The following is a 57,671-nucleotide window of genomic DNA, read 5'->3' on the forward strand; positions in this document are numbered from 1 at the left end:
TCTCGCGCTGGGCAAGGCGGGCATGCTGGCGAGCCACCGGCTCGCATGACCGCCGCGCGCCGCGTGCGCTGCACGTGGCCGGGGATCCGGCGCGAAGCCTTACTTGCTGCTGACGTACTTCTCGCGCTGGGCAAGGCGGGCATGCTGGCGAGCCACCGGCTCGCATGACCGCCGCGCGCCGCGTGCGCTGCACGTGGCCGGGGATCCGGCGCGAAGCCTTACTTGCTGCTGACGTACTTCTCGCGCCGGATCGCAGCCGGTCCGAACCCCGCCGCGCGAAGGGTCTCGAAACAGGTGTCGACCATCGCCGGGTTGCCGCACAGGTAGGCGATGTCGCCGGCCGCATCGGGCGCGAACTCGGCCAGGTGCTGCTGCACGTAGCCATGGCGCACGTCGGCATGCGCGTGCGCCGAACCGGTGGCCGGCAGCTCGCGCGAGAAGCAGGGCACGAAGCGGAAGCCCGGATGCGCGTCGGCGAAGGCGCGGAACTCGTCGCCGTACAGCAGCTCGGCCGGGGTGCGCGCGCCGAACAGCAGCACGACCTCGATCCCGCGCCCGGCCATCGCCTTCTCCAGCAGCGGCAGCATGGAGCGGTACGGGGTCACGCCGGTGCCGGTGGCGATCAGCAGGTAGCGGCGGTTGCGGTCGTTGGGCTGCAGGCAGAAGCGGCCGAACGGGCCGCTGGCCTGGACATGGTCGCCGATGGACAGCCCTTCGAACAGCGCGGTGGCCGCGCCGCCGGGGACGAAGCTGACCGCGATCTCCACCGCCTCGCCCGGGCCCAGCGCGTGGTCGTGCAGGGTCGCCAGCGAGTAGCTGCGCCTGGTCGGGGTGCCGTCGGCGTAGTCGAAATGGACCTGGATGAACTGGCCGGGGGCGAAGTCCAGCGGCTGGCCGTCGTCGCGCGCCAGCGTGTAGTGGCCGATGGAGGGCGCCAGCATGCGGCGGTCGACGAGGCGGAGCGGGAACTGGACGGGCACGGGGGCGGTTTCGCAACGGAGTGTCGCCGGGGTGGGTCGCGGCGGGCACCTATAATACCGGCAGCTCCATCCGGCGCCGTGCCCCGGCGCGAAGGCCCCCATGAATTCCGCGGTAACCGAAGCGGCGCCCCCGGCGCTGCGCGTGCGCGAACTGCGCAAGACCTACGACAACGGCGTGCAGGCCCTGCGGGGCGTGTCGCTGGACGTGCTGCCCGGCGATTTCTTCGCCCTGCTCGGCCCCAACGGCGCCGGCAAGTCGACCCTGATCGGCATCGTCAGCTCGCTGGTGAACCTGTCCGAGGGCACGGTCGAGGTGTTCGGCACCGACCTGGTCGCCCGGCGCAGCGACGCGATGCGCCTGATCGGCCTGGTGCCTCAGGAGATCAACTTCAACCTGTTCGAAAAGCCCATCGACATCCTGGTCAACTACGCCGGCTTCTACGGCGTGCCGCGCGAGCAGGCGCTGGCCCTGGCCGAGACCGAGCTGCGCCGCGCCCACCTGTGGGACAAGGCCAACGTGATGAGCCGGACCCTGTCCGGCGGCATGAAACGCCGGCTGATGATCGCCCGCGCGATGATGACCTCGCCGCGGCTGCTGATCCTGGACGAGCCGACCGCCGGCGTGGACATCGAGATCCGCCGCGACATGTGGCGGGTGCTGAAGGAGATCAACGCCGCCGGCACCACGATCATCCTGACCACGCACTACCTGGAAGAAGCCGAGAGCCTGTGCCGCAACCTGGCGATCATCGACCGCGGCACGATCGTGCAGCAGGGCCCGATGCGCGCGCTGCTGGCCCAGCTCGACGTCGAGGGCTTCCTGTTCGACATCGACGGCGACCTGCCGGCGCAGCTGCCGGCGATCGAGGGCGCCACCCTGAGCGTGATCGACGGCCACACCCTGGACCTGGACATGCCGCGGGCGATGGATCTGAACCGCGTGTTCGCCGCGCTGGATGCGTCCGGCATCCGGGTGCGCTCGATGCGCACCAAGAGCAACCGGCTGGAGGAACTGTTCGTGCGCATGACCGGGCAGCAGGAGAGCAAGGCATGAGCGGCCCGTCCAACACCGCCCGCAACTGGGTCGCGCTGGGCACCATCGTGCGCCGCGAGGTCTCGCGCATCCTGCGCATCTGGGGCCAGACCCTGGTGCCGCCGGCGATCACGATGACCCTGTACTTCCTGATCTTCGGCGGCCTGATCGGCTCGCAGATCCGGCAGATGGACGGCTACAGCTACATGCAGTTCATCGTGCCGGGCCTGGTGATGATGAGCGTGATCCAGAACAGCTACGGCAACATCAGCTCCTCGTTCTTCGGCGCCAAGTTCGGCCGCCACGTCGAGGAGCTGCTGGTCAGCCCGATGCCGAACTGGGTGATCCTGTGGGGCTACGTGGCCGGCGCGGTGCTGCGCGGGCTGATGGTCGGCGTGATCGTGCTGGCCATCGCGATGTGCTTCACGCCCGTGCGCATCCCGCATCCGCTGGTGACCCTGACCACGGTGCTGCTGGGCGCGACGATCTTCTCGCTGGCCGGCTTCGTCAACGCGGTCTACGCCAAGAAGTTCGACGACGTGGCGATCGTGCCGACCTTCATCCTGACCCCGCTGACCTACCTGGGCGGCGTGTTCTATTCGGTGAAGCTGCTGCCGCCCTGGGCCGAGGCGGCCACCCACGCCAACCCGGTGTTCTACATGGTCAACGCGTTCCGCTACGGCCTGCTCGGCACCAGCGACGTGCCGATATGGGTGGCCTATGCGCTGATGCTGGGCTTCGTAGCGCTGCTCAGCACGCTGGCGCTGTGGTTGCTGCGGCGTGGCGTCGGCCTGCGCAGCTGAAGCAGGAGCCCGCATGATGCGCATCGAGGCGATCGCGCCCGGACAGATCCAGCCGTTCCGTGCGGTGAACGCACTGGCCGCGCTGCAGCTGACCGGCATTCCCTCGCTGGAGGCGCTGCTGGTCTTCCTCGAGCAGCAGCGCGCCGCCGACCCCGCGCTGCGCGTGCTATGCACGCTCGACGACCTCGGCCAGTGCGGCTACACCAGCATGCACGCGTCGATGGACGACAGGATTTACCTTGAAGAGCATGACGTCGAGGACGAGAGCCCGGCCGCCGAGCATGCGCGTGCGCTGCACCGGCTGGCGCACGTCGCCGCGGTGCTGGACGCGGACGCGCATCGCGTCGACTGGACCGCGCTGGCCGGCACGCTCGAATGCAACGACGCCGACATCGACGCACTGGCGGCGATGAATGCGGCGCCCGATGCCGTGCTGGACGACGAGGTGCATGTGCTGCGCGTGCCGGTGGCGCGCGACGACCTGCTCATCGCCGGCCTGCCCAACGGCTACTTCCGCTTCGACTGGGACATCTTCCAGAACCACGCGCTGGCGCGCCGCCTGCAGGACGCGCACGGCTACCGGCTGTTCGGCATCGGTGCTTCGTGGCTGGGCTTCGTCGGGGCGCAGCCGCTGGCCGCCGCGGCGGCGGACGCCCTGGTCGCCGACCTGCGGCTGGTCTACGGCCCGGCCGGCAGCGAGCAGGCCTGGCAGGCGCTGGCCACGGCGGTGCGGACGCGACGCACCCTGCTGCTCGGCTACACCGGCAACTTCGCCGAACGCGACTGACACGGCCGTGCGGTCCGCGCGGCCGACGACCCGCAACGAGGACACCCTGATGCGCATCCTGATCCTTGGCGCCGGCGGCACCGGCGGTTACTTCGGCGGACGCCTGGCCCAGCACGGCGCCGACGTCACCTTCCTGGTACGCCCGGCGCGCGCGGCCCAGCTCGCCGCCGACGGCCTGCGCCTGCGCAGCCCGCTCGGCGATGCCGCGTTCCCGGTCGCGCACGTCACCGCCGACGCGCTGCCGGCGCTGGCGCAGGCGCGGCCGTTCGATCTGGTGATCCTGTCCTGCAAGGCCTACGACCTGGACAGCTCGATCGACGCGATCGCGCCGGCGGTCGGCCCGGGCACCACGGTGCTGCCGATCCTCAACGGGCTGCTGCACTACGCGGCGCTGGATGCGCGCTTCGGCCGCGCGCAGGTGCTCCGCGGGCTGTGCTTCATCAGTGCGGCCAAGGGCGAGGACGGCACCGTGCTGCACCTGGGCCGCCCGGCCTCGATCACCTTCGGCGAGCGCGATGGCGGCGACAGTGCACGCGTCGCGTCCTTCGCCGCGCTGTGCGCGCAGGCCGGCATCGACCACAAGGCCAGTGCCTCGATCGCGCAGGAGCAGTGGAACAAGTTCAGCTTCCTGGCGACGCTGGCCGCCGGCACCTGCCTGATGCGCGCCAGCGTCGGCAGCATCGTCGCGAGCGCCGGCGGTGCCGCGCTGATGGCCGCGCTGCACGACGAATGCCTGGCGATCGCCGCCGCCGCCGGCACGCCGGTCGGCGACGCGGCGCGCGAGGCCGCGCGCGCCGGGCTGACCCAGCCCGGTTCGGACGTGAAGGCCTCGATGCTGCGCGACCTGGAGGCCGGCGCGCGGGTCGAGGCGGCGCACATCGTCGGCGACATGGTCGCGCGTGCGGCCGCGGCCGGACTGCCGCATCCGCTGCTGCAGGCGGCCTGGGTGCACCTGCAGTGCTACCAGGCGACGCTGGCGGCGCGGTGAACACCGCCGCCGCCGCGAGCGGCCCGGTGCTGGTCTTCGGCCTGGGCTATACCGCCCGGCGGATCGCCGCGGCGCTGGTGGCCGCCGGCGTGCCCTGCACCGGCACCACGCGCGCGGTCGCGGCGGTACCACCGGACGACGGCATCGCGCGGCTGCCGTTCCCGGCCGACGACCGCCATGCGCTGCGCCAGGCCGCCGCGCAGGCGCTCGTGCTCCTGTCCTCGATCCCGCCCGATGCCGATGGCGATCCGGCGGCACGCTTCCTTGCCGCATCGGGCATCGCGCTGCCGCGGCTGCGCTGGCTCGGCTACCTGTCCTCGACGGCGGTGTACGCCGGCCGCGATGGCGGCAGCGTCGATGCCGACACGCCGGCCGATGGCACCGACGCCACCGCCCGCGCGCGGCTGGCGGCCGAGGCGCAGTGGCGCGCGCTGGCTGCCGCGCAGGCGGTGCCGCTGCACCTGTTCCGCCTGGCCGGCATCTACGGTCCCGGCCGCAACGCGCTGGTGCAGCTGGCACAGGGCCGCGCGCGCTGGCTGGACCGGCCGGACGTGCTGTTCAACCGCATCCACGTCGACGACATCGTCGCCGCGGTGCTGGCCGCCCTGGCCGCCGGCCTGCCCGCCGGACCCCACGTCTGGCCGCTGGCCGATGGCCACCCGGCCACGCAGCGCGCGGTGCTGGAACATGCCGCTGCGCTGTCCGGCCTGCCGATGCCGCCGGCACTGGCCGAGGACGATCCGCAGGTCTCGCCGGCCCTGCGCCGCTTCTACGCCGGCAGCAAGCGCATCGACAGCCGCCATGCGCGGCAGCGGCTGGGCTGGGTGCCGAGGTTCCCCAGTTACCGGGAAGGTCTCGCGGCGGCCTGGGCCGACATGTCCGACGGCGATGGTGGAAGCGTGCCGCCCGCCACGCCTCCGGTCGCCGGCATCGGGTAGGCTCGGCCCGCGGCCGGATCCCCGGCCAGGACGGGAGCGAACGGATGCGTGTGCGTGACTGGATGATCGGAAGTGCATTGCTGCTGGCGTTGTCGGCCTGTGGCGACAAGGGAGCCGATACGGCACCGACGGATGCGGCGCCTGCGGCCGATGCCCCCCAGGACGAGGCCGCGCCTGCCGCGCCCGATACGGATGCCGCGGCGCCTGTGCCCGCCGCACCGGACGCGCCCGCCGGCCTGCAGGACCGGGACGGACAGCCGGTGCCGGAGCTTGCGTTCGATCTGGACAGCGTGCCGCTGAGCACGCAGACGCTCGGCGCGCTGCCGGTGATCGCGCTGCCGGCCGGCTATGCGCCGATCAACCGCGCGCACCTGCGCGCATGGGCGCGCTTTCCGTTCCGCCTCGGCGACGGCGTGCACTGGGTCGAGGGCCGCAGCTGGTCCGCCCACATCAGCGTGGAGCGCAACAACCGCGACAAGGAATACTCGGGGCTGGAACTGCGGCGCAACCTGGAGGCCGTGCTGAAGCAGGCCGGGGCGGTGCAGGTGTTCGACGGCCCGCTCAACCGCAACATCTACTACGGCCCGCAGCTGGAGGACGAGATCGGCGGCGGCTTCATCGACGCGGTCAACATGAGCGCGACCACGCCGACCCAGGTCCACGTGATCCGCCTCGCCGACCGCAGCATCTGGTTCCAGATTTCCTACGACAGCCGCAGCGCCGGCATGGCGGTGGTCGAGCAGATCCCGTTCGAGCCGACCGCGCGCTGGTCGCCGGCGTTCCCGCACCTGGCGATACCGGCCGGTTACCGCGAACGCAACCGGCCGAAGTCGCGCGACTACGACATGTTCCCGTTCTGGACCGGCAGCGCGTTCGAGCAGGTCGAGGGCCGCACCTATGAACTGGATTTCGGCAAGGACGACGACGCGTACTCGCTGCACGAGGTCCGGCGCAACCTGGAGGCGACGATGGCCGAGGCCGGCGGCACGCTGGTGTTCGCAGGCCGGATCCCGAAGGAGGCATCGGACAGCGTCGACGAGTCGGTCAAGCAGAACTACAGCCACGCCGCCGGCTTCAGCTGGCATGAGGACGAGGTCCGCGTCTACCGCGCCGACCTGGCCGATGGCCGCCAGGTCTGGGTGCATGCCAACCTGGGCTACATGAGCGCCGGCTACGTGGTGGCCGAGCGCCAGGGCTTCGTGCAGACCGCCGGCCTGCTGCCGGCAGAGGCGCTCAAGGCCCAGCTCGATGCCGCCGGCCGCGTCGCCATCCAGGTCAACTTCGCGGTGGACAAGGCCGACATCCTGCCCGACTCGCAGCCGCAGCTGGACCAGGTGCTGGCGCTGTTGCAGCAGGACCCGGCGCTGTCGCTGTCGATCGAGGGCCATACCGACGACAGCGGCGCGGCCGCGCACAACCGCAGCCTGTCGCAGGCGCGTGCGCGGTCGGTGGTGGCCGTGCTGACCGGCAAGGGCATCGCCGCGGACCGGCTGGCGGCCGTCGGCTTCGGTGCGGACAAGCCGGTCGCCGACAACGCCAGCGAGGACGGCCGGGCGAAGAATCGCCGGGTCGAACTGGTCCGCCGCTGAACCCGCCATCGCCCGCCCGCGGCCGCCGGCCGTGGGCGGTGCCGGCTCATGCGGTCGCGATCACCGGCGCGCCGCGGCGCTCGCGCCGCGCCATCACCCGGTAGTACAGCACCGGCAGCACCACCAGGGTCAGCAGCATCGCCGAGACCAGCCCGCCGATCACCACGATCGCCAGCGGCTTCTGGGTCTCGGCGCCGATCGCGGTCGAGGTCGCCATCGGCACCAGGCCGAACATCGCCAGCAACGCGGTCATCAGCACCGTGCGCAGGCGCTGCAGTGCGCCTTCCACCACCGCCTCGTACAGCGGCATGCCGGCCTCGCGGAGCTGGCCGAAGCGGGTCAGCATCACCACGCCGTTGAGCACCGCCTGGCCGAACAGCGCGATGAAGCCGATCGCCGCCGACACCGACAGCGGCGTGCCGGTCAGCAGCAGCGCGAGGATGCCGCCGATCAGCGCGAACGGCACGTTGACGATGATCAGCGCGGCGCTGGTGACGTTCTTGAACGCGTCGAACAGCAGCACGAAGATCAGCAGCACCGACAGCGGCACCACCCAGGCCAGGCGCGTCATCGCGCGCTGCTGGTTCTCGAACTCGCCCGACCACACCACCTCGTAGCCCTGCGGCAGGGCCACCGTCGCCTCCACGCGCTGCTGCATCTCGGCGACCACGCTGCCCATGTCGCGGCCGGCGATGAAGATGCTCACCGCCCGCACCCGCTGGCCGTTGTCGCGCGAGATGTTGATCGCGCCGCTGGTGGTGCGCAGGGTGGCCACGTCGCCCAGGGTCACCCTGCGGCCGTCGCCCAGGTCCACCGGCACCGTCGCCAGCCGCTGCAGTTCGCGGTCGGCGTCGGCCAGGCGCACGGTGATCGGGAAGCGGCGTTCGCCTTCCCAGAACTCGCCGACCTCGCGCCCGCCGATCGCGGTCTCGATCACCTCGTCGATCGCCTTCATGCTCAGGCCGTAACGCGCCGCGCGTTCGCGGTCGATGTCGATGCGCAGCTGCGGCAGGCTGCCCTCGCGGTCGATGAAGGCGCTTTCCACGCCGTCCACGCCGCGCACCTCGGCAAGCACCTGCTGCGACAGCCGGTCCAGCTGGGCCAGGTCGTCGCCGCCGATCTTGATCACGATCTGGCCCTTGATCTGCGAGATGCCCTCCAGGATGTTGTCGCGCACCGGCTGCGAGATCGAGAACTCCGGGCCGGGGATGCGCGATTCCAGCGCGTCCTGGATCTGCCGCACCAGCAGCGGCTTGCCGATGCCGCGGGTCCACTCCTTCTCCGGATGCAGCGCCACCAGCGACTCGATCTGGTTGGCGCCCTTGGCGTCGGAGCCGTCCTCGGGCCGGCCGAGCTGGGAGACGATGGTCTGCACCTCGGGGAATTCGCGCACGATCGCGCGGATCCGCGAGGCCTGCGCCTGCGCCTCGCCCAGGCTGACGCTGGGATCGAGCGTGGCGGTCAGCCAGATCGAGCCCTCGTCCAGTTCCGGCAGGAACTCGGTGCCCAGGCGCGTGCCCAGGCCCAGCGTGAGCACCAGCAGCGCCAGCGCCACGCCGACCACCCGCCGCGGCCGCACCAGCGCCCACAGCAGCACCGGCCGGTACCAGCCGGTCAGCCGCGTCATCACCGGGTTCTCGCGTTCGGCCCGCTTGCGCCGCCCCAGCCACCAGTAGCACAGCAGCGGCACCACGGTGAGCGCCAGGATCAGCGCGCCGATCAGCGCCGAGGTCACCGAGAACGCCATCGGCGCGAACATCCGGCCCTCGTGCCGCTGCAGGGTGAAGATCGGGATGTGCGCGGCAACGATGATGATCATCGAGAAGAACGTCGGCCGCCCGACCTCGCGGGTCGCCTCGAGCACCGTGCGCAGGCGCGTGCCGCGGTCGGCGCCGGGCGGCAGCAGGCCGAGCCGGGCGACGATGTGCTCGGTCACGATCACCGCGCCGTCGATGATGATGCCGAAGTCCATCGCGCCCAGCGACAGCAGGTTGGCCGGCACGCCCCACAGGTGCAGGCCCAGGAACGTGGACAGCAGCGCCAGCGGCATCATCGCCGCCACGATCAGCGCGGCGCGTGCGTTGTACAGGAACAGCCACAGCACCAGGAACACCAGCACCGCGCCTTCGACCAGGTTGCCGAACACCGTGCGCAGCGTGGTCGAGACCAGCCACGAGCGGTCGTAGAACGGCTCGATCGTCACCCCGGGCGGGAGCGCGGTGGCCTGGATGTGTTCGATCCGTGCGTGCAGCGCATCGAGCACCAGCGACGGGTTCTCGCCCTTGCGCATGCGCACCATGCCGTAGACCGCGTCGTCGTTGCCGTCGTGGCCGACCAGGCCCTGGCGCGGCAGGCCGGTGTCGATCACCGTGGCCAGGTCGCGCACCAGCACCGGCGTGCCGCCGCGTTCGGCCACCACCACCGCGCCGATCTCTTCGGGGTCCTGCATCAGGCCGACGCCGCGCACCAGGTACTGCTGCTGGCCGACCTCGACGTAGCCGCCGCCGGCGTTGGCGCTGCCTTCTTCGAGCGCGCGCACGAAATCGTCCAGCCCGATCCCGGCGCCGCGCAGCCGGTCCAGGTCGGGCGCGACCTGGAAGGTGCGCAGCCAGCCGCCGAAGCTGACCACGTCGGCCACGCCAGGCACGGTGCGCAGCTGCCGCTCCATCACCCATTCCTGCAGCGTGCGCAGTTCGGTCGAACTCAGGTGGTCGCCGCGCAGCACGTAGCGGTAGATCTCGCCGACCGCCGAACTCATCGCCTCGATGCCCGGATGCACGCCATCGGGCAGGTCCACGTCCTGCAGCCGCTCCAGCACCTGGGCGCGGGCGAAGTAGTCGTCGGCACCGTCGTCGAAGGTGATGATCACCATCGACAGCCCGAACTGGGTATGGGAGAACACGCGCACCGCGTGCGGGATGCCGGTCAGCGCCACCTCCAGCGGCATCGTGACCTCGCGTTCGACCTCCTCGGCGGCGCGGCCCGGATGCAGGGTGACCACGGTGACCTGGGTGTCGGAGACGTCCGGGAAGGCTTCGACCGGCAGCTCGCGGAACGCCAGCGCCGAGGCGCCGACGAACAGCAGCAGGCCGATCATCACCATGACCGGCTGGCGCAGGCAGTAGGCGACCAGGCGATCGATCATGGCGCGCCCTGCGCGTCGTCGACGCCGCCGGTGCCGCCCTGGTCGAGCAGCTGCTGCAGCAGCAGGCTGCCATCGACCACCACGCGCGCATCGGCGTCCAGGCCCGCGGCGATGCGTGCGCGGCCACCGGCCAGCAGCTGCGCCTGCACCGGCTGGCGCCGGTAGCGGCCCGGCGCCTCCTCGACGAACACCACCTGGCGGCCATCGGCCTGCAGCAGGCTGCGGCTGGGCACGGCCAGGCCGGCATCGTCCGCCAGTGTCACCCGCGCGCGCAGCAGCTGCCCGGCCTTGAACCGGCGTGCGGCGTTGTCCAGCTCGGCGCGCGCGGCGACCACGCGCCGCTCCGGGTCGATGTGGTCGGCCACGTGCTGCAGGGTCGCCTGCAGCGGCTCGCCGCCGGCATCGACGCGCACGCGCATCCCGGCCTGGACCGCGCCGGCCAGGTGTTCGGGAATGTCGACCAGCAGCCACAGCCGGGCGGGATCGCCGACCACCACCAGCGGCGCCTCGTCGTCCGGGCCGACGGTCATGCCGGGGCTGAGCCGGCGTTCGAGCACGGTGCCGGCCAGCGGCGCGCGCAGCGGCAGGCGCGGGTCGTTGCCGCTGCCGCCACCGAACGCGCGCAGTCCGGCGGCGCTGCGGCCGTGTTCGGCCTCGGCGGCGGCCAGCGCGGTGCGCGCCTCGTCCAGTTCGCGCCCGGAGGCGACCCCGGCCGCGTGCAGTTCGCGCACGCGCGCCAGTTCGTTGCGCGCCTGCCGCAGTTCGGCGTCGCCGCGGATGCCGTCGGCGCGCAGGCCGGCGTAGTCGGGCGAGGCGATCCAGGCCAGCACCTGGCCGGCCTCGACCCGGTCGCCCGGCGCGGCCTCGATCGCGGCGACCACGCCCGGCACGGCCGCGCGCAGGTAGCCGGTGCGGGTGTCGTCCCAGGCCAGGCGCGCCGGCAGGTCGAGCTCGGGGGCGGCATCGCGCGCGGCCGGCGCGCTGTGCAGCACGCCCAGCTGCGGGCTGTCGGGCGCGAACACGATGCGCTCGCCCTCGATCCGCGGCGCGGCGACCGCGTCCTCCGGCGCACGCTGGCAGGCCGCGGCCATCAGCAGCAGGGCGCTGCCGGCCAGCAGCAGGAGGGGCCGCATCTGGCGCGGCCGACGGCGGGAATCAGGAATCATCGGACGCTCTCGTCTGCGGTGTCGGTGGTGCGGGTCGCCGCCTGCCACTGCGCCAGTGCCAGCGCATGGGCGGCGCGCGCCTCGATCAGGTCGAGGTCGGCCTCGCGTGCGGCGCGGCGCGCATCGAGCAGGTCGGTCAGCGACGCGGCGCCGCGCCGGTAAGCCAGTTCCATGCCCTCGCGCGCGGCCTGCGCGGCGGGCGCCAGGGCGTCCTCGTAGTCACGCAGGCGCGCATCGGCCTGGTGCAGCGCCTGGCGCAGCCGCTGCAGCTCGCGGGTGGCCGCGTCCACCGCCACGCGCTGCTCCAGCGCGGCCAGGTCGTAATCGGCCTCGGCACGGACGATCTCGCCGCGGTAATGGCCCGGGCCATGCAGCGGCACGCTGATCGACACGCCCCAGGTCAACCCGGCCACGTCGGTCGGCTCGCGCTCGGCCTCGATGCCCAGGCCGATGTCGCGCCTGCGCAGGCTGCGCGCCAGCGCCCGCCCGCTGTCGGCGGCCTGGACCCGCTGCGCGGCCGCGCGCAGGTCGGCGCGCCGTTCCAGCACCGCGGCGGTATCGGCCTCGGACCAGGCCTGCGGCTGCGGCCATGGGTCCTCGGCCTGCAGCTGCTGCGGGTCGATCCCCTCGCCGAGCAGCAATGCCAGCGCCTGCTGCGCGTCCAGCAGGTCGAGCATCGCCGCGCGCTGCGCGCTGGCCAGTTTCAGGTCCTCGACCTGCAGGCGGTCGCGCTCGATCGCCGCCACCGCGCCGACCCGGACCTGGTGCGCGATCGCGGCCATCGCTTCGGCCGACTGCGCGCGGTCGGCCTCGGCCACCGCCAGCGTTTCCTGCGCCGCCTTCAGCCCGAAGTAGGCCTCGCGCAGGGCCAGCCGCTGCAGGCGTCCGGCATCGGCCAGGTCGAGCGCGGCCGCGTCGAGCAGCGCGCCGGCCTGCTGCAGGCGCAGCCGGCGCTTGCCGCCGCGTTCCCAGGTCCAGCCGACGCCGGCGGTGCTGTCCAGCCGTTTGTCGTGCAGGCGCCCGGGGCCGAGGCCTTCGATGCGGCTGTACTTGGACGTGCCCAGCGCGAGTTCGGCGACCGGGCGACGGCCCGCGGCGACCAGGTCGCCCTGGCTGCCGCGCAGCTCGATGCGCGCGGCGGTCAGCGCCGGATCGTTGGCCAGCATCAGGCGTTCGGCATCGGCCAGGCGCAATGCGGCGGCAGGCAACGGCGCCAGCAGCGCCGCGCACATCAGCAACAGACGTGGGGAATTCATCTGCGGCACGGTAAGGTGCCGCCCTTGCCTGAAACTTTCCCGTGCCTTGCGCGAAGCTTGCAATGCGGATCCTGCTGATCGAGGACGACCTGGAACTGGCCAACGGCCTGCGCCGCGCGTTCGCCCAGGCCGGGCACGCCTGCGACCACCTGGCCGAAGGCCGTGGTGCGGCGGCGGCGGTGGCGATCACCGGCTACGACGCGCTGGTGCTCGACCTCGGCCTGCCCGACATCGACGGCCTGGACCTGCTGGCGCAGCTGCGCCGCGACGGGCTCGCCGCGCCGGTGCTGCTGCTGACCGCGCGCGATGGCGTGGAGGACCGCATCCGCGGTCTCGATTCCGGCGCCGACGACTACCTGGCCAAGCCGTTCGCATTGGGTGAGCTGGAAGCGCGCCTGCGCGCGCTGGTGCGGCGCGGTGGCGGCGGCACGCCGCTGGTGCAGTACGGCGCGCTGGCGTTCGATGCGGCCGCGCGCGAAGCGCGGGTCGGCACGCAGCGGCTGGAGCTGACCGCGCGCGAGCTGGCCCTGCTGGGGGCGCTGATGCAGCAGCCCGGGCGGGTGGTCTCCAAGCAGCGGCTGTACGACGCGCTGTACGACTGGCACGCCGATACCGGCCTGTCGGTGATCGAGGTCCACATCAGCCGGCTGCGGCGCAAGCTCGAGGCGGCCGCGGCCGACGTGGGCGTGCGCGCGCTGCGCGGCCTCGGCTACCGGCTCGAACCGGTCGCCGGGGCATCCGGCGGCCCCGATGCGGTTTGAGCGTCCCGACAGCCTGCGTGCGCTGCTGCTGCGCCGGCTGTGGCTGCCGCTGCTGCTGGTGATGGCGCTGGGCGCGGTCGGCTCGTTCGCGCTGGCCCGCCACTACGCCGAGGAAGTGCACGACCGCTGGCTGTGGGATTCGGCGATGTCGCTGCAGCAGGCGCTGCCCGCCGATGGCCCGGCAGCGGGCTGGACGCCGGCGCCGGCGCTGCTGCGGATGCTGGAATGGGACAGCGTGGACCGCATCTACATCGACGTGCGCGATGGCGCCGGCGCGCGCGTGTTCGGCACCGCCGCGCTGCCGGCGCCGGCAGCCGGCGGACACCTGGAGCGGCGCTATTACGACGCGGTGGTCGATGGCCGCAGCGTGCGCGTGGTGCAGGTGCAGCTGGAGGCCGGCGGCCCCAGCATCCGCGTCGCCGAAACCCGCCAGAAGCGGCAGCGGCTGGAGCGCAAGCTGCTGCTGTCGAGCATCCCGCTGCAGGCCGCGCTGTTCCTGCTGGCCGGCCTGCTGGTGCGGTTCGGCATCGGTGCGGCGGTGCGCGCGGCCAACCAGGCCGCGCACCGGCTCTCCGAGCAGGGGCCGACCGGCCTGCGCGGGCGCCTGGATCCGCGCGACACGCCGCGCGAACTGCTGCCGGCGGTGGACGCGTTCAATGCGCTGATCGACCACCTGGCCCAGGCCCAGCAGGCGCAGCAGCGCTTCGTCGCCAACGCCGCGCACCAGCTGCGCACGCCGCTGGCCGCGCTGCAGGTGCAGCTGGAAAGCGCGCTGCGCGAGGCCGAGGGGCCCGCGCGCCAGGATGCGCTGCAGCGGGTCGGGCAGGGCCTGGCGCGGCTCGGCCACGTCACCCACCAGATCCTGATGCTCAACCGCAGCGAGTCCTCGCCGGACGATGCGCTGCCGATGGCGCGGCTCGACCTGGCCGCGCTGTGCCGGCAGGCGCTGGAACGCCACGCCGACGATGCGATCGCGCGCGGCGTCGATCTCGGCTACGACGGACCCGATGCCGGCGTGTGGGTCGACGGCGATCCGCAGCTGCTGCGCGAGCTGGTCGCCAACCTGGTCGACAACGCGCTGCGCTACGGGCGTCCCGCCGGCGTGGTCACCCTGTCGCTGGCGACCGCGCCGGTGGTGCTGTGCGTGGACGACGACGGCCCGGGCATTCCCGAGGACGAACGGCCGCGCGTGGTCGAGCGCTTCTACCGCCGCGCGCACGACGGCGCCGGCTGCGGCCTGGGCCTGCCGATCGTGCGCGAGATCGCCGCGCGCCACGGCGCCGGCTTCGTGCTCGCGGCCTCGCCCAGCGGCGGCGTGCGCGCGCTTGTGCGGTTTCCGCCCGCCGGGGATGCGCCCGCGCCCGGATGACGTGCCGGCATGGGCGCCGCGGCCCGACGCGTTAGCATCTGCGTCCCGCCACCCGTCCGACGTCCGCATGAGCGCGCCAGGCATCGATACGCCCGCCACCCGCATCGCGCGCCTGCGCGCGGCGATGCGCGACCACGGCATCGATGCGCTGCTGGTGCCGACCGCCGATCCGCACCTGTCCGAATACCTGCCACCGCGCTGGCAGGCGCGTGCCTGGCTCAGCGGGTTCGACGGCTCGGCCGGCACCCTGGTGGTCGGGCTGGAGCAGGCCGCGCTGTTCGTCGACAGCCGCTACACGGCGCTGGCGCAGCGCCAGCTCGACGGCAGCGGCATCGCCGTGATCGAGCTGCCGGCCTCGCGCGCGCCGGTGTGGATCGACTGGATGTGCGGCCTGGCTGGCGCCGGTGGCCGCATCGCCGTGGATGGACAGGTGCTGGCGCGGCGCGAGCTCGGTCCGTTGCAGGCGGCCGCCACGCGCCACCGCCTGCAGCTGGAGACCGCGCTGGACCTGGTCGATGCGGTCTGGCAGACGCGTCCGACGCGTCCGTCCACGCCGCTGCTGGCGCTGCCCGATGGCGTGCAGGGCCACGACCGCGCGCGCCGCCTGGCCTGGGTGCGCGAGCGCATGCAGCTGCGCGGCACTGGCTGGCACCTGCTGTCGAGCCTGGACGACATCGCCTGGCTGCTCGGCCTGCGTGGCGCCGACGTGGACTACAACCCGGTGTTCCTGGCGCATCTGCTGATCGGGCCGGAGCAGGCCTGGCTGTACGTCGACGCCGCGCGCCTGACGCCGCCGATCGACGCGGCGCTGCGTGCCGATGGCGTCGTGCCGATGGCCTATGCCGGCATCGAGGCGGCGCTGTCGGCGCTGCCGGCCAGCACGCGGCTGCTGGTCGACCCGGTGCGGACCACGGCCGGCCTGCTGCAGCACTGCGCCGACGGCGTGGCGCTGGTCGAGGCGACCAATCCCTCGCAGCTGCTGAAGGCAGTGAAGAGCCCGGCCGAGATCGCCGCGCTGCGGACCACGATGGAACACGACGGTGCCGCGCTGTGCCGTGCGCTGTGCCGGCTCGATGCGCTGCTGGCCGACCGCGCCGCGCTCACCGAACTGGACATCGACACGCTGCTGGCCGCCGAGCGCGCACGCCAGCCCGGCTACGTCGGCCCCAGCTTCGCCACCATCGCCGGCTTCAACGGCAACGGTGCGATGCCGCATTACCGCGCAACGCCCGGGCATCACGCCGCGATCGCCGGCGACGGCCTGCTGCTGGTCGACTCCGGCGGGCAGTACCACGGCGGCACCACCGACATCACCCGCATGGTCGCCGTCGGCATGCCGACGCCGCAGCAGCGGCAGGACAGCACGCGGGTGCTCAAGGGCATGATCGCCTTGTCGTCCGCGCACTTTCCGGACGGCATCCGTGCGCCGCTGCTCGATGCGATCGCGCGTGCGCCGCTGTGGAAGCATGGGCTGGACTACGGCCACGGCACCGGCCACGGCGTGGGCTGGTTCCTCAACGTGCACGAAGGGCCGCAGAGCTTTTCGTACCGCGGCGACGCGCATGCCGATACCGCGATGCGCGCCGGCATGGTCACCTCGGTCGAGCCGGGCCTGTACCGCGACGGCCAGTGGGGCGTGCGCTGGGAGAACCTGGTGCTGGCCGTGCCGGCGGGCGAGGCCGGCTTCGGCGACTTCCTGCGCTTCGAGACGCTGACCCTGTGCCCGCTCGACCTGCGCTGCATCGACGTAGCGCTGCTCGACGCCGACGAAATCGAATGGATCGACGCGTATCACGCACAGGTGCGCGCACGCCTGCTGCCGCTGCTGGAGGGCGAGGCCGCCGCCTGGATGCAGCGGGTCACCGCGGCGCTGCGGCGCTGATCGGGGCCGCAGCGCCGCGTCCGCTGCCGTGGCGTCCACGGCAGCGGTGCCGATGCGATCTCAGTGCGTGCCGTCCGCAGGCACCGGCCTGCGTCTGAAGCGCCGCGTCATCCAGTGGCCCAGGTCGTCGACGACGGTGAACGCGGCCGGGATCACGATCAGGCTCAGCAGGGTCGAGGTGAGCAGGCCGCCGATCACCGCGATCGCCATCGGCGCGCGGAAGCTGGAATCGCCGGCGAAGCCCAGCGCGATCGGCATCATGCCGGCGCCCATCGCCAGCGTGGTCATGATCACCGGCTGGGCGCGCTTGCGGCAGGCGTCGACCAGCGCATCGTGCTGGCTCAGGCCGTGCTCGTCCTCGGCGATCACCGCGTAGTCCACCAGCAGGATCGAGTTCTTGGTGGCGATGCCGATCAGCATCAGCAGGCCGATCAGCGCCGGCAGCGACAGCATGTTCTGGGTCAGCAGCAGCGCGCCGAACGCACCGCCCGCGCACAGCGGCACCGCGGTCAGGATGGTCAGCGGCATCAGCGCATGGTTGAACAGCAGCAACAGCACCATGTAGATGCAGACCAGGCCGGCGACCATCGCCACCGCGAAGCCGAGGAACAGTTCGACGAACACCTCGGCATCGCCGGTGTTGAGGAAGCTCACCCCGGCCGGCAGCGTCTGCAGGCTGGGCAGGGCCTGGACCTCGCCCATCACCTCGCCCAGCGGGCGGCCGTTGAGTTCGGCGGTCAGGGTGACGTTGCGCTGGCGCTGGTAGCGCGAGATCTGCGACGGCCCGCTGCCGTCGCGGATCTGCGCGACCGCCGCCAGTGGCACCGGACCGTTGCGTCCGGGGACCCGCAGCTGGCCGATCAGCGCCGGGTTGGACAGCGTGGCTTCGGCGAAACCGACCCGGATCGGGATCTGCCGCTCGGGCAGGTTGAGCTTGGCCATGCGCTGTTCGTAGTCGCCGGCGGTGGCGATGCGTGCTGCTTCGGCGATGTCCGCGGTCGACACGCCCAGGTCGGCGGCACGCGCCGGGTCCGGCACGATCTGGATCTCCGGGCGCAGCAGCGAGGCCGAGGAGGTCACGCTGCCCAGTCCCTTGACCTGGCGCAGGTCGCGCTCCAGCGCGGTCGCTGCCTCCTGCAGCCGCTGCGGGTCGTCGCCGGCCAGGACCAGCTGCAGCAGCTCGCCGGGCTCGGTGCTGGCATAGCTGACGCGCACGCCGGGCAGGTCGGCCAGGCGCCGGCGGACCTCGCGCTCAAGCGTCTTCTGGTCGCGCTCGCGGTCGTCGGCGTTGCCCCAGTCCAGCACCAGGGTCGCCTTGCGCGGCTCGCCCACGCCGGTGCGTGACGGGTCGCCGAGGTCGAGCACGCTGCCGACCGTGGTGTAGACCTGCTTCAGCTCCGGCATGTCCTGCAGGAGCGCGCGGGCGCGCTCGGACACCGCCACCGTCTCCTGCAGGCGGGTGCCCGGCGGCAGCTCCAGGCTCAGGTTGCTGCGGCCCAGGTCGGAGAAGGGGATGAAGGTGGTCGGGATCAACGGGATCAGCGCCAGCGAGGCGACGAACAGGCCGGTGGCGATCCACAGCGTGCGTGCGCGGTGGCGCAGCGCCGCGTCGACCCAGCCCAGGTACCAGGTCATCAGCCGCGACTCGGGCTTCTCCTCGCCGTGCGGCTTGAGCATGTAGGCCGCCATCATCGGCGTCAGCAGGCGCGCCACCAGCAGCGAGAACAGCACCGCGGTGGCCGCGGTCCAGCCGAACTCGCGGAAGAACTTGCCGGCGATGCCGGGCATGAACGCGACCGGCACGAACACCGCGGCCAGGGTCAGCGAGGTCGCGATCACCGCGGTACCGATCTCGCCGGCAGCCTCGCGCGCGGCCTCCATCGGCGGCTTGCCCATGCGCAGGTGGCGCACGATGTTCTCGATCTCCACGATCGCGTCGTCGACCAGGATGCCGACCACCACCGACAGCGCCAGCAGGGTGATCATGTTCAGGCTGAAGCCGAACCAGTGCATCACCGCGAAGGTCGGGATGATCGACAGCGGCAGCGCCACCGCCGAGACCCAGGTCGCGCGCCAGTCGCGCAGGAACAGCCACACCACCAGCAGCGCCAGCAACGCGCCTTCCCACAGCATCGTCATCGACGAATCGTAGGAGCGGTGGGTCTCGTCGATGACGGTGGTGACCAGGCGGAAGTCGATGTCCGGGTGCTGCGCCTTCAGCGCGTCCAGTGCGGCATGCACGCCTTCCTCGACCTCGACCTCGCTGGAGCCGCGGGTGCGCGACATCGAGAACGCGACCACGTTCTGCCCATCCAGCATCGCCGCCTCGACCGGATCTGCCGCCGCATCGGCCACGCTGGCCAGCGCCGACAGCCGCACCGCACGGCCGTCGGGCAGGCTGATCGAATAGTCGCGCAGCGCCTGCGCGTCGGCCACGGTGCCGACGGTGCGGATCACCTGCTGCGCGCCCTGCAGTTCGGCCTTGCCGCCGGCGCGTTCGACCTGGATCGCGGCCAGCTGCCGCGACACGTCGCCGGCGGTGACGCCGAAGGCCTGCAGCGCGTTCGGATCCAGGTCGACCCGCACCTGCCGCTGCACGCCGCCGACGCGGGTCACCTGGGCCACGCCCGGCACGCCGTACATCGCCTTGCTGACCTCGCGGTCGACGAACCAGCTGGCCTCATCCGGGGTCATCTTCGGCGCGACCAGCGCGTAGCTCATCAGCGAACCGCCGATGTCGACCTTGGAGATCACCGGTTCCTGGATGTCCTGCGGCAGGTCGGTGCGGATCCGGGTGACCGCGTCGCGGGTGTCGTCCAGGGCGGTCGCCAGGTCGGTCTCGAGCTGGAACTCGATGCTGGTGGTGCTGACGCCCTCGCTGACCGAGGACATCACCCGCTTGATGTTGGGGATGGTGGCCACCGAGTCCTCGACCCGGCGCGTGACCTCGGTCTCCAGCTGGCTCGGCGAGGCGCCGGGCTGGGTGATGGTGACCGTGGTCATCGGGAAGGCGATGTCCGGGAAGCGCGCGACCGGCAGCTGGTGGAAGCCCCACAGGCCTGAGACGCACAGCACGAAGAAGATCATCAGCGCCGGCAGCGGCCGGCGGATCGCCCAGGCCGAGATGTTCATGGCGTGGCGGCCCTGCCCGCGGCCGGCGCGGCGCCGTCCCCGACCACGCGCACCGTGTCGCCGTCGCCGAGGAAGCCGGCGCCCTGGGCGACCACGCGTTCGCCGGCGGCCACGCCCTCGACGATCTCGGTGCGGCCGTCGAGCGCGCTGCCGGTGCGGACCCGGCGCCGGTGCGCGACGCGCTGTTCGTCGACGGTGAACACGTAGCTGTGGCCGTCGCGCTGCACCACCGAGGCGCTGGGCACCATCAGCGCCTGGCCGCTGCCGGTGACGATCCGGCCTTCCAGGTAGACGCCGGCGCGCAGCGGGCCGGGCTCGGGCAGGTCGGCGTAGATGGTGCCGGTGCGGGTCTGGCTGTCGATGCCGGGCGTCACTGCGCGGATCCGGCCGGCGATGGTCTGGCCCTGGTACGGCAGCTCCACCACCGCACCCGGCTCGACCCGCATCAGCTCGGCTTCGGGCAGCTCGGCGCGCCATTCCAGGCGGCCGTCGCGGATCAGCCGCAGCAGTTCGGTGCCGGCCGAGACCACCTGGCCGGGCTGCACCAGCCGCCGCGAGATCACGCCGTCGGCCGGTGCGCGCAGCTGCGCGAAATCGCGACGCAGCCGGGCCGCATCGCGGCTGGCCGCGGCGGTGTTGCGGCGGGCCTCGGCCTGGGTGCGCTGCGCGCGCAGCTCATCCAGCTGCGCCGCGCTGATGAAGCGGTCGGCCACCAGGGGTTCGGCGCGGGCGACATTGGCGCGGGCCAGGGCCACGCCGGCCTCGGCCTCGGCCAGCCCGGCCTGGGCCTGCTGCAGGTCGCTGTCGAGCGTGCGGTGGTCCAGTTCCAGCAGTACGTCGCCGCGGCGTACCGCCTGGCCGACATCGACGTTCAGCGCGGTCACCCGCGCGCCGCTGATCTCCACGCCCAGCTGCATCTCCTCCCAGGCCGACACCGGCCCGGACACCAGCAGGCTGCGCTGGATGGTCTGCGGCTGCGCCGCCACCAAGGTGACCGCTAGGGTCGAGGCGCCGTCCTGCGCGTCCTCGTCCGCGTCCTTGCCACCGCAGGCCGCCAGCCCCGCGGCCAGTCCGGCCATGCACACCATCACCCGCAGACGCATCGACATACGTTCGGAACCAGAGAGGGCCGGAGCGGCGCGGCGCAATTCTACTGACAGGCCGCGGCCGTGGCGTCATGGCGGACGCGCGGTCCGCAGCGCACGACGGGGACCCCGCCTGGACCGTACGGCGATCCTTTCAGCGGGATGGAGCGCCGTGCCGTTCCGGGCCTGCGGCCGGCAGGCATGCCGGGTCGGGAACGCGTGCGGGTCGTGTCCTGCATGCGATGCGGGAGAGATGCCGACCAGCCAGTGCGCGCGTGGTCGGCATCACCCATGTCACGCGTGGCGGCAGGCGCGATCCTGCCAGGTCTCGCATCGACTCGCTGTCGACTTCGATCCTTCCCCCGCCGTGTCCGCGCGCACAGTCGTCAGCCTGATCGCGGCCGCCCGCATGCCGTTGGCCGCAGCGCCTTCGTCGCGGTCATGCCGTCCGGCAGGTGGGGGATTCAATGCGTCACAGCGCGACTGCACGACGCGGGCGGACGGCGTCCGTCGGGTTCCGTTCCGCATCCCGCATGCGTGGGCGCAAGACCGTGGCGCATCCGTGCCGGCTCAGCAGACGCCGCACCGCCATCGTTCAGATCGACGCGGCAGGCATCGAACGACACGCGGTGCGCACCCTCATCCAGCGCGCATCCCCCGACCGCCGCGGCATCGGGAGCGGCCTCAGCCGGGCGCAGGCAGCCCGAAGAAACGGCAGGCGGCGTCAGTGGACGCGGCCGCGGTGACGGCCACGTCCTCGCCACGGTCGCGGGCCAGTTCCTCCACGATGTGCGGCAGGAACGCCGGCTCGTTGCGGCGGTCCCTGGGCATCGGCTTCAGCGTGCGCGGCAGCAGGTAGGGCGCATCGGTCTCGACCATCAGCCGGTTGGCCGGGATGTTGCCGACGATCTCGCGCAGGTGCTGGCCGCGGCGCTCGTCGCACAGCCAGCCGGTGATGCCCACGTACCAGTCGCGGTCGATGTAGTCGAACAGCTCGGCGCGGGTGCCGGTGAAGCAGTGCACCACCGCCGGGCCGAGCTTCCCCTCGAAGTTCTTCATCATCGCGATGAAGTCCTCGTGCGCGTCGCGCTGGTGCAGGAACAGCGGCTTGGGCGTGCCGGCGGCGACCAGGTCGGCGGCCAGCTGCAGCTGGCGCTCGAACGCGCGCCGCTGCGCCGGGCGTGGCGAGAAGTCGCGGTTGTAGTCCAGTCCGCACTCACCCACCGCGACGACCTCGGCATGCCGGTGCAGCGCACGCATCTCCGCGTCGCATTCGTCGGTGTATTCGAGCGCGTGGTGCGGATGCACGCCGGCGGTCGCATGCAGCACGCCCGGATGCGCCAGGGCCAGGGCCAGTGCCTTCGGCGAATGCTCGCGGCTGGCACCGGTGACCACCAGCTTCGCCACGCCGGCATCGCGCGCGCGCTGCAGCACCGCATCCAGATCGCGGTCGAAGGATTCGTGGGTGAGGTTGGCGCCGATGTCGATCAGATGCATGGGGCAGGGCGTGGAACCGTGGGAGGCGCGCATTGTAGTCGCTGGCCGGTGGATGCTCCGGCCGCCCGCGGCAGCGACCGGGCCGATGCCATGCGTCCGGATGTCGCCGCGAACCGGTCCAGTGTTCCGTTGCACGTATCGGCCGACGCGTGTGCTGTCGGTGAGCAGGTCGCCATGGAGGACGGTCTCCATCCGCGCCGTGCTGCGGTCCCCTCGCCCCGACGTGCGATCCGGCTGCATCGCGACAGCGTTGGAGCAGGTGCTGCGTGCCTGCAGACTTCCGATGTCCTGCAGGACTCGCCGTGCCGGGCGATGCCGGCACGGCGGGTGCGGTCAGGCCGGCTCTGCGCTGCCGATCGCCTCTTCGAGGTCGCCCAGTTCCAGCCGGGTGGCGCTGGCATCGTCGCCATCCAGCATCGCGCGCTTGACCGCGCGGCGGGTGGCGCGGGTGACCAGCGACTGCAGGTCGCGGCCGGAGTATCCCTCGGTGCGGTCGGCGAGCTGCGCAGTGACCGCGGCCGGGTCGAAGGCCAGCGGCTTGCCCGACAGCTGCAGCGCGATGATCGCCGCACGGCCTGCGCGGTCCGGCAGGCCGATCTCGACCTTGCGCTCCATCCGCGACAGCAGCGCGCTGTCGATGCGCTCGGGATGGTTGCTGGCCGCCAGCAGGAACACCTGGCCGTCCTTGCTGGCCACGCCATCGAGTTCCTGCAGCATCTGCCCGACGATCTCCTGGCTGAAGCTGTCGCCGCCGCCATCGCGCGACGGCGCGACGATGTCGATCTCGTCGATGAACAGGATGCACGGTGCCTGCGCGCGTGCCTTCTCGAACAGCGCCTTGACCTTGCTGCCGGACTGGCCGATGTAGTTGGCCTTCATGTCCGAGGTGGTCGCGGCGACGAAGCCCAGCCCGGACTGGCTGGCCAGCACGCGCGCGATCTGGGTCTTGCCGGTGCCGGGCGGGCCGTACAGCAGGATGCCGCGCGGCGCGGGGATGCCAAGGCTGGCCAGCTGCTCGGCGTTGCGCAGCTCCTTGCCCAGGCCGACGAACTCCTCGCGGGTGGACGGCGGCAGCACGATGTCGTCCCAGCCCAGCGCCTTGACCCGGGTCGAGCCCTTGCCGCGGATCCGGCGCACCGCGGCCAGCAGCGCGTCGGCATCCGGCACGCCATTGAGGTGTTCGGCGACGATCGAGGCGACCAGCGTGTGCAGGTCGCGGCCGGACATGCCGCTGGTCTCGGTGACCAGCGCATCGGGGATGACCAGGGCGATCCCGGCCTGGTGCAGCTCGTGGGCCAGGATCCGGCGCCGTGCCTCGGCGTTGGGCAGGCCGATCTCCACCATCGTGGTGAAGCGCGACACGATCGCGTCGTCGATGATGTCGCGGCGGTTGGTCGCGCCGATCACGAACACCTTGCCGGCCGCCTGCGCGATGCCGTCCCACTCGGCCAGGAAGGTCTGCACCAGCTCGTTGCCGAACTGATCGTTGTCGACGCCGCCGCGGCGCGCGAACGCGCTTTCGCACTCGTCGACGAACAGCAGTGTCGGCGCGTGCTTGCGGCAGCGCTCCCAGATCGCCTTCACCTTCGGGCCGGTGTGGCCGATGTGCTGGCCCTTGAGATCGGCGATGGTCACCGACTCGAAATGGCAGCCTGCGTGCCGGGCCAGCTTGCGCGCGATCAGGGTCTTGCCGGTGCCGGGCGGGCCGTACATCAGGATGCCCTTCGGCGCCGGCTTGCGGCCGGAGACGAACAGGTCGACCAGCTTCAGCACCTGGTCCAGGACCGGGGCGTCGATCGCCACGTCGGTCCAGTTGGTCTGCACGTCATGCAGCGTCTTGACCCGGCGCTGCAGCGCCTGCACCTGCGCCTGCTGGCTGCGCAGCGCCTCGGCATGCACGGCCAGTTCGCGGATCGGCGCAGCGTGGGCGGCCAGCGCCGCGGCGCCGCGCTGGGTCAGCAGGGTGAGCCACTGCCACTCGTGCGGCGCCTGCTGGCCCTTGATCGGCACCAGCACGGGTTGCCCGTCCAGCCGCAGCAGGCTGTGCAGCGCGGTCTGGTCGGCCGGCAGGTGGAAGCAGGCGAAGGTGGCGCCGCGCATGTCGCCATGGCCGGCATCGATGCGCCAGCTGTCCAGCACGTCGCGTTCGGGCCAGGGCGCGCGCGTGGCCGGGTAGGGATAGGCGTCATCGCCGCTGTGCTGCGTGGCGAACTGCATCAGGCTGATCCGCGACGTCCCGAACGCCTGGATGAGCGCGCGCGACTGGGTCGTGTTGCTGCGCGAGAGGCGGTAGCCGCCGAACTTGACCAGCCCGGCATAGAGCAGCGCCCACGGCAGCAGGTTGGCCAGGTAGAACACCAGGCCGCTCAAACCCCAGTGCCAGGGCTGGGACAGGAACGACAGCCATTGCAGGAAGGGCATCGGCGTGCCGAACAGCGGCAGCAGTTTCAGCGTCAGCCACGGACCGATGCCGAGCAGGGCCAGCCACAGCAGCAGGCCGGTCTTCCAGCCAGCGCTCACCGCACGCAGCGACAGCGCCTTGCCGCGCACCGAGCGCCGGGAATCCTGCAGGATCACCGCGGTCTGCTCGCGGACCGTCTCCCGCAGCGCCTGCTGCATCGCCTCGGCCGCCCGTTCGCAGGCGGGGTAGTGCTGGTCGAGGTCGGCCCGGATGGCCTGCAGCCGGGCGTCGGCGGCAGCCAGGTCGGAGACGGCCTGCGCATAGTTCTGCTGGAGGTAGCCGCTGTTCGCAGCAGGAAGCGGTGGAATCATGGACAGGCTGGCCCGGCACAGGACGAAGGTCGCCACATTATCGGCCACCCTCGGTGGTTCATGAGCGGCGGGCGCGACCGGCACGCGCCAGCCCGTATCCTTGCCGCGCATGAGTACGCCCGCCTTCCCGATCTCCCCGCTGCTGCCGCAGATCCGCGACAGCCTGTCCGCACACCCGCGGCTGGTGCTGGAAGCGCCGCCCGGCGCCGGCAAGACCACCCAGGTGCCGCTGGCGCTGCTGGACGCGCCGTGGCTGCAAGGCCGGAAGATCGTGATGCTGGAGCCGCGCCGGGTCGCCGCGCGCAGCGCCGCGCTGTTCATGGCACGCCAGCTCGGCGAGGAGGTCGGCGGTACCGTCGGCTACCGGATCCGCTTCGAGAACAAGGTGTCGGCGCGGACCCGGATCGAGGTCGTCACCGAGGGCATCCTGACCCGGATGCTGCAGGACGATCCCGAATTGGGAGGGAGCGGGCTGGAAAGCGTCGGCGCGCTGCTGTTCGACGAATTCCACGAGCGCCATCTGGCCGGCGACCTCGGCCTGGCGCTGGCGCTGGACGTGCAGGCCGGCCTGCGCGAGGACCTGCGCATCGTGGTGATGTCGGCCACGCTGGACGGCGAGCGGCTGGCCGGGTTCCTCGAGGCGCCGCGGCTGAGCAGCGCAGGCCGCAGCCATCCGGTCGAGATCGCGCATTTCCCGGCGCGCCGCGACGAGGCGCTGGAGGCGCAGCTGCGGCGCGCGGTCGAGCAGGCGCTGGCGGCGCATCCTGGCGACGTGCTCGCCTTCCTGCCCGGCCAGCGCGAGATCGCACGTGCCCACGCCGCGCTCGACGCGGCTGGGCTGCCGGCCGACGTCGAGGTGCTGGCGCTGCACGGCGAGCTGCCGGTCGACCAGCAGGCGCGGGTGCTGCAACCGGCCGCCGATGGCCGCCGCCGGGTGGTGCTGGCGACCAACGTCGCCGAATCCTCGGTCACTCTGCCCGGCGTGCGCGTGGTGATCGACAGCGGCCTGGCGCGTGAGCCCGCCTACGACCCGAACAGCGGCTTTTCGCGGCTGGAGGTCGGCCTGGTCTCGCAGGCCTCGGCCGACCAGCGCGCCGGCCGTGCCGGCCGCGTCGCCGACGGCTGGGCCTGGCGGCTGTGGCCGCAGTCGCAGCGGCTGGAACCGCAGCGGCGCGCGGAGATCGCCCAGGTCGAGCTGGCGTCGCTGGCGCTGGAACTGGCCGCCTGGGGCAGCGACGCGCTGCGTTTCCCCGATCCGCCGCCGCCGGGTGCGCTGGCCGCCGCGCGCGACCTGCTGCAGCGGCTGGGCGCGCTTGATGGCGATGCCCGCATCACCGCCGCTGGCCGCCGCATGCTGGCGTTCGGCACCCATCCACGGCTGGCGGCGATGCTGCTGGCCGCGCGCGATGGGCGCGAACAGGCGATCGCCTGCGACCTGGCCGCACTGGTCGAGGCACGCGATCCGCTGCGCCAGGGCGGCGATGCCCTCGCCGCCCGCTGGCGCGCGCTGGCCGCGTTCCGCAGCGGTCGCGCGCCGGCGGATGCCAACCGCAGCGGCCTGGCCGCGATCGACGCCGCCGCGAAACAGTGGCGCCGCCGACTGCGCTGCGATGCCGCGCCGCCGCCGGACATCGAAGCGCATGTGCTCGGCGACCTGCTCGCCCACGCCTTCCCCGACCGGATCGCCGCGCGGCATCCGAGCGATCCGCTGCGCTACCTGCTGGCCAATGGCCGCAGCGTGCGCCTGTTCGACAGCAGCGACCTGCGCGGCGAGCCGTGGCTGGTCGCCAGCGAGCTGCGCCACGAAGCCCGCGACGCGCTGCTGCTGCGCGCCGCACCGGTCGACGAAGCGCGCCTGCGCGCCGACTTCGCCGACCGGTTCGTGCAGGAGGACGTGGTCCGCTGGGATGCGGAGAAACGCGCGCTGGTCGCCCGTCGCGAATCGCGTTTCGACCGCATCGTGTTCGACAGCCGCCCGGCCGGCCGGGTCGACCCGGCGCATGCCGCGCGCGCGCTGACCGACGCGGTGCGCGAGCTCGGCCTGGACGCGCTGCCGTGGACCGAGGGCCTGCGCCAGTGGCAGGCGCGTGCGGTCGCGCTGCGCCAGTGGATGCCCGAGCTGGCGCTGCCCGATCTGTCCGATGCGGCGCTGCTGGCCACGCTCGATGCCTGGCTGCAGCCGGCCTTCGCCGGCAAGACCCGGCTCGACGCACTGGCCGAGGATGAACTGGGCGAGGCGCTGAAATCGTCGCTGCCGTGGGCGCAGCGGCAGCTGCTGGACCGGCATGCGCCGAACCGGATCAGCGTGCCGTCCGGCATGGAGCGGCGCATCGACTACGCGCTCGACCACGATGGCAGCCCGCGTCCGCCGGTGCTGGCGGTGAAGCTGCAGGAACTGTTCGGCCTGGCCGACACCCCGCGCGTCGCCGACGGCCGCGTGCCGCTGCTGCTGCACCTGCTCTCGCCCGGCGGCAAGCCGCTGCAGGTCACCGCCGACCTGCGCAGCTTCTGGGACAGCACCTACGCCGAGGTGAAGAAGGAGATGAAGGGGCGCTATCCACGACATCCCTGGCCGGACGATCCGTGGAGCGCCACCGCCACGCACCGGGCCAAGCCACGCGGCACTTGAGCGGTGAACGTCGTCGCCTGATCCGCCGGTCGTCGATCACGTGACGTGACGTCGTTGACGACGCTGCCGATCCGCGCTGCGCGGGCAGGCCGATGAACCGCGACCGTCCATGCCCGGCGCCTGCGCCTGCATCGGTCCGGGTGCTGACGTATCGTCCACAGGCCGTCGCCGACACTGGCGGCGTCTTCCTCCTTCCTCCACGGGGTCCAGCATGAGCAAGCTCACGATCATCACCGACCGCGCCCTCGAACTGGCCGGCCAGGCCGGCACCGGGCTGCGTCATGCCGGCGCCAGCCTGCGCGGGGCCGGCCACGACGCGGAGAAATGGCTCAAGGCCGGCGCCGCGCTCGGCGCCGCACGCACCGGCGCCAAGGTCGCCACCACCATGGTCCGTCGCAATCCGGTGGCCGTCGCCGCCGCCGCGGCGGTCGTCGGCGCCGGTGTGCTGGCCTACTTCGTCTATCGCAAGCGTCGTGAGCAGGTGAACGCGCAGGGCGAGCCGATCGAAGGCCAGGCCCGCAAGGTGACCAGCACGCGCCGCGCACCGGCCCGCTCGCGCAGCCGTCGCAGCGCCGCCTCCGAGTAAGCGTGCTCCACCAGTAAGTGGGCGCCACCGGCATCGCCCCGTCGTTACCGGCGGGGCGATGCCGGTCCGCGCTGTTCGCGACGCATCGCGCTGCAGCTGCGAACATGCCGGCGCTGCACACGCAGCGGACGTGCGTGCGGCTCGCCTCGATGCCGTTGGCGCCGCGTCAGCGCCGGCCGGGAAGCACGGCGATGCCATCCTTCAGGCACGCGCACGCCAGCCGCGATCCTGCGGATGCGGCCTGTCCGCCGATGCGGGATGAGAAAAGCGGTCACGCGGCGCCAGGAGATGGCGGCGCCATCGTTGTGCATGACCATTCCGTACAGGCGACGCTTCGTCCGGTGCACGTGCATCGGCCGCGTCAGGCCAGCATCCCCACGGTCATCCCACCGCGCCGGTCCGCATCGTCGCGGTGGTTCAGTCCAGCCGCACCCAGTCGCCCGGCGCCAGCCATCCACCCTCCGCGCCGCGCCCGGCCAGCCTGTGCGCACCGATCGCCACCCGCACCAGCCGCAGCGTCGGCAGTCCGACCGCGGCGGTCATGCGTCGCACCTGGCGGTTGCGGCCCTCGCTGATCTGCACTTCGAGCCAGGCATCGGGCACGGTCTTGCGGAAGCGCACCGGCGGCTCGCGCGGCCACAGCGGCGGCGCCGGATCGAGCCGATGGATCTTCGCCGGCCGGGTCGGCCCATCCTTCAGCACCACACCTTCGCGCAGCGCCTGCAGCTGTTCGGCCTGCGGGTCGCCCTCCACCTGCACCCAGTAGGTCTTTGGCTGCTTGTGGCGGGGATCGGTCAGCCGGTGCGCCAGGCCGCCGTCGTCGGTGAGCAGCAGCAGGCCTTCGCTGTCGTGGTCGAGCCGGCCGGCGGGGTAGATGCCGGCTGGCAGGCCGAACTCCGCCAGCGTCCTGTGGCCGGTGGCGCCCCGGTCGGTGAACTGGGTCAGCACCCCATACGGCTTGTTGAACAGGACGAGCATGGACGGCGTGAGGGTGATCGTTGAATGCGGGAGTGCGGAACGCTGCAGTGCCGGTCGAACGCATCGGCGCGGCGCGATGGGTGCGGACTCAGGCGCCCAGGCCGTGGCCGCCGAGCGGCCGCGTCTCCACGTGCGATTCGAAACCGGCGATCAGCGGCCGGCCGCGGGCGATCACATCGCGGACCGAGGGCAGCGTGAGCGAGGCTTTGTGGCTGTCGGCATCGGTCCAGACCTCGGTGATCCACAGCGCGTCGGCATCGGCCGGATCCTCGGCGACCACGTAGCTCAGGCAGCCGGGCATGCCGGCGACGCCGTCGAGCAGGATCGCGGCCAGCGCCGCGCGTTGCCCGGGCCGGGCGCGCATCTTTCCGATCAATCCGTACATGGGAGTGGCTCCAGACAAGGCGGATGCAGGCAGCGCCAGTGACGCCGCGCCGGCGACCAGCAGGGTGAAGAAACGGCGGCGCTGCATGGCGGGCCCGATGGTCTCGATGATCGTGCCATGGTGCAGCCGCCGGGCCAGTGCGCAGCGGTCGATCCCACGGCTCACGCAACGCGTGCCACGGGCCCGCGCCGGGCCCGCGGCAGCGCAGGGCACCCGGTTACGGGCGCGGCTTCACGAAGCGCAGCGTCATCCGGTCGCTCTCGCCGATGGCCTGGTACTTCGCACGGTCGGCCTCCGGATGGTTGTTCGACGGCGGCAGCGTCCACACGCCGTTCGGATGGTCCCTGGTATCGCGCGGGTTGGCGTTGACCTCGCTGCTGCCGGACAGCTCGAAGCCGGCGGCACGGGCCAGTGCGATCACCTGGTCCTGGCCGACGTAGCCGCTCTTGTCGTCCGCGGCCACATCGGCCTTCGCGCGGTGCTCGACAACGCCGAGCACGCCACCGGGCTTGAGCACGTCGAAAAAGCCCTGGAACATGCCGGCATCCTGGCCGGACATGCGCCAGTTGTGCACGTTGCGGAAGGTCACCACCAGGTCGGCCGAGTCCGGCGCGCCGAACACCGGTGCCTTCGGGTCGTAGGCGACCACGGTGGCCTTGCCGAACTGCGCCGGCGCCGCGGCGAACTTCGCCTCCAGTCCGTCCTTCGCGCGCTGCTGGTAATCGCGGCCGCGGCCCTCGGCGACGGCCGCCGGGTCGACCACCGCGGCGACGTACTGGCCGCCATCGCGCAGGTAGGGGGCCAGGATCTCGGCATACCAGCCGCCGCCGGGGGTGATCTCGATGACGGTCTGGGTCGGCGCGATGTTGAAGAACGCCAGGGTCTGGCCAGGGTGCCGGTGCGGGTCGCGCAGCGTATTGGCCGGGTCGCGCCAGCTGCCGTCGATCGCAGCCTGCAGCGCGGCATCGGGGGCGGGCAGGGTGGCGCTGTCGGCCGGCTTCACCGCCAGCGCGGACGGAATGGCGGTGCACAGCGCCAGCGCCAGCAGGCTGGCGCGCACGAACGGAATGCGGTTCATCGTGAACTCCCGGGTTCGAAGTGCCGCGAGCCTAGCACGCGTGCGCGTAGACGATTCGCTGCACTGCGGTGTTAGATCCCGGTTAGTCCGCAGCGCATCCGCGGAACACTGATTTCGCACCATCCGCATCGGCCTGCGGCAGCGCACTGACTATGCTGGTCCGCCGTGCCGTGGAGACTGCGATGACCACCCGACGTGAACTCGGCCGCTCCGGTCTGACGGTCGCACCGCTGGCCTTCGGCGGCAACGTGTTCGGCTGGAGCGCCGACGAAAAGACCGCGTTCGCCCTGCTCGATGCGTTCGTCGATGCCGGCTTCAACCTGGTCGACACCGCCGACGCGTACTCGGCCTGGGTGCCGGGCAATGCAGGCGGCGAGTCGGAAACCATCATCGGCCGCTGGCTGGCCCAGGGCGGCGGCCGCCGCGACCGCATCGTGCTGGCGACCAAGGTCGCCAAGTGGCGCGAGCGGCCCGGCCTGTCGGCCGACAACATCCAGGCCGCGGCCGAGGACTCGCTGCGGCGCCTGCAGGCCGACGTGATCGACCTCTACCAGGCGCACGAGGACGATGCGTCCACGCCCCTGGAGGAAACGCTCGGCGCATTCTCGCGCCTGGTCGAGCAGGGCAAGGTGCGTGCGATCGGCGCGTCCAACTACAGCGCCGGCCGGCTCGCCGACGCGCTCGAGGTCTCGCGCCAGTTCAACCTGCCGCGCTACGAGACCCTGCAGCCGGAGTACAACCTGTACGACCGCGCCGGCTACGAAGACGAGCTGGAACCGCTGGCGCGCGAACACGGCCTGGGCGTGATCAACTACTACGCGCTCGCCAGCGGCTTCCTCTCCGGCAAGTACCGCAACGCCGACGATGCGAAGAAGAGCCCGGCCCGCGGCGCCGGCGTGGTCCGGAAGTACCTGGACCCGCGGGGCCTGCGCATCCTGGCCGCGCTGGATGCGGTGGCCGCCGCGCACCGGGCCACACCGGCGCAGGTGGCGCTGGCCTGGCAGATCGCCCGACCCGGCATCACCGCGCCGATCGTCAGCGCCACCAGCACCGGGCAACTACGCGAACTGCTCGGCGCCGCGGCGCTGTCGCTGGCGGCAGACGAACTCGCCGCGCTGGAGACGGCCAGTGCCGACGATGGCGTCTGAGCCGCCGACCGGCCTGCACCACCTTCGCGCTGCGTCCTGCTGTACCGCCTGGAGTGCAGCCGCCGTGCGCACCAGCACGCTGCCGGTGCCGCGATGCGCCGGGCGCCCGGCTGTTTCGACACGCTGTGGCGCCACCGCAGCGACACCCCGGCCCAGTGCGCGCTGCGGATGCTGACCCGCGTGTTCGTGCCGTCCGGTGGGCTGGAGCAGGTAGTGGGCGTCCCCGAACAGCGGCAGGGCGTGCCGGCCGATGACGGGGTTCCGTTCCCCGACGCCGGCCTGCACCTGGCGACGCCGGGTTCCTTGCCCGCTGGTCGGGAGCGACATCGCGAGCGCGGCGCCGTTCCGCCCGACCGCAGGCACCCGGCTGGTCGATGACGTCCGCCCGTACCACGCGTGGCTGGTCGCGGCCGGCGCGCGGATCATGGTCCCGCTGCGACCACTGCCGCGTTCGACCCGGTCCACCCGGACGGCACCGTGGTCGAGTACCTGCATCACCGTCAGGACCGGTCCGGCCGCCGATCCCATGCCGTCCGCGCGCCAGGTTTGGCGGCCGGCACACACGCCGCCGGCGATCATGCGACGGCACCCCACCGCCGCATCCGTCCGCGGCGCAGCCGACCTCGCTGCGCCCGGCGAACGAAGGAGACCTCGATGAGCACCGACAGCCCCCGCAACCGCCGTATCGTCCTCGCCGCACGCCCCAGCGGCGAGCCCGGTCCGGACAACTTCCGCATCGAGGACGTGCCGTTGCCGCAGGCCGGACCGGGGCAGGTCCTGCTGCGCAACCGCTTCCTGTCGCTGGACCCGTACATGCGTGGTCGCATGGACGAGGGCCCGTCCTATGCGCCGCCGGTGGCGCTGGGCGAGGTGATGGAGGGCCGCACCGTGGCCGAGGTGGTCGAGTCGCATCATCCCGGCCTGGCCGCCGGCGACTGGGTGTTCGCGCCCGGCGGTGGCTGGCAGACGCATGCGGTGGCCGATGGCGCCAGCCTGACCCGCCGGCTCGATCCGCACGACGCGCTGCCGCCGAGCACCGCGCTGGGCGTGTACGGCATGCCCGGCTTCACCGCCTATGCCGGCCTGCACGAGATCGGCAAGCCGCAGCCTGGCGAAACGCTGGTCGTGGCCGCAGCCAGCGGCCCGGTCGGCGCCACGGTCGCGCAGCTGGCGAAACTGCAGGGCCTGCGCGTGGTCGCGATCGCCGGCGGGCCCGAGAAGGTGCGCTACCTGCGCGAGGAGCTCGGCGTGGATGCCGCGCTCGACCACCGCGCAGACGACTTCGCCGCGCAGCTGCGCGCCGCGGTGCCGGACGGCATCGACATCTATTTCGAGAACGTCGGCGGCAAGGTGTTCGACGCGGTGCTGCCGCTGTTGAACGATTTCGCCCGCATCCCGGTCTGCGGCACCATCGCCACCTACAACCGCCGCGGCGAGCTGCCGCCCGGGCCCGACCGCATGCCGGCCCTGCTCGGCCAGATCCTGCGCCAGCGGCTGACCTTCCGCGGCTTCATCCAGCGCGATTTCATCCGCCTGTATCCGGAGTTCCTGCGCGAGATGGGCCAGTGGCTGCGCGAGGGGACGATCCGCTACCGCGAACATGTGATCGACGGCCTGGAGCACGCACCGCAGGCGCTGGTCGAGCTGCTGCGCGGCGGCAATTTCGGCAAGGTGGTGGTGCGGATCGATCCCTAGCCACGCAAGCGGGTTCATCCGTAGGAGCGGCCCCAGCCGCGACCGCCATGCCCGGTCACGCACCGGCCGCGCCGGGATGCAGGGAGGTCGTGCTCAAGCGCGCTCCTACAGGGACGCGTGCGGCGCGAATGGGGCGATCCGTAGGAGCGGCCCCAGCCGCGACCGCCATGCCCGGCCACGCACCGGCCGCGACGGGATGCGGGGAGATCGCGCTCAAGCGCGCTCCTACAGGGGCGCATGCGGCGCGAATGGGGTGATCCGTAGGAGCGGCCCCAGCCGCGACCGCCATGCCCGGTCACGCATCGGCCGCGCCGGCATGCAGGGAGGTCGCGCTCAAGCGCGCTCCTACAGTGACGCATGCGGCGCGAATGGGGTGATCCGTAGGAGCGGCTTCAGTCGCGACCGCCATGCCCGGTCACGCATCGGCCGCGCCGGCATGCAGGAGGTCGCGCTCAAGCGCGCTCCTACGGGGGCGCGTGCAGCGCGAATGGGGTGATCCGTAGGAGCGGCCCCAGCCGCGACCGCCATGCCCGGTCACGCATCGGTCGCGCCGGCATGCAGGGAGGTTGTGCTCAAGCGCGCTCCTACAGTGACGCGTGCGACGCGAGTCGGTTCATCCGTAGGAGCGGCCCCAGCCGCGCCCTCCCGCCGAAGCGCCCGTCGTCCGCACGCGCGCAACGGCAGCGCGGCTTCAGGCCAGCCGCAGCGATGCCGGATAGGGCGGCGTGTCCGGCCAGTCGTTCTCGCGCAGGCGCGCCTGCAGTTCGCGCCACCATTGCGCCTGGAACAGGCCGGCCTGCGCGTGCTGCACGGCTTTCAGCAGCGGCGCCGGCAGCCCCATGAACAGCGCGAAGCGCTCCGGGAAGACATCGTGCGGGCCGACGTGGAACCAGGCGTCGTCGGCCAGCCGGTCCTGGTCGTCGCGCGGCTGCGGCCAGTCGCGGAACTGCAGGTCGGTGACCGGCTCGACCTCGTCGTAGTCGTAGAACACCACGCGGCCGTGGCGCGACACGCCGAAGTTCTTCAGCAGCATGTCGCCGGGAAAGACGTTGCTGCGGGCCATGTCGGCGATCGCCCGGGCGTAGTCGAGCGCGGCCTCGCGCGCACGCTCGGGCGTCTGCTCGCGCAGGTACAGGTCGAGCGGCCGCAGCCGGCGCTGCACGTAGCACAGGTGCACGACGATGTCGGTGCCGTCCTCGCTGACGCCCGTGCTGCAGCGGGTCAGCAGTTCGTCCAGCAGCGCCGGATCGAAGCGCGCGCGCGGGAAGCGCAGGTGGCGGTAGGGCTGCGCGTCCAGCAGGCGGCCGACGCGGTCGCCGGTGAACACGCGCGCGTAGCGTTCCTCTACCTGGGCGCGGGTGACCTGCTTGGCCCAGCGGTCGCGGATCACCTTGAACACCAGCGGCTGCCCGGGCAGCGTGAACACCGCCATCACCGTGCCCGGCGTGCCCTCGGCGCGGACCAGGCGCTCGTCGGGGTGCGCGGCGAAGTAGCGGAAGAAGCTGCGGTAGCGTTCGGTCTTGCCCTGCTTGGCGCGGCCGAGCACGGTGTAGAGCTCGTCGACCGGCTTGTTCGGCAGCAGCGAGCGCAGGAACACCACCGCGTCGCCGACGGTCGGCAGGTCGGCCTGGAAGTAGCTGCGCGACACGCCGAACAGCTGGGCCACGTCGGCGCGCCGTGTCAGCACCGCCTCGGCGCGGATGCCGGCGTCGTCGTTGACCAGTGCGATCACGCAGGGCGAGAAGCGGTGTTCGCCGAACACGCGTCCGACCAGGTAGGCGCGGCGCTCGCGGTAGAACACGGTGTCCAGCAGCTCGATGCCGCGGACCGGCTGGCCGCTGCCCCAGTGCGCCAGGTCGTCCTGCAGGCGCACCGCGATCGCCGCGGCGCAGCGGGTGCGGTGCGCGTACGGCACGTCGAAGCGGACGTGCTCGAGCACGCGGTCGAAGGTCTCGGTCGGGCGCAGTTCGGACACCGCGTAGCTGCGCCGCGCGGCCGGATGGGTGATCGCGTCGGTCGGTGCGATGTCCAGCGCGACGAACTCGATCGCCGGGTCCACGCCGCGGGTGCCGAAGAAGCGCCGGGTCAGGGTGTTGTAGAAGGTCTTGTACAGCTCGCGGTCGAGCTGCGGCTCGATCAGCGTGGCGTAGGCGTCGCGGATGGCCGCCCACAGCGCCGGGTCGTGCGCGTCCTGGCCAAGGGTCCGCTCGAGCCGCTCGCGGCAGGCGTCGATGCAGTGGTCGTAGAGGCCGATGCGTTCGGCGGCGTCTGCACGGGCGGCGGCCCAGTCGCGGGTTTCGAACCGGCGCCTGGCACGCGCGCTGATCGCGGCGAACCCGGCGTGGTAGGCGACGAAGGCGTCGTGGATCGCCTGCGCGACGCGGTCCGCACGCGGTCCGGCCGCGGCCGCGCCGTTCATCGTTGCGGACACCGCTTGGGGCCGATGTGGCCTGCCGGCCGTGCCGCCGTCGTCCGCAGCGTGGCATCTGGCATGCGTGCGCCTCTCCGAAGCCGTATCGGGCGAGGATGCATGCCGCTCCGGCGACGTTCAAGCCGCACCGGCGACGGCGCCGACCGGCCCGTGGGCCGGCCGGGATCCGGCGCGCCGCGCCGCCGCGTTCCACCAGCCGGACACGCGAACGGCCGGTTGCCCGGCCGTCCGTGGTGCCGTCGGGCCCGCCCCGTGGAAGCGGCGGGCCGTCGCGCGATCAGCCCTTCAGCGTCGCCAGCGCGGCGTTGAGGGTGCTGCTCGGGCGCATCGCCGGGCCGGCCTTGGCCAGGTCCGGCTGGTAGTAGCCGCCGATGTCGACCGGCTTGCCCTGGGCGGCGACCAGCTCGGCCAGGATCGCGCTTTCGCCGTCAGCCAATGCCTTGGCCAGCGGGGCGAAGGTCGCCTTCAGGCCGGCGTCCTGGTCCTGCGCGGCCAGCGCCTGCGCCCAGTACAGCGCCAGATAGAAGTGGCTGCCGCGGTTGTCCAGCTCACCGACCTTGCGCGCCGGCGAGCGGTTGTTGTCCAGGATCAGGCCGTTGGCCTGGTCCAGCGCGGTGGCCAGCACGCCGGCGGCGGCGTTGTCGTACTGCTGGGCCAGGTGCTCGAGCGAGGCGGCCAGGGCCAGGAACTCGCCCAGCGAATCCCAGCGCAGATAGCCTTCCTCGACGAACTGCTGCACGTGCTTGGGGGCCGAACCGCCGGCGCCGGTTTCGAACAGGCCGCCACCAGCCATCAGCGGCACGATCGACAGCATCTTGGCGCTGGTGCCCAGCTCCAGGATCGGGAACAGGTCGGTCAGGTAGTCGCGCAGCACGTTGCCGGTGACCGAGATCGTGTCCTGGCCCTTGCGGATGCGCTCGATCGAGAACTGCGTCGCCTCGACCGGCGACAGCACGCGGATGTCCAGGCCGGCGGTGTCGTGGTCCTTCAGGTACTGCTCGACCTTGGCGATCACCTGGCGGTCGTGCGCGCGCGCGCTGTCCAGCCAGAACACCGCCGGGGTGCCGCTGAGGCGGGCGCGGGTGACGGCCAGCTTGACCCAGTCCTGGATCGGCGCGTCCTTGGTCTGGCACATGCGCCAGATGTCGCCTGCCTCGACCGCATGCTCGAACACCACCGCGCCGCTGGCGTCGGTGACGCGCACGGTGCCGTCGGCGGCAATCTTGAAGGTCTTGTCGTGGCTGCCGTATTCCTCGGCCTTCTGCGCCATCAGGCCGACGTTGGGCACGCTGCCCATCGTGGTCGGGTCGTAGGCGCCGTGCGCCTTGCAGTCTTCGATCACGGCCTGGTACACGCCGGCGTAGCTGCGGTCCGGGATCACGGCCTTGGCGTCCTGCAGCTTGCCCTGCGCGTTCCACATGCCGCCGGAGTCGCGGATCATCGCCGGCATCGAGGCGTCGACGATCACGTCGCTCGGCACGTGCAGGTTGGTGATGCCCTTGTCCGAGTTGACCATCGCCAGCGCCGGCGCCTGCGCGTAGACGGCGTCGATGTCGGCCTTGATCGCGGCCTGCTGGGCGTCCGGCAGGCTGCCGATGCGCGCGTACAGGTCGCCGATGCCGTTGTCGGCGTCGAAGCCGACCGACTTCAGCGCGTCGGCGTGCTTGGCCAGCGCGTCCTTGTAGAACTCGTTGACGACGACGCCGAACATGATCGGGTCGGAGACCTTCATCATCGTCGCCTTCAGGTGCAGCGAGAACAGCACGCCCTGGGCCTTCGCATCGGCGATCTGCTCGGCGATGAACGCGGCCAGCGCCTTGCGGCTCATCGTGGAGGCGTCGACGATCTCGCCGGCCTTCACCGCGGTCTTCTCCTTCAGCACGACGGTCTTGCCGTCGGCCTGGACCAGCTCGATCTTCAGGCTGCCGGCCTCGGCGATCGTCGCCGACTGCTCGCTGCCGTAGAAATCGCCGCCGGCCATGTGCGCCACGTGCGACTTCGAGTCCGCACTCCACGCGCCCATGCGGTGCGGGTGCTTGCGGGCGTAGTTCTTCACCGACAACGGCGCGCGGCGGTCGGAATTGCCCTCGCGCAGCACCGGGTTCACCGCGCTGCCCTTGACCCGGTCGTAGCGCGCCTTGACGTCCTGCTCGGCGGCGTCCTTCGGCTCATCGGGATAGGCCGGCAGCGGGTAACCCTGCGCCTGCAGCTCCTTGATCGCGGCCTTCAGCTGCGGCACCGAGGCCGAGATGTTCGGCAGCTTGATGATGTTGGCTTCCGGCTTGGTCGCCAGCTCGCCCAGCTCGGACAGGTGATCGCCGATCTTCTGCGCATCGCTCAGTTTGTCCGGGAACTGCGCCAGGATGCGGCCGGCCAGCGAGATGTCGCGGGTCTCCACCGCGATGCCGGCGGTGGCGGTGAACGCCTCCACGATCGGCAGCAGGGACTGGGTGGCCAGGAACGGGGCTTCGTCGGTGAGCGTGTAGATGATCTTCGGCGTGTTCGACATGGTCTGCAGGGACTCTCTCTTGCGGTTCGACGGAATGAGGCGCTGCGCGCATGGTCCGGGCGTGCGCGGCGGCAGGCGCGGCGGGTGGGGGACGCGTGCAGTGAAACCCCCGCATTGTCGCGCGTTTCGGCCGTGCCTGCGCGGTTGCATGGGCAACCAAGCCGACGCCGCCCATGCGCCCGGGTACGGCCTGCACGGCGGCGCTCGCGGCGGCCGTACAATAGCCCGATGACGAATTCACTCCCCCTCGTGCGGTTGAAGAACGCCTGGCGTTCCAACCATCCCTGGATCTTCCAGAAACTGGTCGAGAAGCCCGCGCAACGGCCGCGTCCGGGCGAGATCGTCGACGTGGTCAACGTCGACGGCGACTGGATCGGCCGCGGCTTCTACAACGGTCACTCGCGCATCGCGCTGCGGATCCTGGAAACCGACCCGGACGTCACCGTCGATGCCGGCTGGTTCCGCGACAAGATCGCCGCCGCGGTCTCGCTGCGCCGCGACGTGCTGCAGCTGGACCGGGTGTCCGACGCCTGGCGCGTGGTCCATGCCGAGGGCGACGGCCTGTCGGGCCTGGTCGTGGACCGTTACGCCGACCTGCTGGTGGTCGAGTTCTTCAGCGCCGGCATGTACCGCCACCGCGAGTGGATCTACGCCGCGCTGCGCGAGCAGTTCGATGGCGCACGCATCTACAGCTTCGCCGAAGAACACGTGCAGAAGCAGGAGAGCTTCGACTACCGCCCGGTCTACAGCGAGGGCGGCAGCCCCGAGCCGGCGGTGATCACCGAGCACGGCGTGCGTTTCCGCGCCGATCCGGCCGGCGCGCACAAGACCGGCTTCTTCGCCGACCAGCGCGACAACCGCGACTGGTTCTCGCAGCAGGTGGCGGGCCGGCGCGTGCTCGACCTGTGCTGCAACACCGGCGGTTTCGCCGTGTACGCGGCGGCGCGCGGCGCCGCCGAGGTCACCGGCGTGGACATCGACGAGGCGGTGATCGAGATCGCCAAGGGCAACGCCAAGCTCAACAACGTGCGCCCGAAGTTCGTCCAGGCCGACATCTTCCCGTGGCTGCGCGATGCGGCCGCGCGCGGCGACCTGTACGACGCGGTGATCCTGGACCCGGCCAAGATGACCCGCGACCGCGACCAGGTCATCACCGCGCTGAAGAAGTACCTGGACATGAACAAGCTGGCGCTGGGGGTGGTCAAGCCCGGCGGCCTGTTCGCCACGTTCTCCTGCACCGGCCTGGTGGCCGAGGACCAGTTCCTCGACATGCTGCGCCGCGCGGCGTTCTATGCCGGCCGTACCGTGCAGGTGCTGAAGGTGTCCGGCGCCGGCGCCGACCACCCGTTCCTGGCCCACGTGCCGGAATCGCGCTACCTCAAGGCGGTGTTCTGCCGCGTGCTGGACTGAGCCCGGCCGGGGTCCGGACGCGGCGTCACGTCCGCGTTCACGGTCCGGCCTACACTGGGGCCGGACCCGCTGCGGCATGAGGGAGTCGCGTGAGCCAGCCCCGACCTGCGCCAGACGACCGCGAGACGCAGCGCCTGGCGCGCCTGCACGGCCTCGATGTCCTCGACACCGCCGCCGAGCCGTTCTTCGACGCCCTGGCCGCCGCGGCCTGCGCGATCGCCGGCACCCCGGTGGCGCTGGTCACCCTGGTCGATGCCCGGCACCAGTGGGCCAAGGCCCGCGCCGGGGACGTCGAGCTGACCCAGGTGCCGCGCGAGCATGCGTTCTGCACGCACACCATCGAAGGCGACTCCGTGCTGGAAGTGCCGGACGCGACCGCCGACGCCCGCTTCCAGGCCAACCCGCTGGTCACCGGCGGCCCCGCCATCCGCTACTACGCCGGCGCGCCCATCGTGATGCCCGACGGCCTGCGCATGGGTGCGGTCTGCGTGATCGACCGGCAGCCGCGCCGGCTCCGCCCCGACCAGCTCGCCGCGCTGGCGTGCCTGGCCGACGTCGCCGCCGAGGGTCTGGAGCAGCGCGGGCGGGTGCTCGAGCGCGCCCGCGCCGCCGACGAGCTGGAGCAGCGGGTCCGGGCCAGCGAAGCCTTCCTCGAACGCACCGGGCGCATCGCCGGTGTCGGCGGCTGGCAGCTGGACCTGGAGAGCAACGCGCTGCTCTGGTCCCACCAGACCTGCCGCATCCACGACCTGCCCGACGGCCACCAGCCCAGCCTGGAGGAGGCGATCGGCTACTACGCGCCCGATGGCCGCGAGGCCATCGCCCAGGCCGTGGCGACCGCGATCGCCGAGGAGCGCGCCTGGGACCTGGAGCTGCCCATGGTCACCGCGCATGGCCGCAGCATCTGGGTGCGGGCCAATGGCACCTGCGAGCAGCAGGATGGACGCCGCATCCTGATCGGCGCGCTGCAGGACGTGACCGAGCGGCGCCAGGCCACCCAGGCGCTGGCCGCCAGCGAGCGCAAGTACCGCAAGCTGTTCGACAACAGCCTGGGCCTGATCTGCATCCACGACATGCAGGGCACGCTGCTCAGCGTCAATCCTGCCGCGGCGCGCTCGCTCGGCTACCCGGTCCGGGCGCTGGAGCAGCGGGCGCTGCACACGCTGATGCCGGTGCCGCAACAGGCCGCGCTGTCCGCCTATCTGGCCCGGTTGTCCGCCGAGGGCTCCGCATCGGGCGTGATCGGCCTGCTGGCCGACGACGGCGGGGTGCGCTACTGGAAATACCACAGCGCCCTCGACACCGATCTCGATACCGGCCAGCCGCAGGCGCTCGTGCACGCCCAGGACATCACCATCGAGCACGAACAGGGCAAGCAGCTGCTGGAGTGGTCCTTCACCGATCCGCTGACCGGCTGCCGCAACCGCCGCTACCTGGCGCAGATCGACCGCGACCGCGGTCCCGATGCCGGCTGGGGCTGCATCGCCTTCGACCTGGACGGCTTCAAGCAGGTCAACGACACCTGGGGCCACCAGCGCGGCGACGAGGTGCTGACGGCCACCGCACGCTTCCTGTCGGCGCCGTTGCATGGCGAGGACGTGCTGGTGCGCCTGGGCGGCGACGAGTTCCTGCTGCTGCTGGCGCAGGCCGATGCCGCGCTGCTGGAGCGTGCGGTCCAGGAGTATCTGGATCGCGCCGCCATCGCGCCGATCGCCTTCAGCCTGGGCACCGCGCTGCAGGCGCCGGGCGAGGCGCTGGGCGAGGCGCTGGTCCGCGCCGACCACGCCCTGTACGCGTGGCGGCGGGCGCGCCGCGGGCAGACCGCGCGCCGGCACGACGACTGAGTGGTGACAGGCGGCGGGTGATCGCGGCCTGGCCGCTGCCTGCGCGGGCTCACCGCGGAGACGGCTCCTGCGAGGCGCCGCCCGGTGCCGGCTCACACACCGGCTGCAGACGACGCGCGGCGCTTTCGTGCACGGGCCGCCGGTGTGCATGGCCTTGCATCCACGCCTGGCATGTCGCGGTGCAGGAAGGCGGTGCGGCACGCGTCCGGTCGCGATCCCTGAGACCGCCGCCGCTACACTGCACGCATGACCGATACCGCACTGCTCTACCTGCTCACCGGCCTCGTCCTGGCCGTGCTCGCTTTCCTCGTCGCGCTGCTGCTGCGCCGCCCCGACAGCGGCGTCGACCGCCTGCGTGCCGCATTGGAAGAGGCGCTGCGCGCCGAGCAGCGCGAGGGCCGTGGCGAGCTGCGCCAGCAGCTGGACGCGCTGGGCGCGCGCAGCGATGCGCGCCTGGACCAGCTGCGCGACGGCCTGGCCGAGGACGCGCGCAAAGGCCGCGCCGAGAGCGCGCAGGCGCAGACCGGCCTGGGGGAGCTGCTGTCGCAGCGGATGACCGAGGTCCGCAGCCAGCTGGACCTGTTCGGCCGCCAGCAGGATGCGCGCATCCAGGCCTTCGGCGAGCAGCTGGCCGCACTGCGCGCCAGCCTCGCCGAGGACGCGCGCGTGGCGCGCCAGGAAAGCCAGGAGTCGCAGCAGCGCTTCGCCGAATCGCTGAACCTGCGCCTGGCCGAACTGACCCAGCGCAACGAACAGCGCATCGGCGAGATGCGCGCCACCCTGGAACAGCAGCTGCGCGCGCTGCAGGAGGACAACGCGCAGAAGCTGGAGAAGATGCGCGAGACCGTCGACGAGAAGCTGCAGAGCACGCTGACCACGCGGCTGGATTCCTCGTTCAAGCTGGTCTCCGAACGGCTCGAGCAGGTCCAGCGCGGCCTGGGCGAGATGCAGCAGCTGGCCACCGGCGTGGGCGACCTCAAGCGCGTGCTGAGCAACGTCAAGAACCGCGGTGGCTGGGGCGAGGTGCAGCTGGACAACATCCTCGAGCAGACCCTGACCCAGGAGCAGTACGCGCGCAGCGTGCGGGTCCGCCCCGAATCGGCCGAGGCGGTGGACTTCGCCGTGCGCCTGCCCGGGCGCGGCCAGTACGACACGCCGGTGTGGCTGCCGATCGACGCCAAGTTCCCGCGCGAGGACTACGAGCGCCTGCTCGACGCGCAGGAACAGGCCGATGCCGAGGCGGTGAAGTCCGCCGCCGCCCAGCTCGAACGGGCGATCCGGGTGCAGGCAAAATCGATCAGCGACAAGTACGTGTGCCCGCCGCACACCACCGATTTCGCGGTGATGTTCCTGCCGACCGAAGGCCTGTACGCGGAAACCATCCGCCGCGCCGGCCTGGTCGACCTGCTGCAGCGCGAGCATCGCATCGTCATCGCCGGCCCGACCACCATCACCGCGCTGCTCAACAGCCTGCAGATGGGCTTCCGCACGCTGGCCATCGAGCAGCGCTCCAGCGAGGTCTGGCAGGTGCTGGGCGCGGTCAAGGCCGAGTTCGGCAAGTTCGCCACCGTGCTGGAGAAAGCCACCTCGCAGCTGGGTACCGTGCAGAACAGCATCAAGGCCGCCGGCGTGCGCACCCGCGCGATCGAACGTCAGCTGCGCGGCGTCGAATCGCTGTCGCAGGAGCAGAGCCAGCAGTTGCTGGGCGATCTGGGCCCGGAGCCGGAGAACGACGGCACGACCGATGAGGATGCCGCGCGCGACTGATGCATGCCCCGCCGCGCTGACGGCGGCGCGCTTCTGCAGGAGCCGCCTCAGCCGCGACTGCCCTGCCGGGGAACGCATTGGCCGCCACCGGCACGCGGGTGGTCGCGCTCGAGTGCGCTCCTGGGCGTGTTGCGACGTCGTCCGGAGCACGTGCTCCCGCAGGCGCGCCCGTCATGAGTGAACCGCGGTGGCCGCCGCCGTCGCGCAGGCGGTCGCGTTCGCGCGTTCCTACGACGGCATCGCGACGCCGCATGGATCGCCCGCTCGCGCCGGAGCGGCCGTCGCCGCGACCGCATGCACGGGACACGCATCGACCGCGACCCTCACGCTGGCGCCCATGCCCGGACCTCACACCCGCGTCGACGGCGGACACATGGACCGCATGCAGACGCGCCGGCGTCCATGCTGTGGACCGTTCAGCCGCGCGCGGCCCTGTGCATCGCATCATCGCGGTGCGGCGGTGTCGCCGCTTCCCATCGCATGGAGTGCCCCGATGCAGCATCGCTGGACCCTGATTCTCCCGCTGGCCCTGATGCTCGGTCTCGCCGCGTGCAGTACCGGCGCGGGTGCGCCGACCGCCAGCCCCGATGCGACGCCCGCGGCCACGACCGACCTGCAGGCGAGCTGCGCCGCGCAGGGCGGCGTGGTGCGCGCGCTGGGGCGGCTGCAGCGCGAACAGTGCGTGGTGCCGTACGGCGATGCCGGCAGGGCCTGCAGCAGCAGGAGCGATTGCGCCGGCCAGTGCCTGGCGACCGCGCCGGTGCCGGCAGGTACCGCCGCGCGCGGCGTCTGCCAGCGCGATGCGAGCGAGCACTTCGGCTGCCGCCAGCGCATCGAGGGCGGCGTGGCCCAGGGCACGATCTGCGTCGACTGAAGCGCCGACCGCCGTCGCCCCACCGCACCGAAGCGCGCACCGGCACATCCCGCCACCGCCCGACCCCGGCGACGGGACCAGGCCGCGCGTCACGCCGCCGGGCTCGAATCGTCCGCGTCGTGCACCTGTCGTGCGCATGCGCCTAAGCTGCGCGCTCCGTTGTCCCGCACCCGCACCCCCAGGAGCCCCCGCCGTGAGCCAGACCCTGCAGCAGATTCCGTTGACCACCATCGACGGCCAGCCCGCGACCCTCGGCGATCACGCCGGCAAGGTGCTGCTGGTGGTCAATGTCGCGTCCAGGTGCGGCCTGACGAAGCAGTACGAAGGCCTGGAACAGCTCTACCGCCAGAAGCGGGACGCCGGCCTGCAGGTGCTCGGCTTCCCGGCCAACGACTTCAAGGGCCAGGAGCCCGGCAGCGAGGCCGAGATCCAGCAGTTCTGCCAGCTGACCTACGACGTGACGTTTCCGATGTTCTCCAAGATCGCGGTCACCGGCGAAGCCACCCATCCGCTGTACCAGGCGTTGATCGCCACGCAGCCGGCCAGCACCGGCGAGGGCCCGTTCCGGGAGCGGCTGCAGGGTCTGGGCATCGAGATCAACCCGCAGCCGGGCGTGCTGTGGAACTTCGAGAAGTTCCTGATCGGACGGGACGGCAGCGTGGTCGGCCGCTTCTCACCCGATGTGACGGCCGAGGATCCGCGCCTGCTCGCCGCCATCGACACCGCGCTCGCGCAGTGAGTGGCGGCCGGTCCGCGCGACGCGCGGCGGCCCTGATCGCCGCTGCGGTGTCGCTGTCGCCGCTCGCGGCGCTGGCCGCACACGGCACGGCCAGCGTGCCGGAACGGTTCGTCGGCCAATGGGCCGGCAGTCCCGAGGCCTGTGGCTCCGACACGGACGACCTGGTCCTGCGCATCGCGCCCGGGCACATCACCTACTGGGAGAGCGACGGCCCGATCCGCGCCGTGGTGGCACGTGCCGACGACGAGATCGCCCTGATCGCCGAGCTGTCGGGCGAGGGCGAAACCTGGTTGTCCCCGGTGCGCTTCAGGTTGTCGGCGGATGGACGCCGCCTCATCGACGAAACTCTGCTACCCGGCAGGGAGGTGGTCCGCTACCGGTGTCCGACGGCGGCAGGCGCTTCGTCCGGCCACGGGTCCGGGCGGTCGCCGCGGTGATGCCGCATCCGTCGACCGCGGAAGCGCCGGCCCGGCCGGGCCGCGCCCTGCTGGCTGCCGCCGCCGCGTTCAGCGCGATGGCGGCGGTGCTGCACCTGGCCTGCCTGGCGATCGGTGCCCCGATGTTCCGGCTGATGGGCGCCGGCGAGCAGATGGCGCAACTGCACCTTGCGGGGCACTGGTACCCGACCGTCGTCACCTTGTTGATCGCGGCCGTGCTGCTGGGCTGGAGCGCCTATGCGCTGTCCGGCGCCGGCGTGATCGGTCGCCTGCCGCTGCTGCGCACCGCACTCTGCGCCATCACCACCCTGTATCTGCTGCGCGGCGTCGCGGTGGTGCGGGTCATGGCGTACTTCCCCGGCAACAGTGCGGCGTTCTGGTGGGCGAGCTCCGCGCTCTGCGTGCTGATCGGCCTCGTCCACCTGGTCGGGCTCCGCCAGTCCTGGGCGCGGCTGTCGCGGACCGCCGGTTGATCGGTTGCGTTGCGCGGTCGCCCGTCGCGGCCTGATCCAGTCCGAGCGGCGTGTCGGCGCCTGCGCCATGGGCGCTGCGGCACCGTCGGTCGTGCGCATCGGGCGATGGCGGCGGCGTGCCACCCACGCCCTCGGCGATGCGTCGACGCACGGCCCGCGCCGCATGCGTTCCCGCCGTGCAGCCGTGCCTGTCCCGGCAAACGACAAGGCCCGGGATCGCTCCCGGGCCTGTCGGTGTCGCATGCGATCGCGGCGTGCGGCCGCGCCGGCTCAACCGCCGGGAATCGGCATCGCGCCGGCCGGCACCATCGGGTCGCGCTCGTCCTCGTCGCGCAGGTAGTCCGGCAACTCGTCGTCGCGGGTGCGGCGCAGGTCCATCTGGATCTGGTAGTTGCGGCGCTGCAGCCAGGCATCGCGCACCAGCACGTAGTCGTCGGCGGCGCCTTCGCGCAGCGAGTCGATCGACAGCAGCTGCGCGCGGGTATCGACCAGCTGCAGGCCCTGCAGCCCGTAGCGCACGGTGTCGTCATCGACCTGGCGCGTGGCCGACAGCGGATAGTCGCCGGCCAGGCCGAACACGTCGCGCAGCGTGCGCGGGCCGAAGAACGGCAGCTCCACGTACCGCGAGCGGCGCCAGCCCCAGGTGCCCAGGGTCTGGCCGAAATCCTCGCTGCGGCGCTTCATCTTCAGATCGCTGGCCGGGTCGAACACGCCGCCGATGCCGAGCGTGCTGTTGACCACGAAGCGGCCCAGGGTCTGCACCGCATCGCGCGGGCGGCCCTGCAGCAGCTGGTTGACCATGGTCAGCGGCGAACCGAGGTTGTCGAAGAAGTTGGTCACGCCCAGCCGGACCGGCTGCGGCACCACCGCCACGTAGGCGCGCGCCAGCGGCCGTGCGACGCCGCGGTCGACCACGTTGTTGAACGCGTGGATCCGGCGGTTCATCGGCTCCCACGGATCGTAGGCGGCCGCGGCCGGATCGGTCCCGGCGGTGGCCGAGGCATCGCCGTACAGCGCCGCGTAATCGTCCTCGGCCTCGCTGACCGGCAGGTCGGCGGTGGCCGTGGCGTCGCCTTCGACGGGCGCGTCCACCACAGGCGCCGGCGCCGGATCGGTCGGCGCGGGGACGGCCGGCCCGTCGGACGGACCCTGCGCGGCGGTGCCGGTCACCACCTCGGCATCGGAGGGCATCGCGGTGCCGGGCCTGGGTGCGCTGGCGCAGCCGACCAGGCCGAGGAGCACGAGGGCGGCGAAGGGGAGGGGGAAGCGCACGTTCATGGGGTGTTGGCCACGTAATCGAGGGTGTCGCCGAGGCGATAGGCGGCGCGCAGGTCGGCCAGTCCGTCCGGATCGCCGTCGATCCGCAGCGGGCCCTGCTGGCGCAGGCGCGCGGCCAGCTCGGCCAGCAGCGCCAGTCCGGCGCTGTCCAGACGGACCACGCCGGTCAGGTCGAGCACCGCGGCGCCCGCCGCCTGGCGCTCGAGCGCAGGCCACAACGCGGTCGCCGAGGCGCGGTCCAGCGCGCCGGCGATGCGCAGGCGCTCGCCGGCGCGCGTGACCGACGCCGGCTCAGCGCGGTTCATTGGTCTGGATCGCGCCGCTGCGCAGGTCGGCGGCGACCTGCGCGATCGACTTCTGCCGCAGCGGTGCGTCGAACTGGGTGCGGAAGGTCTGCACGTACGACACGCCCTCGACCGACACGTCGAAGATCTTCCAGCCGCCGTTGTCGCGCACGAAGTAGTCGACCGGGATCGGGTTGCCGCCTTCGCGCAGCAGCTCGGTGGACACGCGCACGCCGCGGTTGTTCGGCAGCGGCGTCTCCGACTTCAGGCGGATCCGCGGCTTGCCGTCGAACGACAGCAGCGCCGCGCCGTAGCGCTGCATCAGGTTGTCGGTCATCGCATCGGCGAACAGCTTGATGTCCGCATCCGAGGCGCCGCGGCCGTGCGCGCCCAGCACCAGACGGGCGGCGTAGTCGCGGTCGAAGCTGGAACGCAGCTCGCCGTCGATGAACGACTTCAGCGCGGCCGGGCTCTTGCTGAACTCGGCGCGGCGCTGCTGCAGCGTGTTGAGGATGCGGGTGCCGTTGTCGACGACCTGCTGGCCGGGCTTGGCCGCGGTCTGGGTGGTCGCGGCGGCCTGCGCCTGGGCGGGTGCCGGAGCGGTGGCCGCCAGGGCGGCGGTCAGGGCGAGTGCAAGGATCATGGGCTTCATTGCGGGGCTTCCTCCGTAGGCGTGGCCGGTGCGGGTGCAGGATCGCTGCTGCCCGGCGCACCGCCGCTGAACATGTATTTGCCGACCAGCTGCAGCAGGTCGATCGCCGGCTGGGTGAACGCGATCTCGTCGCCGTCCTTCAGCGGTTCGGGATCGCCGCCCGGCTGCAGGCCGATGTAGCTCTCGCCGAGCAGGCCGCTGGTGAAGATGCCGGCCGAGGTGTCGCCGGGCAGGTCGACGTACCTGTCGTCGATGGCCAGGGTGACGATCGAATCGAAACGGACCGGATCCAGCTCGACCTTCTCGACCCGGCCCACGACCACGCCGCCGATCTTGACCGGCGCCTGCAGGCGCAGCTGGCCGAGGTTGGTGAAGCGTGCGGTCAGCGCGTAGCTGCCGCCGCCGAGGCCGAACTGCCGGTTGGTCGAGGCGAAGGCCAGCACCAGCAGCGAGGCCAGCGCCAGCACCAGGAAGGCGCCGACCGCCAGTTCGAGTCTTGGACCACGGAGTGCCATGGGCGGTTACCTGTCGAAACGTTCTGAAAGGGGATTGCGGTGTTGCGGGGACCACACTTGCGGGCCGGGCTGCGCATCGGTGCGCGGCATCCGGCAGTGCGCCGGCCTCACTGGAACAGCAGGGCCGACATCACGAAGTTCAGCATCAGCACCAGCAGCGAGGCGTTGACCACCGCGCGCGTGGTGGCCACCGAGGTGCCCTCGATGGTCGGTTCGGCGTGGAAGCCCACGTACGAGGCGGTCAGCGCGGCGGTACCGCCGAACACGGCCGACTTCAGCATCGCCACGCCGAAGTCGTCCCAGAAATCGACGCTACCCTGCAGTGCGGCCCAGAACGTGCCGTTGTCCAGGCCGAGCACCTTCACCGCCTCGAACCAGCTGGCGCTGATCGCCAGCGAGCAGAAGAAGCCGGTCAGCAGCGGCACGCACAGCACCGCGGCCCAGAAGCGCGGTGCCACCGCCTTGGCGATCGGGTCGATCGCCATCAGCTCCAGCGCCTTGATCTGGTCGGTGGCGCGCATCAGGCCCAGCTCGGCCGAGATCGAGCTGCCGGCGCGGCCGATGAACAGCAGCGCGGTCAGCACCGGGCCCAGCTCGCGGTACAGCGACAGGCCGAGCAGGGTCGACAGCGCATCGGACGCACCGAACGTGGTCAGCGTGCGGTAGCCCTGCAGGGTCAGCACGAGGCCGACGAACGCGCCGCCAACGGCAATGATCGGCAGCGAACGGCCACCGATCTTGTAGATCTCGCGGGTCAGCTCGCGGAAGAAGTCGGCGGTCGGCTTCGAGGCGGCGAACACCGACAGCGAAAACAGGCCGGCGCGGCCCAGCGACTGCAGCGAAGCGGCCACGGCCATCAGGCCACCTCCCGGGTGCGGGTGCTTTCGAACGGGATCGGGCCGTCGGGCGCGCCGTGCAGGAACTGGCGCAGCAGCGGGTCGGCGCTGGCTTCCAGCGCGGCCGGGGTGCCGTCGAAGACGATGCCGCCGTTGGCGATCACCACCGCCTGGTCGGCGATCGGCAGGGTCTCGCGCACGTGGTGGCTCACGATGATGCTGGTCAGGCCCAGGCTGCGCGACAGGCGCTCGATCAGGCTCATGATCACGCCCGAGGCGATCGGGTCCAGCCCGGTCAGCGGCTCGTCGTAGACCATCAGCGGCGGGTCCAGCGCCAGCGCGCGGGCCAGCGCCACGCGCCGGGCCATGCCGCCGGACAGCTCGCGCGGATGCAGGTCGGCGGCCGAACGCAGGCCCACCGCGTTGAGCTTCATCGCCACCAGCCGCTGCAGTACCGGCTCGGGCAGCGTGGTGTGGGTGCGCAGCGGCAGCGCCACGTTCTCGGCCACCGACAGGTCGGTCAGCAGGCCGTTGCCCTGCAGCAGCACGCCGATGCCCTTGCGCATCTCCAGCAGCGCGCGCGGGCTGCGCGGCACCGGCTGGCCGAACACCTCGACCGTGCCGGTGGCCGGCACCAGCTCGCCGGTCAGCGCCGCCAGCAGGGTCGACTTGCCGGTGCCGGACGGCCCGAGCACCGCGGTGATGCTGCCGCGCGGGATGGTCAGATCCAGGCCACGCAGGATCGTGCGCCCACCGCGATCGAGGCGGGCGTCGGACAGATGCACGGCGGGAACGGATGGGGTCATCGCGGGGGGGCTTGGGTCGAACAACGGGCTAGCTTCGGTGCGGGGCACTGAACAAAAGCGAACCGGAGCGTCCAATAATCTCACAGCCACCGCGCTGCAGGCAGTGCAGGAAGTTGGGATTCACCATCCCTGGAGCGGCGCACGACGTGCATCGCAGGCGGCCGGTGCGGCCGGAAACGGGCCGCGACCGCTGGCTGGCGCGGCAGCGCGGGGAGCGCATGCGGGATGCAGGCACGCGGATGTTGCCGTCTCCGCCGGCTCATGGCGGCGCAGCGGCCCCGATGCCCTCTGCAGGAGGCCGCTGGAGGCCGACCACCACTCGCGCGAAAGGTCCGGTCGCCGTCGCATGCCGCCGCGCCATCACACCGGCCTTTCAGGCATTCGCCGACTCCGCGCCATTGCCGCTCGCCAGCCGACGCAGTTCCCGCAACGATCCAGGTTCATCGGCGAACGCGACCACTTCGCGCAGGCTGCGGTAGATCCGCTCGGCATAACCCTGGTCGTTGAGCAGCGATCCGGCCTGCAGGCCGTCGAGGGTGCCGGCACGCACCTGGGCGAACAGCTGCTGGCGGAAGCGCGCATCGAACGCGGCCGCCTCGGCATCCAGCACGTCCAGTCGCGCGTGCAGCTGCGGCGCATCCGGCAGCGCATGGCCGAGCGCGTACAGCGCGTGGATCTGCGTGAACAGGTGCCGGCGCAGCTCGACGTAGATCGCGCGCAGCGCCGAATCCGGCTCCTGCAGGCGCAGGCCCAGGTTCTTCTGCAGGTGCTTGGCGCCCTTCACCGCGTTGACCATCTGCAGCGCGGCCAGCTGGCTGCCGGACCAGAAGCGCTGGTGTTCCTCGTCCAGCGGGATCTCCAGCCGGCCCATGAAGGCCAGCAGATCGCCGTATACGCCCTTGACCCGGTGCTGGTACAGCATCTCGGCATCGGCGCAGGCCACCGGCTCGGCATCGAGCAGGGCGGTGTCGGCCTGTTCGGCCTCCAGCTGCGCCTGCGGCAGGCACAGCGCCTGGCAGATCACCTCCAGGCTCAGCTTGCCGAGCCGGCGCAGTTCCAGCGCGACCGCCGCCGCCGCCGCATCGGCCGACTCCAGCGCCGGTCCGCTCAGGTGCACCGCGCGCAGGCGCTCGTCGGCCACCGGCACCACCACCGTGACCGGCGGTTCGGCGTGCTCGGGCAGCCAGCGCTGCAGGCGCGCGGCCAGCTGCGCCTGCCACGGCCAGAACAGCAGCACGCCGCCGGCGTTGAACGTGGTGTGGAACAGCGCCAGCTGCAGCAGCGGGTTGTCGCCGAAGCCGGCCAGGCCCGACGCCGCCTTCACCAGCCAGGTCAGCGGCACCAGCAGCACCAGCGCCAGCACCGCGGTGACCGCGTTGAACAGCACGTGCGCCAGGGCCAGGCGCTGGCCGCTGCGGTTGCCGCCGAGCATGCCGACCACCGCCGTGCTGACGCTGCTGCCTACGTTCGAGCCGATCGCGATGGCCAGGCTCTGCTCCAGCTGCAGCTGGCCGCCGGCCAGCGCGGCCAGGGTCAGCATCAGCGTGGCGTGGCTGGACTGCAGGATCACCGTGGCGACCAGGCCGCCGGCGACGAACAACAGCGTGCCGGCCACGCCCGCGCCCTGCACCGCGGTGACGTCCAGCCCGCCGAAGGCCTCGAAGCCGGCCTTGATCTGGTCGATGCCCAGAAAGATGAAGGCCACGCCCAGCACCACGCGCCCGGCCGCCTTGCCGGTCGCGCCGCAGAACCCGGCCAGCACGCCGAACACCAGCAGCGGCAGCGCCAGCGGCGACAGGCTCACGTTCTGACCGGCCAGCGCCAGCAGCCAGATGCCGCTGGTCGCGCCCAGGTTGGCGCCGAAGATGACGGCGATGCCGCCGGCCAGCTGGATCAGCCCGGTGCTGATGAAGGCGATGGTCAGCAGCGACACCAGCGTGCTCGACTGCAGCAGCGTGGTCCCGCCGATGCCGAACAGCAACGCCCGCGTCGGGGTGCTGGTGCTGCGCGCCAGCAGCTGCTCCAGGCGGCCGCCGGCCAGCTGGCGCAGGCCTTCCTCCAGGCACTGCATGCCGAACAGGAAGATCGCCAGGCCCGCGCACAGCTGCAGCCAGCCATCGCTGTTCCAGAACGACCAGCCCAGCGCACCTGCGGCCAGCATCGCCAGCAGCATCCGGTAGTTCATCGGCGGCCATCCATGGGGAACAGGGCGCGCATTATCGACGCGCACCTGTGCCGGACGCACCCGGCCCCGCTCGCCAGGGCGTGCAGGCGAGCGCGGCGGGGCCGTTCCCCATCGAAGCCGCCGATGCATGGCGTCGGCGTGGTTCCGGAAGCGCTGCGGTCCACGCTTCTCCAGCATGCGTCGCGAACGGGCTCGATCCGCGCATCCCGCAGCCCGGCTCATCGCCGGCAGGCGCTGCGCGAATCGTGCCGTCCTGCATCCATGCCGGAGCGGGCGTATCCAGGCATGGTGGGCCTGGCTGCGGCCACTCCCACGGGAGCCTGGTCCACGGCGCACCGCATCCGCTGCAGGAACGCGCTTGAGCGCGACCGCCATCCATCCTTTCCGGATCGTGCGTATCCAGGCATGGCGGTGATGGCTGCGGCCACCCCTGCGGGAGCCTGGTCCACGGCGCATCGCATCCGCTGCAGGAGCGCGCTTGAGCGCGACCGCCATCCATCCTTTCCGGATCGTGCGTGTCCAGGCATGGCGGTCGTGGCTGCGGCCCCCCCTGCGGGAGCCTGGTCCACGGCGCACCGCATCCGCTGCAGGAGCGCGCTTGAGCGCGACCGCCATCCATCCTTTCTGGATCGTGCGTATCCAGGCATGGCGGGCGTGGCTGCGGCCCCCCACGGGAGCCCGGCCCACAACGCACCGCCTCCGCTGCAGGGGCACGTTCTAGCGCGACGCCTTCCACCGGTCGCAGGCGATCCAGAAGCGGGCGTGGTCCCCGCGTGCACGCATCGACGGGCGCGTCCCGAGGTCGCCATCCTCCTGATGTCTCGCCTGCTGCGATACCGCTGCGGCAAGATGGCGCGATGACCGCAGCCGCTTCCGACTTCCGCCTCTATCCGTCCAACGCGCTGGAGGTGCTGGCCGGGCTGCTGGCGGCCGAGCTGCGCCAGCCGGTGCCGGGCCGCTCGATCCTCGAGCCCGAGGTCGTGCTGATCCCGCAGGTGGCGATGCGGCGCTGGCTGCAGGCCACGCTGGCGGCCGAGCACGGCGTCGCCGCCAACCTCGAATTCCTCACCCCCGGCGAGTTCGTGCGCCGCGCGCTGGACGCCAACCTCGGCCCGGTCAGCGACGAACTCGATGCCGATACGCTGCACTGGCGGCTGTACGCGGCGCTGACCGACCCGCAGCTGCTGGCGCGTCCGGCGCTGGCGCAGCTGGCCGCCTATCTGCGCGACGACGATGCGCTCAAGCCCTGGGCGCTGGCCGGTGAACTCGCATCGGTGTTCGAGAAGTACCAGGCCTGGCGCCGCGACTGGCTGCTGCGCTGGGAGGCCGGCGCCGATCCGCAGGACCCGCAGGCGCTGCTGTGGCGGCACGTCGCCGCCGGCCACGCCTACCGTGCGCGCCGTCTGCAGGATTACCTGGACCGTTTCGCCGGTGAGCGCAGCGCGCTGCCGCAGGGCCTGCCGCCGCGGCTGTTCGCGTTCGCCACGCTCAACGTCTCGCCCGACGTGCTGCGGGTGCTCGCCACCCAGGCCCGGGTCGGCACGCTGCACTTCTACCTGCCGACACCGGCGCAGGGCTATTGGGGCGACCTGCAGACCCTCGGCGCGCGCCGCCGCGCGATCGCCGCCGGCGATGATGCGCCGCTGCTGTACGACGAGCGCCTGTTCGCCGGCAGCGGTGGCGACAACCGCCTGCTGCAGGCCTGGGGCGCGGCGGGCCGCGATTTCATGGCCCTGCTCGGCAGTTACGAGGTCGTGCACCCGCGCGCCGAGATCGAGGTCTACGCCGACCCGCTCGATTCCGGCCAGCGTCCGCTGGCCCGGGAGGGTCTGGGCGACACCCTGCTGCGACGGATGCAGAGCGACCTGTTCAGGCGCGTGCCCCCACGGCGGCCTGCGCCGCGCGCCGCGCTCGATCCGTCCGATCCCAGCCTGCAGGTCCACGCCTGCCACACCCGCCTGCGCGAACTGCAGGTGCTGCACGACCAGCTGCGCGGCCTGCTGGAAGATCCGCGCTTCGAGCCGCCGCTGCAGCCGCGCGAGATCGCGGTGCTGGCGCCGGACATCGATCCCTACATCCCGTATCTGGACGCCGTGTTCGGCGGCAGCGGCGATACGCCCGGCACGCGCATCCCGTATGCGCTGGCCGATACCAGCCCGCTGGCCGGCGAACCGCTGGCCGAGGTGTTCGTGCGCCTGCTCGGGCTGTCGGTGTCGCGCTTCGGCCTCAACGAGATCCTCGACCTGCTCGCCAGCCCGCCGCTGGCCGAAGCCGCGCAGCTGGATGCCGCCGCGTTCGAACGCCTGCATGCCTGGTTGCAGGCCGCCGGCGCGCGCTGGGGCCTGAATGCCGCGCACCGCGCCCAGCACGCCGCGCCCGAGGACGACGCCTACACCTGGGCGTTCGCGCTGGAGCGCCTGCTGCTCGGTCACGCCAGCGGCAGCGAGGCCGACATCGCCGGCGTCGCGCCCTGGCCGGCGCTGGAAGGCCGCGCGCTGGACGCGCTCGATACGCTGATCCGCCTGCTGCGCGCGCTGGAACGCTTCCAGCGCACCCTGCGCGACGCGCTGCCGCCCGCGCAGTGGCGCGAACGCCTGCTCGGCCTGCTCGACGCGCTGCTGCCGGAGACGCCGGCGTCTGCCAGCACCCAGCGTGCGCTCGACCGCCTGCGCAGCCTGATCGACGACTTCGCCGAACACGCCCGCCGCGCCGGCGTCGACACCGAGGTGCCGGCCGAGGTCGTGCGCGCGCATTTCGCCGCCGTGCTGTCCGAGGCCGACACCCGCGCGCCGCTGCTCACCGGCGGTGTCAGCGTCGGCCGCATGGTGCCGATGCGGCTGCTGCCGTTCCGGGTGATCTGCCTGCTGGGCATGAACGACGGCGACTTCCCGCGACGCGATCCTGCCGCCGGTCTCAACCGCCTGACCGCCGAACTGGGCACCGCCACGCGCCGCCACGGCGACCGCTCCACCCGCGAGGACGACCGCTTCCTGTTCCTGCAGCTGTTCGCTTCCGCGCAGGACGTGTTCTACGTCAGCCATCTCGGCGCCGACCCGCGCGACGGCAGCGTGCGCGAGCCTTCGGCGCTGGTCGCCGAACTGATCCAGGCCGCGGCCGATTACCACGCCGATCCGGCCGCCACCGCGAAGGCGCTGACGGTGCGGCACGCGCTGCAGCCGTTCGCGCCGGCTGCGTTCGGCGCCGAGGGCGACCCGCGCCGCTTCAGCTACCGCGCACAGTGGCAGCCCGCGGCCGGCCGCATTGGTGGCACCCGCCAGGCGCTGGCGCCGTGGTTCGCTGCGCCGCTGCCTGCGCGCGTGGTCGATGAGGACGGCGACGGCAACGACGCGCTGCAGCTCGACGCGCTGCGCCAGTTCCTCACCGCACCGGCCAGGCAGTTCCTGCACCAGCGCCTGGACCTGCGCCTGGCCGACGAGACCCTGCTCGGCGACGACGTCGAGCCGCTGCTCGCGCCCGGCGGCGGGCTGGAGAAACAGCAGCTGCAGCAGCAGATCTTCGAGGCGCTGCTCGGCGGCCACGAAACCGGCCTGTACGAACGCCTGCGCGCCCGCGCGCTGCTGCCGTCCGGTCCGCTCGGTCGGCGCCAGCTCGACGCCATGGTCGATGTGCTGCGCCCCTACGCGCAGGCCTTCGCCGGCTGGCGGGGCGGTGCCGTGCCGGACGCGCCGCGCATCGTGCTGCCGCTGCCTGGCCTGCAGCTGCATGCGCGGTTGAAGGACGTCTACCCGCATGGCATCGCCCGCGTGCGCTTCGGTGCCGCCAACGGCCCGTCCGCGATCCGCGACGGCCTGGACTGGCTGCTGGCCAGCGCCGCTGAGCTGCAGATTCCGCTGGTGCAGTTCCACGATGGCGGCGACGCCGGCATCGGCCCGTTCGTGCGCGAGCCGCTGGATCCCGCGCTGGCCCGCGCCGCGCTGCAGCGGCTGCTGCAGTTGCGCGGCGAAGGCCTGGCCGCACCGCTGCCGTTCGGCCCGTACAGTGGCTGGGAATACTTCAGCACCGACGACCCGGACAAGGCGGTCAAGGCCGCGACCGCACGCTGGCGCGGCGGCGACCGCCAGTGGGGCGAAGGCACCGGCGACGCCTACCGCCTCGCCCTGCGCGGCCGCGATCCCTTCGCCGACCCCGCCCTGCTGCGCCAGTTCGCCGACATCAGCTACACCGTGTTCGCCGCCGTCCAGCACGGCGCCCTGCACACCTGCTTCGACGACGGCCGCCACTTCACCGTCGATGCCGACGAGGAGGCCGAGGCATGAGCACGCCCGTCACCGCCGCGCTCCCGCGTCGCGCACCAGAAACCCCACGCGATCCCGCCGTGCTGCGGCTCCCTCGCAGGAGCGGCCCCAGCCGCGACCGCCATGCCGGGCCATGCATTGGCCACGACCGGCCGCACCGCGGTCGGCCTCGAGCGGCCTCCTACATCGACCCGGTCGCCGCACACGCCACCCCCTGTAGGAGCGGCCCCAGCCGCGACCGCCATGCCGGGCCATGCAATGGTCGCGACCGGTCACACCACGGTCGGCCTCAAGCGGCCTCCTACAAGGTCCCGGCCGCCGTGCACGCCATCCTTTGTAGGAGCGGCCCCAGCCGCGACCGCCATGCCGGGCCACGCAATGGTCGCGACCGGTCACACCAGGGTCGGCCTCAAGCGGCCTCCTGCATCGGCCGGGCCGCTGCGCACATCACCTCCTGTAGGAGCGGCCCCAGCCGCGACCGCCATGCCGGGCCATGCATTGGCCACGACCGGCCGCACCACGGTCGGCCTCAAGCGGCCTCCTACAAGGTCCCGGCCGCCGCACACATTACCTCCTGTAGGAGCGGCCCCAGCCGCGACCGCCCCGCCGGGCCACGCACCGGCCACGAACGGCCGCACCCGGGTCGGCCGGGTACGGCTTCCCGTGGCCGCCATGTCATCACTACGCCGTCCG

42 protein-coding genes are annotated in these 57,671 nt (G+C 72.3%); 21 read left to right on the plus strand and 21 right to left on the minus strand.

What is annotated here, in order from left to right; translation table 11 throughout:
* Positions 1 to 218: 218 nt before the first annotated feature.
* Entirely contained in the window at positions 219 to 941 is a 723-nt protein-coding gene (locus IB242_RS16725; protein WP_225540797.1) for a ferredoxin--NADP reductase, read from the minus strand.
* A 139-nt stretch (positions 942 to 1,080) separates the two neighbouring features.
* Between IB242_RS16725 and IB242_RS16730 the strand changes: the two genes are divergently transcribed.
* From IB242_RS16730 to IB242_RS16755, 6 genes are read left to right on the plus strand one after another with little or no spacing between them, the layout of a single operon-like run.
* Complete coding sequence (locus IB242_RS16730; RefSeq protein WP_192282257.1) at positions 1,081 to 2,034, plus strand: ABC transporter ATP-binding protein; 954 nt, start codon at positions 1,081 to 1,083, stop codon at positions 2,032 to 2,034.
* Positions 2,031 to 2,816 carry an ABC transporter permease gene (locus tag IB242_RS16735; protein ID WP_192282259.1) on the plus strand — a complete coding sequence of 262 codons (786 nt, stop codon included), beginning with the start codon at positions 2,031 to 2,033 and terminating at the stop codon, positions 2,814 to 2,816. The genes IB242_RS16730 and IB242_RS16735 overlap by 4 nt, the downstream gene beginning before the upstream one ends.
* 13 nt (positions 2,817 to 2,829) lie before the next feature.
* Positions 2,830 to 3,603 (plus strand): hypothetical protein, encoded by a 774-nt coding sequence (locus IB242_RS16740; protein ID WP_225540798.1) that lies wholly within the window; start codon positions 2,830 to 2,832, stop codon positions 3,601 to 3,603.
* Between the two features lie 49 nt (positions 3,604 to 3,652).
* Positions 3,653 to 4,591: a 2-dehydropantoate 2-reductase gene (gene panE / locus IB242_RS16745; RefSeq protein WP_192282261.1), complete on the plus strand. Its 939-nt coding sequence runs from the start codon at positions 3,653 to 3,655 to the stop codon at positions 4,589 to 4,591.
* On the plus strand, positions 4,588 to 5,529 hold the full coding sequence (locus IB242_RS16750) for an epimerase (RefSeq protein ID WP_192282262.1): 942 nt from the start codon (positions 4,588 to 4,590) through the stop codon (positions 5,527 to 5,529). Before panE ends, IB242_RS16750 begins: the two co-directional genes overlap by 4 nt.
* Positions 5,530 to 5,573: 44 nt before the next feature.
* Positions 5,574 to 7,118 carry an OmpA family protein gene (locus IB242_RS16755; RefSeq protein ID WP_192282264.1) on the plus strand — a complete coding sequence of 515 codons (1,545 nt, stop codon included), beginning with the start codon at positions 5,574 to 5,576 and terminating at the stop codon, positions 7,116 to 7,118.
* Between the two features lie 46 nt (positions 7,119 to 7,164).
* On the opposite strand, the gene IB242_RS16760 is transcribed toward IB242_RS16755, so the two are convergent.
* Genes IB242_RS16760 through IB242_RS16770 form a run of 3 tightly spaced genes read right to left on the minus strand, consistent with a single transcriptional unit; the run spans position 7,165 to position 12,685 of the window.
* Positions 7,165 to 10,263, minus strand: a complete 3,099-nt coding sequence (locus IB242_RS16760) for a CusA/CzcA family heavy metal efflux RND transporter (RefSeq protein ID WP_192282266.1) — start codon at positions 10,261 to 10,263, stop codon at positions 7,165 to 7,167.
* Positions 10,260 to 11,396: an efflux RND transporter periplasmic adaptor subunit gene (locus IB242_RS16765; protein ID WP_192282268.1), complete on the minus strand. Its 1,137-nt coding sequence runs from the start codon at positions 11,394 to 11,396 to the stop codon at positions 10,260 to 10,262. Before IB242_RS16765 ends, IB242_RS16760 begins: the two co-directional genes overlap by 4 nt.
* Positions 11,397 to 11,425: 29 nt before the next feature.
* Positions 11,426 to 12,685: a TolC family protein gene (locus IB242_RS16770; protein ID WP_192282270.1), complete on the minus strand. Its 1,260-nt coding sequence runs from the start codon at positions 12,683 to 12,685 to the stop codon at positions 11,426 to 11,428.
* A 62-nt stretch (positions 12,686 to 12,747) separates the two neighbouring features.
* On the opposite strand from IB242_RS16770, the gene IB242_RS16775 reads away from it, so the two are divergent.
* The 3 genes from IB242_RS16775 (at position 12,748) to IB242_RS16785 (ending at position 16,697) form a co-directional block, all read left to right on the plus strand.
* Positions 12,748 to 13,446: a response regulator gene (locus tag IB242_RS16775; RefSeq protein WP_192282272.1), complete on the plus strand. Its 699-nt coding sequence runs from the start codon at positions 12,748 to 12,750 to the stop codon at positions 13,444 to 13,446.
* The gene (locus IB242_RS16780; RefSeq protein WP_192282274.1) at positions 13,436 to 14,815 is read left to right on the plus strand and encodes a sensor histidine kinase; all 1,380 of its coding nucleotides are present in this window, start codon (positions 13,436 to 13,438) and stop codon (positions 14,813 to 14,815) included. Before IB242_RS16775 ends, IB242_RS16780 begins: the two co-directional genes overlap by 11 nt.
* A 67-nt stretch (positions 14,816 to 14,882) precedes the next feature.
* Positions 14,883 to 16,697 (plus strand): aminopeptidase P family protein, encoded by a 1,815-nt coding sequence (locus tag IB242_RS16785; protein WP_192282276.1) that lies wholly within the window; start codon positions 14,883 to 14,885, stop codon positions 16,695 to 16,697.
* A gap of 60 nt (positions 16,698 to 16,757) precedes the next feature.
* Here the strand turns inward: IB242_RS16785 and IB242_RS16790 are convergent, their stop codons facing one another.
* The 4 genes from IB242_RS16790 to IB242_RS20865 all read right to left on the minus strand — a co-directional run bounded on the left by IB242_RS16790 (position 16,758) and on the right by IB242_RS20865 (position 25,231).
* The gene (locus IB242_RS16790) at positions 16,758 to 19,829 is read right to left on the minus strand and encodes an efflux RND transporter permease subunit (RefSeq protein ID WP_192282278.1); all 3,072 of its coding nucleotides are present in this window, start codon (positions 19,827 to 19,829) and stop codon (positions 16,758 to 16,760) included.
* Positions 19,826 to 20,938 (minus strand): efflux RND transporter periplasmic adaptor subunit, encoded by a 1,113-nt coding sequence (locus tag IB242_RS16795; RefSeq protein WP_225540799.1) that lies wholly within the window; start codon positions 20,936 to 20,938, stop codon positions 19,826 to 19,828. The genes IB242_RS16790 and IB242_RS16795 overlap by 4 nt, the downstream gene beginning before the upstream one ends.
* Positions 20,939 to 21,598: 660 nt before the next feature.
* Positions 21,599 to 22,411: a TatD family hydrolase gene (locus IB242_RS16800; RefSeq protein WP_192282279.1), complete on the minus strand. Its 813-nt coding sequence runs from the start codon at positions 22,409 to 22,411 to the stop codon at positions 21,599 to 21,601.
* A 333-nt stretch (positions 22,412 to 22,744) separates the two neighbouring features.
* The gene (locus IB242_RS20865) at positions 22,745 to 25,231 is read right to left on the minus strand and encodes an ATP-binding protein (RefSeq protein ID WP_192282281.1); all 2,487 of its coding nucleotides are present in this window, start codon (positions 25,229 to 25,231) and stop codon (positions 22,745 to 22,747) included.
* Positions 25,232 to 25,292: 61 nt separating this feature from the next.
* Between IB242_RS20865 and hrpB the strand changes: the two genes are divergently transcribed.
* Complete coding sequence (hrpB, locus tag IB242_RS16810) at positions 25,293 to 27,812, plus strand: ATP-dependent helicase HrpB (RefSeq protein ID WP_192282283.1); 2,520 nt, start codon at positions 25,293 to 25,295, stop codon at positions 27,810 to 27,812.
* Positions 27,813 to 28,023: 211 nt separating this feature from the next.
* Entirely contained in the window at positions 28,024 to 28,398 is a 375-nt protein-coding gene (locus tag IB242_RS16815) for a hypothetical protein (protein ID WP_192282285.1), read from the plus strand.
* A gap of 417 nt (positions 28,399 to 28,815) precedes the next feature.
* Here IB242_RS16815 and IB242_RS16820 read toward each other — a convergent pair whose 3' ends face one another.
* From IB242_RS16820 to IB242_RS16830, 3 genes are all read right to left on the minus strand, one after another.
* Complete coding sequence (locus tag IB242_RS16820) at positions 28,816 to 29,376, minus strand: pseudouridine synthase (protein ID WP_192282287.1); 561 nt, start codon at positions 29,374 to 29,376, stop codon at positions 28,816 to 28,818.
* 88 nt (positions 29,377 to 29,464) lie between these two features.
* A complete protein-coding gene (locus tag IB242_RS16825) occupies positions 29,465 to 29,761 on the minus strand; it encodes a putative quinol monooxygenase (RefSeq protein ID WP_192282289.1) in 297 nt (98 codons plus the stop codon).
* Positions 29,762 to 29,978: 217 nt separating this feature from the next.
* Positions 29,979 to 30,839 (minus strand): class I SAM-dependent methyltransferase, encoded by an 861-nt coding sequence (locus IB242_RS16830; RefSeq protein ID WP_192282291.1) that lies wholly within the window; start codon positions 30,837 to 30,839, stop codon positions 29,979 to 29,981.
* 182 nt (positions 30,840 to 31,021) lie between these two features.
* On the opposite strand from IB242_RS16830, the gene IB242_RS16835 reads away from it, so the two are divergent.
* A complete protein-coding gene (locus IB242_RS16835; protein WP_192282293.1) occupies positions 31,022 to 31,987 on the plus strand; it encodes an aldo/keto reductase in 966 nt (321 codons plus the stop codon).
* Here IB242_RS16835 and IB242_RS16840 read toward each other — a convergent pair.
* Positions 31,898 to 32,566, minus strand: coding sequence for a hypothetical protein (locus IB242_RS16840; protein WP_192282295.1), 669 nt, complete (start codon positions 32,564 to 32,566; stop codon positions 31,898 to 31,900). The two genes, IB242_RS16835 and IB242_RS16840, sit on opposite strands and share 90 nt — an antisense overlap.
* A gap of 75 nt (positions 32,567 to 32,641) precedes the next feature.
* Between IB242_RS16840 and IB242_RS16845 the strand changes: the two genes are divergently transcribed.
* Positions 32,642 to 33,682: an NADP-dependent oxidoreductase gene (locus tag IB242_RS16845; protein WP_192282297.1), complete on the plus strand. Its 1,041-nt coding sequence runs from the start codon at positions 32,642 to 32,644 to the stop codon at positions 33,680 to 33,682.
* 691 nt (positions 33,683 to 34,373) lie between these two features.
* Here the strand turns inward: IB242_RS16845 and aceK are convergent.
* Positions 34,374 to 36,101 carry a bifunctional isocitrate dehydrogenase kinase/phosphatase gene (gene aceK / locus IB242_RS16850; protein ID WP_192282299.1) on the minus strand — a complete coding sequence of 576 codons (1,728 nt, stop codon included), beginning with the start codon at positions 36,099 to 36,101 and terminating at the stop codon, positions 34,374 to 34,376.
* Between the two features lie 289 nt (positions 36,102 to 36,390).
* Complete coding sequence (locus IB242_RS16855) at positions 36,391 to 38,622, minus strand: NADP-dependent isocitrate dehydrogenase (RefSeq protein ID WP_192282301.1); 2,232 nt, start codon at positions 38,620 to 38,622, stop codon at positions 36,391 to 36,393.
* Between the two features lie 228 nt (positions 38,623 to 38,850).
* Here IB242_RS16855 and IB242_RS16860 point away from each other — a divergent pair, with 228 nt between their 5' ends.
* The 7 genes from IB242_RS16860 (at position 38,851) to IB242_RS16890 (ending at position 46,166) form a co-directional block, all read left to right on the plus strand.
* The gene (locus tag IB242_RS16860) at positions 38,851 to 40,032 is read left to right on the plus strand and encodes a class I SAM-dependent rRNA methyltransferase (RefSeq protein WP_192282303.1); all 1,182 of its coding nucleotides are present in this window, start codon (positions 38,851 to 38,853) and stop codon (positions 40,030 to 40,032) included.
* A gap of 89 nt (positions 40,033 to 40,121) precedes the next feature.
* Positions 40,122 to 41,876, plus strand: a complete 1,755-nt coding sequence (locus IB242_RS16865; protein WP_192282311.1) for a diguanylate cyclase — start codon at positions 40,122 to 40,124, stop codon at positions 41,874 to 41,876.
* A gap of 246 nt (positions 41,877 to 42,122) precedes the next feature.
* Complete coding sequence (rmuC, locus tag IB242_RS16870; protein WP_192282313.1) at positions 42,123 to 43,643, plus strand: DNA recombination protein RmuC; 1,521 nt, start codon at positions 42,123 to 42,125, stop codon at positions 43,641 to 43,643.
* Between the two features lie 493 nt (positions 43,644 to 44,136).
* Positions 44,137 to 44,517 (plus strand): hypothetical protein, encoded by a 381-nt coding sequence (locus tag IB242_RS16875; RefSeq protein WP_192282316.1) that lies wholly within the window; start codon positions 44,137 to 44,139, stop codon positions 44,515 to 44,517.
* A 193-nt stretch (positions 44,518 to 44,710) separates the two neighbouring features.
* Positions 44,711 to 45,256, plus strand: a complete 546-nt coding sequence (locus tag IB242_RS16880; protein ID WP_192282317.1) for a glutathione peroxidase — start codon at positions 44,711 to 44,713, stop codon at positions 45,254 to 45,256.
* 47 nt (positions 45,257 to 45,303) lie between these two features.
* Complete coding sequence (locus tag IB242_RS16885) at positions 45,304 to 45,693, plus strand: hypothetical protein (RefSeq protein WP_192282319.1); 390 nt, start codon at positions 45,304 to 45,306, stop codon at positions 45,691 to 45,693.
* Positions 45,693 to 46,166 (plus strand): hypothetical protein, encoded by a 474-nt coding sequence (locus IB242_RS16890; RefSeq protein ID WP_225540800.1) that lies wholly within the window; start codon positions 45,693 to 45,695, stop codon positions 46,164 to 46,166. Before IB242_RS16885 ends, IB242_RS16890 begins: the two co-directional genes overlap by 1 nt.
* A 270-nt stretch (positions 46,167 to 46,436) precedes the next feature.
* Here the strand turns inward: IB242_RS16890 and IB242_RS16895 are convergent, their stop codons facing one another.
* The 7 genes from IB242_RS16895 to IB242_RS16925 form a co-directional block, all read right to left on the minus strand.
* Positions 46,437 to 47,444, minus strand: a complete 1,008-nt coding sequence (locus tag IB242_RS16895) for a VacJ family lipoprotein (RefSeq protein WP_192282321.1) — start codon at positions 47,442 to 47,444, stop codon at positions 46,437 to 46,439.
* Positions 47,441 to 47,749: an STAS domain-containing protein gene (locus tag IB242_RS16900; protein WP_192282323.1), complete on the minus strand. Its 309-nt coding sequence runs from the start codon at positions 47,747 to 47,749 to the stop codon at positions 47,441 to 47,443. Before IB242_RS16900 ends, IB242_RS16895 begins: the two co-directional genes overlap by 4 nt.
* Positions 47,736 to 48,380: an ABC transporter substrate-binding protein gene (locus IB242_RS16905; protein WP_192282332.1), complete on the minus strand. Its 645-nt coding sequence runs from the start codon at positions 48,378 to 48,380 to the stop codon at positions 47,736 to 47,738. Before IB242_RS16905 ends, IB242_RS16900 begins: the two co-directional genes overlap by 14 nt.
* A complete protein-coding gene (gene mlaD / locus IB242_RS16910) occupies positions 48,377 to 48,895 on the minus strand; it encodes an outer membrane lipid asymmetry maintenance protein MlaD (protein ID WP_192282334.1) in 519 nt (172 codons plus the stop codon). The genes IB242_RS16905 and mlaD overlap by 4 nt, the downstream gene beginning before the upstream one ends.
* A 107-nt stretch (positions 48,896 to 49,002) precedes the next feature.
* Entirely contained in the window at positions 49,003 to 49,752 is a 750-nt protein-coding gene (locus tag IB242_RS16915) for an MlaE family lipid ABC transporter permease subunit (protein WP_192282336.1), read from the minus strand.
* The gene (locus tag IB242_RS16920) at positions 49,752 to 50,537 is read right to left on the minus strand and encodes an ATP-binding cassette domain-containing protein (RefSeq protein ID WP_192282344.1); all 786 of its coding nucleotides are present in this window, start codon (positions 50,535 to 50,537) and stop codon (positions 49,752 to 49,754) included. The genes IB242_RS16915 and IB242_RS16920 overlap by 1 nt, the downstream gene beginning before the upstream one ends.
* Positions 50,538 to 50,910: 373 nt before the next feature.
* A complete protein-coding gene (locus tag IB242_RS16925) occupies positions 50,911 to 52,722 on the minus strand; it encodes a Na/Pi symporter (protein WP_192282346.1) in 1,812 nt (603 codons plus the stop codon).
* Between the two features lie 857 nt (positions 52,723 to 53,579).
* Here IB242_RS16925 and recC point away from each other — a divergent pair.
* Positions 53,580 to 56,999: an exodeoxyribonuclease V subunit gamma gene (gene recC / locus IB242_RS16930; protein ID WP_192282348.1), complete on the plus strand. Its 3,420-nt coding sequence runs from the start codon at positions 53,580 to 53,582 to the stop codon at positions 56,997 to 56,999.
* The last annotated feature ends 672 nt before the right edge of the window (positions 57,000 to 57,671 follow it).

It is taken from the genome of Xanthomonas sp. XNM01, from assembly GCF_014851915.1.
Classification (GTDB): domain Bacteria; phylum Pseudomonadota; class Gammaproteobacteria; order Xanthomonadales; family Xanthomonadaceae; genus Pseudoxanthomonas.

Excerpts from the sequence above, each read along its gene's own strand:
- IB242_RS16855 (WP_192282301.1), bottom strand. The coding sequence starts at position 38,622 with ATGTCGAACACGCCGAAGATCATCTACACGCTCACCGACGAAGCCCCG.
- IB242_RS16835 (WP_192282293.1), top strand. The coding sequence starts at position 31,022 with ATGACCACCCGACGTGAACTCGGCCGCTCCGGTCTGACGGTCGCACCG.
- IB242_RS16780 (WP_192282274.1), top strand. The coding sequence starts at position 13,436 with ATGCGGTTTGAGCGTCCCGACAGCCTGCGTGCGCTGCTGCTGCGCCGG.
- recC (WP_192282348.1), top strand. The coding sequence starts at position 53,580 with ATGACCGCAGCCGCTTCCGACTTCCGCCTCTATCCGTCCAACGCGCTG.
- mlaD (WP_192282334.1), bottom strand. The coding sequence starts at position 48,895 with ATGGCACTCCGTGGTCCAAGACTCGAACTGGCGGTCGGCGCCTTCCTG.
- rmuC (WP_192282313.1), top strand. The coding sequence starts at position 42,123 with ATGACCGATACCGCACTGCTCTACCTGCTCACCGGCCTCGTCCTGGCC.
- IB242_RS16755 (WP_192282264.1), top strand. The coding sequence starts at position 5,574 with ATGCGTGTGCGTGACTGGATGATCGGAAGTGCATTGCTGCTGGCGTTG.
- IB242_RS16740 (WP_225540798.1), top strand. The coding sequence starts at position 2,830 with ATGATGCGCATCGAGGCGATCGCGCCCGGACAGATCCAGCCGTTCCGT.
- IB242_RS16895 (WP_192282321.1), bottom strand. The coding sequence starts at position 47,444 with ATGAACGTGCGCTTCCCCCTCCCCTTCGCCGCCCTCGTGCTCCTCGGC.
- IB242_RS16915 (WP_192282336.1), bottom strand. The coding sequence starts at position 49,752 with ATGGCCGTGGCCGCTTCGCTGCAGTCGCTGGGCCGCGCCGGCCTGTTT.
- aceK (WP_192282299.1), bottom strand. The coding sequence starts at position 36,101 with ATGAACGGCGCGGCCGCGGCCGGACCGCGTGCGGACCGCGTCGCGCAG.
- IB242_RS16890 (WP_225540800.1), top strand. The coding sequence starts at position 45,693 with ATGCCGCATCCGTCGACCGCGGAAGCGCCGGCCCGGCCGGGCCGCGCC.
- IB242_RS16875 (WP_192282316.1), top strand. The coding sequence starts at position 44,137 with ATGCAGCATCGCTGGACCCTGATTCTCCCGCTGGCCCTGATGCTCGGT.
- IB242_RS16795 (WP_225540799.1), bottom strand. The coding sequence starts at position 20,938 with ATGTCGATGCGTCTGCGGGTGATGGTGTGCATGGCCGGACTGGCCGCG.
- IB242_RS16860 (WP_192282303.1), top strand. The coding sequence starts at position 38,851 with ATGACGAATTCACTCCCCCTCGTGCGGTTGAAGAACGCCTGGCGTTCC.
- IB242_RS16730 (WP_192282257.1), top strand. The coding sequence starts at position 1,081 with ATGAATTCCGCGGTAACCGAAGCGGCGCCCCCGGCGCTGCGCGTGCGC.
- IB242_RS16800 (WP_192282279.1), bottom strand. The coding sequence starts at position 22,411 with ATGCATCTGATCGACATCGGCGCCAACCTCACCCACGAATCCTTCGAC.
- IB242_RS16815 (WP_192282285.1), top strand. The coding sequence starts at position 28,024 with ATGAGCAAGCTCACGATCATCACCGACCGCGCCCTCGAACTGGCCGGC.
- IB242_RS16905 (WP_192282332.1), bottom strand. The coding sequence starts at position 48,380 with ATGAAGCCCATGATCCTTGCACTCGCCCTGACCGCCGCCCTGGCGGCC.
- IB242_RS16845 (WP_192282297.1), top strand. The coding sequence starts at position 32,642 with ATGAGCACCGACAGCCCCCGCAACCGCCGTATCGTCCTCGCCGCACGC.
- IB242_RS16725 (WP_225540797.1), bottom strand. The coding sequence starts at position 941 with ATGCTGGCGCCCTCCATCGGCCACTACACGCTGGCGCGCGACGACGGC.
- hrpB (WP_192282283.1), top strand. The coding sequence starts at position 25,293 with ATGAGTACGCCCGCCTTCCCGATCTCCCCGCTGCTGCCGCAGATCCGC.
- IB242_RS16785 (WP_192282276.1), top strand. The coding sequence starts at position 14,883 with ATGAGCGCGCCAGGCATCGATACGCCCGCCACCCGCATCGCGCGCCTG.
- IB242_RS16790 (WP_192282278.1), bottom strand. The coding sequence starts at position 19,829 with ATGAACATCTCGGCCTGGGCGATCCGCCGGCCGCTGCCGGCGCTGATG.
- panE (WP_192282261.1), top strand. The coding sequence starts at position 3,653 with ATGCGCATCCTGATCCTTGGCGCCGGCGGCACCGGCGGTTACTTCGGC.
- IB242_RS16765 (WP_192282268.1), bottom strand. The coding sequence starts at position 11,396 with ATGCGGCCCCTCCTGCTGCTGGCCGGCAGCGCCCTGCTGCTGATGGCC.
- IB242_RS16825 (WP_192282289.1), bottom strand. The coding sequence starts at position 29,761 with ATGTACGGATTGATCGGAAAGATGCGCGCCCGGCCCGGGCAACGCGCG.
- IB242_RS16775 (WP_192282272.1), top strand. The coding sequence starts at position 12,748 with ATGCGGATCCTGCTGATCGAGGACGACCTGGAACTGGCCAACGGCCTG.
- IB242_RS16925 (WP_192282346.1), bottom strand. The coding sequence starts at position 52,722 with ATGAACTACCGGATGCTGCTGGCGATGCTGGCCGCAGGTGCGCTGGGC.
- IB242_RS16830 (WP_192282291.1), bottom strand. The coding sequence starts at position 30,839 with ATGAACCGCATTCCGTTCGTGCGCGCCAGCCTGCTGGCGCTGGCGCTG.
- IB242_RS16735 (WP_192282259.1), top strand. The coding sequence starts at position 2,031 with ATGAGCGGCCCGTCCAACACCGCCCGCAACTGGGTCGCGCTGGGCACC.
- IB242_RS16820 (WP_192282287.1), bottom strand. The coding sequence starts at position 29,376 with ATGCTCGTCCTGTTCAACAAGCCGTATGGGGTGCTGACCCAGTTCACC.
- IB242_RS16840 (WP_192282295.1), bottom strand. The coding sequence starts at position 32,566 with ATGATCGCCGGCGGCGTGTGTGCCGGCCGCCAAACCTGGCGCGCGGAC.
- IB242_RS16770 (WP_192282270.1), bottom strand. The coding sequence starts at position 12,685 with ATGAATTCCCCACGTCTGTTGCTGATGTGCGCGGCGCTGCTGGCGCCG.
- IB242_RS16920 (WP_192282344.1), bottom strand. The coding sequence starts at position 50,537 with ATGACCCCATCCGTTCCCGCCGTGCATCTGTCCGACGCCCGCCTCGAT.
- IB242_RS16900 (WP_192282323.1), bottom strand. The coding sequence starts at position 47,749 with ATGAACCGCGCTGAGCCGGCGTCGGTCACGCGCGCCGGCGAGCGCCTG.
- IB242_RS16760 (WP_192282266.1), bottom strand. The coding sequence starts at position 10,263 with ATGATCGATCGCCTGGTCGCCTACTGCCTGCGCCAGCCGGTCATGGTG.